Annotated in this window: 56 protein-coding genes; 34 read left to right on the top strand and 22 right to left on the bottom strand. The window is 31.3% G+C overall.

The window, feature by feature from the left end; translation table 11 throughout:
* The 3 genes from ACXJH6_RS05740 to ACXJH6_RS05730 form a co-directional block, all read left to right on the top strand.
* Positions 1–301: S4 domain-containing protein (locus tag ACXJH6_RS05740; RefSeq protein WP_456470803.1), on the top strand; the 301-nt coding region annotated here is incomplete at its 5' end.
* A complete protein-coding gene (locus ACXJH6_RS05735) occupies positions 301–1,389 on the top strand; it encodes a nitronate monooxygenase (protein ID WP_456470802.1) in 1,089 nt (362 codons plus the stop codon). The genes ACXJH6_RS05740 and ACXJH6_RS05735, both read left to right, overlap by 1 nt.
* Positions 1,386–2,672 carry an N-acetylmuramoyl-L-alanine amidase gene (locus ACXJH6_RS05730; RefSeq protein ID WP_456470801.1) on the top strand — a complete coding sequence of 429 codons (1,287 nt, stop codon included), beginning with the start codon at positions 1,386–1,388 and terminating at the stop codon, positions 2,670–2,672. The genes ACXJH6_RS05735 and ACXJH6_RS05730 overlap by 4 nt, the downstream gene beginning before the upstream one ends.
* Here the strand turns inward: ACXJH6_RS05730 and ACXJH6_RS05725 are convergent.
* Genes ACXJH6_RS05725 through ACXJH6_RS05710 form a run of 4 tightly spaced genes read right to left on the bottom strand, consistent with a single transcriptional unit; the run spans position 2,669 to position 6,539 of the window.
* Entirely contained in the window at positions 2,669–3,289 is a 621-nt protein-coding gene (locus ACXJH6_RS05725; RefSeq protein WP_456470800.1) for a carbonic anhydrase, read from the bottom strand. The two genes, ACXJH6_RS05730 and ACXJH6_RS05725, sit on opposite strands and share 4 nt — an antisense overlap.
* On the bottom strand, positions 3,289–4,941 hold the full coding sequence (locus ACXJH6_RS05720) for a potassium channel family protein (protein WP_456470799.1): 1,653 nt from the start codon (positions 4,939–4,941) through the stop codon (positions 3,289–3,291). Before ACXJH6_RS05720 ends, ACXJH6_RS05725 begins: the two co-directional genes overlap by 1 nt.
* Positions 4,942–4,947: 6 nt before the next feature.
* Positions 4,948–5,328 carry a DUF6394 family protein gene (locus ACXJH6_RS05715; protein WP_456470798.1) on the bottom strand — a complete coding sequence of 127 codons (381 nt, stop codon included), beginning with the start codon at positions 5,326–5,328 and terminating at the stop codon, positions 4,948–4,950.
* A gap of 29 nt (positions 5,329–5,357) precedes the next feature.
* Positions 5,358–6,539, bottom strand: a complete 1,182-nt coding sequence (locus ACXJH6_RS05710; protein ID WP_456470797.1) for a M20/M25/M40 family metallo-hydrolase — start codon at positions 6,537–6,539, stop codon at positions 5,358–5,360.
* A gap of 39 nt (positions 6,540–6,578) precedes the next feature.
* Between ACXJH6_RS05710 and ACXJH6_RS05705 the strand changes: the two genes are divergently transcribed.
* From ACXJH6_RS05705 to ACXJH6_RS05690, 4 genes are all read left to right on the top strand, one after another.
* Positions 6,579–6,767 (top strand): hypothetical protein, encoded by a 189-nt coding sequence (locus ACXJH6_RS05705; RefSeq protein ID WP_456470796.1) that lies wholly within the window; start codon positions 6,579–6,581, stop codon positions 6,765–6,767.
* Between the two features lie 8 nt (positions 6,768–6,775).
* Complete coding sequence (cmoB, locus tag ACXJH6_RS05700) at positions 6,776–7,657, top strand: tRNA 5-methoxyuridine(34)/uridine 5-oxyacetic acid(34) synthase CmoB (RefSeq protein WP_456470795.1); 882 nt, start codon at positions 6,776–6,778, stop codon at positions 7,655–7,657.
* Positions 7,658–7,804: 147 nt separating this feature from the next.
* The gene (locus ACXJH6_RS05695; protein ID WP_456470794.1) at positions 7,805–8,677 is read left to right on the top strand and encodes an aspartate carbamoyltransferase catalytic subunit; all 873 of its coding nucleotides are present in this window, start codon (positions 7,805–7,807) and stop codon (positions 8,675–8,677) included.
* Between the two features lies 1 nt (position 8,678).
* Entirely contained in the window at positions 8,679–9,581 is a 903-nt protein-coding gene (locus ACXJH6_RS05690) for an aminodeoxychorismate synthase component I (RefSeq protein ID WP_456470793.1), read from the top strand.
* Here the strand turns inward: ACXJH6_RS05690 and ACXJH6_RS05685 are convergent.
* The 3 genes from ACXJH6_RS05685 to glnA form a co-directional block, all read right to left on the bottom strand.
* A complete protein-coding gene (locus ACXJH6_RS05685; RefSeq protein WP_456470792.1) occupies positions 9,578–10,414 on the bottom strand; it encodes a diguanylate cyclase in 837 nt (278 codons plus the stop codon). The genes ACXJH6_RS05690 and ACXJH6_RS05685 overlap by 4 nt on opposite strands.
* 124 nt (positions 10,415–10,538) lie before the next feature.
* On the bottom strand, positions 10,539–10,775 hold the full coding sequence (locus tag ACXJH6_RS05680) for a response regulator (protein WP_456470791.1): 237 nt from the start codon (positions 10,773–10,775) through the stop codon (positions 10,539–10,541).
* A 69-nt stretch (positions 10,776–10,844) separates the two neighbouring features.
* Positions 10,845–12,269, bottom strand: a complete 1,425-nt coding sequence (glnA, locus tag ACXJH6_RS05675) for a type I glutamate--ammonia ligase (RefSeq protein WP_456470790.1) — start codon at positions 12,267–12,269, stop codon at positions 10,845–10,847.
* 92 nt (positions 12,270–12,361) lie between these two features.
* On the opposite strand from glnA, the gene ACXJH6_RS05670 reads away from it, so the two are divergent.
* The 4 genes from ACXJH6_RS05670 to ACXJH6_RS05655 are packed head-to-tail and all read left to right on the top strand — an operon-like array spanning position 12,362 to position 16,604.
* Positions 12,362–12,943, top strand: a complete 582-nt coding sequence (locus ACXJH6_RS05670) for an aminotransferase class IV (protein ID WP_456470789.1) — start codon at positions 12,362–12,364, stop codon at positions 12,941–12,943.
* Entirely contained in the window at positions 12,928–14,442 is a 1,515-nt protein-coding gene (locus tag ACXJH6_RS05665) for a Na/Pi cotransporter family protein (RefSeq protein WP_456470788.1), read from the top strand. The genes ACXJH6_RS05670 and ACXJH6_RS05665 overlap by 16 nt, the downstream gene beginning before the upstream one ends.
* Positions 14,443–14,467: 25 nt before the next feature.
* Positions 14,468–16,207 carry a M3 family oligoendopeptidase gene (locus ACXJH6_RS05660; RefSeq protein WP_456470787.1) on the top strand — a complete coding sequence of 580 codons (1,740 nt, stop codon included), beginning with the start codon at positions 14,468–14,470 and terminating at the stop codon, positions 16,205–16,207.
* Positions 16,188–16,604: a hypothetical protein gene (locus tag ACXJH6_RS05655; RefSeq protein ID WP_456470786.1), complete on the top strand. Its 417-nt coding sequence runs from the start codon at positions 16,188–16,190 to the stop codon at positions 16,602–16,604. The genes ACXJH6_RS05660 and ACXJH6_RS05655 overlap by 20 nt, the downstream gene beginning before the upstream one ends.
* Here ACXJH6_RS05655 and ACXJH6_RS05650 read toward each other — a convergent pair.
* Positions 16,591–17,460, bottom strand: a complete 870-nt coding sequence (locus ACXJH6_RS05650; RefSeq protein ID WP_456470785.1) for a LysR family transcriptional regulator — start codon at positions 17,458–17,460, stop codon at positions 16,591–16,593. The genes ACXJH6_RS05655 and ACXJH6_RS05650 overlap by 14 nt on opposite strands.
* 95 nt (positions 17,461–17,555) lie before the next feature.
* On the opposite strand from ACXJH6_RS05650, the gene ACXJH6_RS05645 reads away from it, so the two are divergent.
* The 4 genes from ACXJH6_RS05645 to ACXJH6_RS05630 are packed head-to-tail and all read left to right on the top strand — an operon-like array spanning position 17,556 to position 21,335.
* On the top strand, positions 17,556–19,541 hold the full coding sequence (locus tag ACXJH6_RS05645) for an ATP-dependent helicase (RefSeq protein ID WP_456470784.1): 1,986 nt from the start codon (positions 17,556–17,558) through the stop codon (positions 19,539–19,541).
* Positions 19,542–19,552: 11 nt separating this feature from the next.
* Complete coding sequence (gene truB, locus ACXJH6_RS05640; protein ID WP_456470783.1) at positions 19,553–20,380, top strand: tRNA pseudouridine(55) synthase TruB; 828 nt, start codon at positions 19,553–19,555, stop codon at positions 20,378–20,380.
* Positions 20,374–20,601 (top strand): carbon storage regulator CsrA, encoded by a 228-nt coding sequence (gene csrA / locus ACXJH6_RS05635; protein ID WP_456470782.1) that lies wholly within the window; start codon positions 20,374–20,376, stop codon positions 20,599–20,601. The genes truB and csrA overlap by 7 nt, the downstream gene beginning before the upstream one ends.
* Positions 20,598–21,335, top strand: coding sequence for a 4-(cytidine 5'-diphospho)-2-C-methyl-D-erythritol kinase (locus tag ACXJH6_RS05630; RefSeq protein WP_456470781.1), 738 nt, complete (start codon positions 20,598–20,600; stop codon positions 21,333–21,335). Before csrA ends, ACXJH6_RS05630 begins: the two co-directional genes overlap by 4 nt.
* Here the strand turns inward: ACXJH6_RS05630 and ACXJH6_RS05625 are convergent, their stop codons facing one another.
* From ACXJH6_RS05625 to ACXJH6_RS05610, 4 genes are read right to left on the bottom strand one after another with little or no spacing between them, the layout of a single operon-like run.
* A complete protein-coding gene (locus ACXJH6_RS05625; RefSeq protein WP_456470780.1) occupies positions 21,336–21,590 on the bottom strand; it encodes a hypothetical protein in 255 nt (84 codons plus the stop codon). It abuts the gene before it with no gap.
* Between the two features lies 1 nt (position 21,591).
* Positions 21,592–21,963, bottom strand: coding sequence for a flagellar export chaperone FliS (fliS, locus tag ACXJH6_RS05620; RefSeq protein ID WP_456470779.1), 372 nt, complete (start codon positions 21,961–21,963; stop codon positions 21,592–21,594).
* Positions 21,964–21,974: 11 nt separating this feature from the next.
* Positions 21,975–23,672 carry a flagellar filament capping protein FliD gene (gene fliD / locus ACXJH6_RS05615; RefSeq protein WP_456470778.1) on the bottom strand — a complete coding sequence of 566 codons (1,698 nt, stop codon included), beginning with the start codon at positions 23,670–23,672 and terminating at the stop codon, positions 21,975–21,977.
* Between the two features lie 3 nt (positions 23,673–23,675).
* A complete protein-coding gene (locus ACXJH6_RS05610; RefSeq protein ID WP_456470777.1) occupies positions 23,676–24,044 on the bottom strand; it encodes a flagellar protein FlaG in 369 nt (122 codons plus the stop codon).
* Positions 24,045–24,130: 86 nt separating this feature from the next.
* On the opposite strand from ACXJH6_RS05610, the gene ACXJH6_RS05605 reads away from it, so the two are divergent.
* The 3 genes from ACXJH6_RS05605 to ACXJH6_RS05595 are packed head-to-tail and all read left to right on the top strand — an operon-like array spanning position 24,131 to position 25,829.
* Positions 24,131–24,418 carry a hypothetical protein gene (locus tag ACXJH6_RS05605; protein WP_456470776.1) on the top strand — a complete coding sequence of 96 codons (288 nt, stop codon included), beginning with the start codon at positions 24,131–24,133 and terminating at the stop codon, positions 24,416–24,418.
* The gene (gene rsmD, locus ACXJH6_RS05600; RefSeq protein ID WP_456470775.1) at positions 24,405–24,992 is read left to right on the top strand and encodes a 16S rRNA (guanine(966)-N(2))-methyltransferase RsmD; all 588 of its coding nucleotides are present in this window, start codon (positions 24,405–24,407) and stop codon (positions 24,990–24,992) included. Before ACXJH6_RS05605 ends, rsmD begins: the two co-directional genes overlap by 14 nt.
* A 9-nt stretch (positions 24,993–25,001) precedes the next feature.
* Positions 25,002–25,829: a hypothetical protein gene (locus tag ACXJH6_RS05595; protein ID WP_456470774.1), complete on the top strand. Its 828-nt coding sequence runs from the start codon at positions 25,002–25,004 to the stop codon at positions 25,827–25,829.
* Here the strand turns inward: ACXJH6_RS05595 and tgt are convergent.
* On the bottom strand, positions 25,812–26,936 hold the full coding sequence (tgt, locus tag ACXJH6_RS05590; protein ID WP_456470773.1) for a tRNA guanosine(34) transglycosylase Tgt: 1,125 nt from the start codon (positions 26,934–26,936) through the stop codon (positions 25,812–25,814). The two genes, ACXJH6_RS05595 and tgt, sit on opposite strands and share 18 nt — an antisense overlap.
* A 66-nt stretch (positions 26,937–27,002) precedes the next feature.
* Between tgt and ACXJH6_RS05585 the strand changes: the two genes are divergently transcribed.
* From ACXJH6_RS05585 to rplT, 15 genes are all read left to right on the top strand, one after another.
* Entirely contained in the window at positions 27,003–28,412 is a 1,410-nt protein-coding gene (locus tag ACXJH6_RS05585) for a TrkA C-terminal domain-containing protein (protein WP_456470772.1), read from the top strand.
* On the top strand, positions 28,396–29,421 hold the full coding sequence (gene aroB / locus ACXJH6_RS05580; RefSeq protein ID WP_456470771.1) for a 3-dehydroquinate synthase: 1,026 nt from the start codon (positions 28,396–28,398) through the stop codon (positions 29,419–29,421). Before ACXJH6_RS05585 ends, aroB begins: the two co-directional genes overlap by 17 nt.
* Positions 29,418–30,926 (top strand): mechanosensitive ion channel family protein, encoded by a 1,509-nt coding sequence (locus ACXJH6_RS05575; protein ID WP_456470770.1) that lies wholly within the window; start codon positions 29,418–29,420, stop codon positions 30,924–30,926. Before aroB ends, ACXJH6_RS05575 begins: the two co-directional genes overlap by 4 nt.
* Positions 30,892–31,536: a uracil-DNA glycosylase gene (locus ACXJH6_RS05570; protein ID WP_456470769.1), complete on the top strand. Its 645-nt coding sequence runs from the start codon at positions 30,892–30,894 to the stop codon at positions 31,534–31,536. The genes ACXJH6_RS05575 and ACXJH6_RS05570 overlap by 35 nt, the downstream gene beginning before the upstream one ends.
* Positions 31,533–32,567, top strand: coding sequence for a hypothetical protein (locus ACXJH6_RS05565; protein ID WP_456470768.1), 1,035 nt, complete (start codon positions 31,533–31,535; stop codon positions 32,565–32,567). The genes ACXJH6_RS05570 and ACXJH6_RS05565 overlap by 4 nt, the downstream gene beginning before the upstream one ends.
* A 35-nt stretch (positions 32,568–32,602) precedes the next feature.
* Positions 32,603–34,858 carry a 5-methyltetrahydropteroyltriglutamate--homocysteine S-methyltransferase gene (metE, locus tag ACXJH6_RS05560; RefSeq protein ID WP_456470767.1) on the top strand — a complete coding sequence of 752 codons (2,256 nt, stop codon included), beginning with the start codon at positions 32,603–32,605 and terminating at the stop codon, positions 34,856–34,858.
* A gap of 177 nt (positions 34,859–35,035) precedes the next feature.
* Positions 35,036–36,184 carry a methionine adenosyltransferase gene (metK, locus tag ACXJH6_RS05555; protein WP_456470766.1) on the top strand — a complete coding sequence of 383 codons (1,149 nt, stop codon included), beginning with the start codon at positions 35,036–35,038 and terminating at the stop codon, positions 36,182–36,184.
* Between the two features lie 105 nt (positions 36,185–36,289).
* A complete protein-coding gene (locus ACXJH6_RS05550) occupies positions 36,290–36,568 on the top strand; it encodes a 4Fe-4S dicluster domain-containing protein (RefSeq protein ID WP_456470765.1) in 279 nt (92 codons plus the stop codon).
* Between the two features lie 68 nt (positions 36,569–36,636).
* Positions 36,637–37,050 carry a nucleoside-diphosphate kinase gene (gene ndk, locus ACXJH6_RS05545; protein WP_456470764.1) on the top strand — a complete coding sequence of 138 codons (414 nt, stop codon included), beginning with the start codon at positions 36,637–36,639 and terminating at the stop codon, positions 37,048–37,050.
* Complete coding sequence (locus ACXJH6_RS05540; protein WP_456470763.1) at positions 37,051–37,380, top strand: YceD family protein; 330 nt, start codon at positions 37,051–37,053, stop codon at positions 37,378–37,380.
* Between the two features lie 9 nt (positions 37,381–37,389).
* Positions 37,390–37,539 carry a 50S ribosomal protein L32 gene (gene rpmF / locus ACXJH6_RS05535; protein WP_456470762.1) on the top strand — a complete coding sequence of 50 codons (150 nt, stop codon included), beginning with the start codon at positions 37,390–37,392 and terminating at the stop codon, positions 37,537–37,539.
* Positions 37,539–38,525, top strand: coding sequence for a phosphate acyltransferase PlsX (plsX, locus tag ACXJH6_RS05530; RefSeq protein WP_456470761.1), 987 nt, complete (start codon positions 37,539–37,541; stop codon positions 38,523–38,525). Before rpmF ends, plsX begins: the two co-directional genes overlap by 1 nt.
* A complete protein-coding gene (locus ACXJH6_RS05525) occupies positions 38,525–39,490 on the top strand; it encodes a beta-ketoacyl-ACP synthase III (RefSeq protein WP_456470760.1) in 966 nt (321 codons plus the stop codon). The genes plsX and ACXJH6_RS05525 overlap by 1 nt, the downstream gene beginning before the upstream one ends.
* A gap of 46 nt (positions 39,491–39,536) precedes the next feature.
* On the top strand, positions 39,537–39,731 hold the full coding sequence (gene rpmI, locus ACXJH6_RS05520) for a 50S ribosomal protein L35 (RefSeq protein ID WP_456470759.1): 195 nt from the start codon (positions 39,537–39,539) through the stop codon (positions 39,729–39,731).
* A 94-nt stretch (positions 39,732–39,825) separates the two neighbouring features.
* Entirely contained in the window at positions 39,826–40,179 is a 354-nt protein-coding gene (gene rplT, locus ACXJH6_RS05515; protein WP_456470804.1) for a 50S ribosomal protein L20, read from the top strand.
* A gap of 14 nt (positions 40,180–40,193) precedes the next feature.
* Here the strand turns inward: rplT and ACXJH6_RS05510 are convergent, their stop codons facing one another.
* A complete protein-coding gene (locus ACXJH6_RS05510; protein WP_456470758.1) occupies positions 40,194–41,741 on the bottom strand; it encodes a fatty acid--CoA ligase in 1,548 nt (515 codons plus the stop codon).
* Between the two features lie 148 nt (positions 41,742–41,889).
* On the opposite strand from ACXJH6_RS05510, the gene ACXJH6_RS05505 reads away from it, so the two are divergent.
* Positions 41,890–42,846: a sensor histidine kinase gene (locus ACXJH6_RS05505; RefSeq protein ID WP_456470757.1), complete on the top strand. Its 957-nt coding sequence runs from the start codon at positions 41,890–41,892 to the stop codon at positions 42,844–42,846.
* On the opposite strand, the gene ACXJH6_RS05500 is transcribed toward ACXJH6_RS05505, so the two are convergent.
* From ACXJH6_RS05500 to ACXJH6_RS05465, 8 genes are all read right to left on the bottom strand, one after another.
* Entirely contained in the window at positions 42,833–43,330 is a 498-nt protein-coding gene (locus ACXJH6_RS05500; protein WP_456470756.1) for a type II secretion system protein, read from the bottom strand. The two genes, ACXJH6_RS05505 and ACXJH6_RS05500, sit on opposite strands and share 14 nt — an antisense overlap.
* Positions 43,324–43,779: a type II secretion system protein gene (locus ACXJH6_RS05495; RefSeq protein WP_456470755.1), complete on the bottom strand. Its 456-nt coding sequence runs from the start codon at positions 43,777–43,779 to the stop codon at positions 43,324–43,326. Before ACXJH6_RS05495 ends, ACXJH6_RS05500 begins: the two co-directional genes overlap by 7 nt.
* Before the next feature lie 242 nt (positions 43,780–44,021).
* Positions 44,022–45,239 (bottom strand): type II secretion system F family protein, encoded by a 1,218-nt coding sequence (locus ACXJH6_RS05490; RefSeq protein ID WP_456470754.1) that lies wholly within the window; start codon positions 45,237–45,239, stop codon positions 44,022–44,024.
* Positions 45,229–46,905, bottom strand: coding sequence for a GspE/PulE family protein (locus ACXJH6_RS05485; protein ID WP_456470753.1), 1,677 nt, complete (start codon positions 46,903–46,905; stop codon positions 45,229–45,231). The genes ACXJH6_RS05490 and ACXJH6_RS05485 overlap by 11 nt, the downstream gene beginning before the upstream one ends.
* A complete protein-coding gene (locus ACXJH6_RS05480; RefSeq protein WP_456470752.1) occupies positions 46,902–47,405 on the bottom strand; it encodes a hypothetical protein in 504 nt (167 codons plus the stop codon). Before ACXJH6_RS05480 ends, ACXJH6_RS05485 begins: the two co-directional genes overlap by 4 nt.
* The gene (locus ACXJH6_RS05475) at positions 47,402–47,998 is read right to left on the bottom strand and encodes a tetratricopeptide repeat protein (RefSeq protein ID WP_456470751.1); all 597 of its coding nucleotides are present in this window, start codon (positions 47,996–47,998) and stop codon (positions 47,402–47,404) included. Before ACXJH6_RS05475 ends, ACXJH6_RS05480 begins: the two co-directional genes overlap by 4 nt.
* Before the next feature lies 1 nt (position 47,999).
* Positions 48,000–48,662 (bottom strand): hypothetical protein, encoded by a 663-nt coding sequence (locus ACXJH6_RS05470; protein ID WP_456470750.1) that lies wholly within the window; start codon positions 48,660–48,662, stop codon positions 48,000–48,002.
* Positions 48,652–49,603 (bottom strand): type II secretion system protein GspD (locus tag ACXJH6_RS05465; protein WP_456470749.1); only part of this gene is annotated, 952 nt, incomplete at its 5' end. The genes ACXJH6_RS05465 and ACXJH6_RS05470, both read right to left, overlap by 11 nt.

Raw genomic sequence — 49,603 nt, 5'->3', positions numbered from 1 at the left:
TGACAGATTTCATGGAAAAGGGGCCGGTATCAAAGCAAAAGAACATTTTGATAAAGTCCATAAACAGGGACAAATTCCAGATAATATAGAAACATTTGAAATTGAACCTATGAATGTGGTAGACGCCCTGGTCGTCACAAAACTTGCAAACTCCAAAAGCGAAGCCAGGCGTCATATTAAAGGCGGGGCTGTAAGGGTAAATCAGGAAAAAATCAGTGATCAGAATTTAATGCTTGAGAGCGGAAAAGAATATATTCTTCAAATAGGAAAAAGAAAATTCGCTAAAGTAAAGGTAAAATAATGAAGTCGCTAAAAATTGGAAAACACTTAATAAAATATCCGATTATTCAAGGCGGAATGGGACTTGGTATCAGCTGGGACAGACTTGCCGGAAACGTTAGCAAAGAAGGCGGTCTTGGAGTAATTAGCGCAGTCGGGACCGGGTATTACGAAAATAAAAAATACGCCAAAAAACAGGTAGAAGGCAGACCTCTTTTGGAAAAAGAGTTTTATAACCGTGACGCACTTTTTAAAATATTTGAAAACGCCAGAAAAATATGCGGCGATGCTCCTCTTGGATGTAATATTCTTTATGCCATAAACGATTACGGCAGAGTTGTAAAAGACGCCTGTGAAGCCGGAGCCAATATAATCATAACCGGTGCCGGGCTTCCGACCGATATGCCAGAATACACAAAAGATTTTCCAGATGTGGCTTTAGTACCTATAGTTTCAACCGACAGAGCTTTTAAAGTAATAGCCAGAAGATGGGAAAAAAGATATAAAAGACTCCCTGATGCAGTTATCGTAGAAGGTCCTCTAAGCGGTGGTCATCAGGGATTTAAATATGAAGAGTGTTTTAAAGAGGAAAATCAACTTGAAAATTTAGTCCCAAAAGTTAGAGAAGAAGTTGATAAATGGGATAAAAATATTCCAGTAATAGCCGCAGGAGGTATTTGGAACAGCGAAGATATAGTAAAATTTTTAAATTTAGGAGCTCAGGGTGTTCAAATAGGAACAAGATTTGCATTAACTTACGAATGCGACGCGAGCGACGAATTTAAGCAGACTTTATTAAATGCGAAAAAAGACGATATTATTCTTATGAAATCGCCTGTTGGATATCCGGCACGGGGAGTTAGAACAAAACTTATTGAAAAAGTGGAAAAAAAAGAAGGTCCTATTATAAAATGTATTTCAAACTGCGTACAGCCATGTCATAGAGGAGAAGAAGCCAGAAAAGTAGGATATTGTATTGCCGACAGATTGGCAGACGCATATGAGGGTGATTTGGAAAACGGTCTTTATTTCAGCGGAGCATATGCTTACAAAGCGGATAAATTACTTCATGTAAAAGAACTTATGGAGGAACTTACGCAGAGATTATGAAAAAATTTTTATTTTTTCTTTTTTTTGTTTTTGCTTTTGGATGTGATACGTCCTCATTCAACACAGCGTATCAGGATTATTACAAAAACCAGCAGCTTTATATAGAAGCTCTTTTGGATAATGACACACAAAAAGAGATAAAAGCCTTAAAAGAACTTATTAAATGCGGAAAATATTTAAATTTTGATATAAAAGAATATAAAAACAAACTTTTAAAATTAACAAAAAAACTTCAAAAAAAGAAAACAGCAACTAAAAAAAATTTTAAACCTTCCTCTTTTAAAAAATATCTAAAAATCCATACCACTAACCCCTTAAAAATATCCTTTCCAAAACAAGCTAAAATTAAACATTTTACTCTTAAAAACAGGCTTTATAAAGAAGTATTTGATATAAAAAATTCGATTACCCCATCCTTTATTACAAAAAAAATAGGAAATATCACTCTTAAAATAGCTCAATTCGATAAAAACACCGTAAGAATCGTATATTTCTCCAGAAAACCTTTCAAACTTAATTATAACATCAAAAACGATATATTATTTGTATCTTTAAATAACAAACAGGCTGTTAAAAAACAAAAAACACCGGCAAAAAAAACTCTCTTCTCCCATAAAAAAATTATAGTAATAGACCCAGGACATGGAGGAAAAGACAGCGGAGGGATAGGAATAGGCAGACGATATGAAAAACATGCTGTTTTATCCGTAGCAAAAAAACTGGCACAAGAATTAAAAAAAAGAGGTTATATTGTTTATTTGACAAGAAACAAAGATATATTTATTCCTCTTAAAAAAAGAACCCATTTTGCAAATGTCAAAAAAGCGGACCTTTTTATATCTCTTCACTGTAATATAGCCCCAAAACATTCAAAATCCCCAAACGGGATAGAAACATATTATCTCTCTCCAACAAGAAGCGAAAGAGCAATAAGAGTCGCCAAACTCGAAAACAGAGAAATAAAGGGTTTAAATTATTTAGACCAGAGAGTAATTTTGGGCTTTTTAAATAAAGACAGAATAATAGATTCAAACAAACTTGCAATCGATATCCAAAACGGTATGTTAAAAGAAATCAGAAAAAAATATTTTGTAAAAAACGGAGGAGTAAGACCAGCTCCTTTTTGGGTCCTTGTCGGAACTCAAATGCCGGCTATTTTAATAGAAATGGGATATCTGACAAATCCGATAGAAGCAAAAAGACTTTTTAACAACGATTATCAACAAAGAATAGCAAAGGGAATAGCAAAAGGAATAGACGAATATTTCAGAAAAAATTATTAATTAATAAGCTCAAATTCGTTTTTTTCTTTATTATAGTTATAAACTTCACCCGTTTCAATTATGTAATACCACCCTATTAATTTTAGTTTTCCGCTCTCAACCCTTTCTTTTACAAACGGATAACTCATTAAATTATCAAGCTGTTTTATGACATTGAGCTGTTCTACTTCCCATTCCCTTAATTTCGGGTCTTGTATGCTTTCTACGGTTTTTTTTACATCATCAATAATTTCAAGCCATTTTTTTACGTTAGGAAGCGCCTCAAGTTTTTCAGGCGGATAAAAGAGAGCTTTTAATCCACCACAGTTGCTGTGTCCGCAGACTAAAATATTTTCGACTTCCAAATATTTAACGGCATATTCAAGGGCACTTGCGGTACATTTATAAGTACCGTCGTTTAAATCGTACGGAGGCACTATATTTGCTATGTTTCTTATAACAAACACTTCACCGGGCATTGTTTTGGTTATTAAATTCGGCACAATCCTGCTGTCGCTGCAACCGATATAAAAAGTGTGCGGTTTTTGCCCTTCTTTTAATTCCTGAAAAAGCTCTTTATAATTTTCAAAATCCTCTTTTTTAAAATTCAAAACACCTTTAAAAAGTTTTTCGCTCATTATGTCTCCTTTTTGTTTAAAATATATTCAAGTTCGTATATGTTATTTACAATATATTCGAAATCATCAATATTTTCCTCATCAGCCGCTATTAACAGTTTATCGTTTATTTTTATTTCCGTATGCGGAGTCGGCATCAGTATCGTTTTTCCGTCTCTTTTTAATAAAAGATACACTATTTTTAAAATTTTGTTTCTGTCAGCCCTGGATTTCCTTATATCTCCGTACGTTACTTTTTCACCTTTTTTAAGCCTCCTGCAAAGTGCGTAAGCGTTTTTTTCATTTATTTCAATTTCATAATAAAGCGGATTTTCACCGGCTATCGTTTTTAACATATTTACGATAACTTCAGCCCATTCATTATCTTTTTTTCTTATTTCTTCAATAAAGGCATTCACAAGCGGCCTGGAAATAACCGTATAAGTATATTCCGCTAAAATTTTTTCCAAAACATATATTCTGTCAATTTTTGCGGCTTGAAATATAGTTAAATCCTCAAGTGAATTTTCTCTTGCTATTGTATAAATTTCAGGGTTTAATTCTTTTGCTTTATTTATAATGGTTAAATTCAGCAGGTCATTGTTAGTCGAAGCAATTATTGCATCAAATCTTTTAATATCAAGTTTTTCTAAATTTTTTTTATCTTCTTCATCCCCGAATATTACGCTGCCTTTTTTGGCTTTATACTCTTGGGTTTTAATATTAAAAATTTCATACTCGATACCAGCTCTTTTAAGTCCCTCTTCCAGCGCTTTTCCCATTCTTCCGTATCCGCAGATTAGATATTTTCCGTGTGGAAAAAGGTCCTTTTTCGAAAATTTAAGGCTGTGCCCGTATGCCCAAAGTTCTAAAAGCCAAATATAGGGAGAAGTGAGATTATAATAAATTCTGTCGGATATGATTTTAAAAGGGTTTTGTATATATTTAATCCCTAATGACTTATAATAATCAAACTGATTTTTTGAAGTTGCTTTTACTATTATATCGATATTTTTATTAAGAAGTTTGCAAACAGTGGCAATTTCCATATTTTTAGCGTCATCCTCAAACAAAGATATAACGCCTTTGCAGTTTTCAAGCCCGATTCCCGCAAGTTTTAACACGTTCTGATTTGTAGCGTCCCCCATTATAGCGGGAACATAAGGCTGAAAATTTTCAAGATGCAGTTCTTCTATTTTTTCTTCATTTTTATCAATTACTACAAATCTGTAACCCTTTTCACCCGCAAAATTAATAATATCTTTTGTTATTCTGTTATATCCTAATATAATATAAAATTTTTCTTTTAAACCTAAAACCTGTTTTCTGAATTTATTCGTATTTATGGCTTTTTTCAGCGTTTCATCCTGAATAAGCGAAACAATAGTCCCTATTCCGTAAAACCAGCCTATCACCGTTAAATAAATTGCAACCGTAACCCACAGCTTTTGAGGATAGGTAAAAGCGTAAGGGGATTCTCCAAAACCTATTGTGGTCGCCATATAGCTTATAAAATAAATAGCATCAAAAAAATTAAGATAATAAACATTTCCTTTATCATCAACTCCCGGTATCAGCATCATTCCGAGAATTGAAATTGAAAAAGTAACTATAATAACCAGAAACGGCGCTCTTAATTTTTTTAAAATAATCCAAATAAGTTGGTTGTCCATAATTAATTATCTTTTAGATTTTAGCGTATCACCGATAAAAAGTATTACCGATACAAGATTTGCCAAAAAAGCACCTCCTGAAAGTGAAACAATTGTAACCGAAGTTGTAACGGTAAATTTCTGAACCCCGTAAAGTGCCACCGCCCATACGGCAGCAGACGCCAACAACTGCAAATCTGCAACCAGACTCGTTGCCAAAAGTACGGCTCCAAGCTGGGTTTTATCGCCTAATTTAAGAATTGTCGCTATCAAATTCACTATGATTGTAAAAAAAAGCTCATACGCGCTGTGCTGTTCAATTACCGTAGGATCCCCGTAAACAAATCCGAAATTAAGCGTCATTGCTAAAATAAAGAAAAAACCCGAAATTATTTTATGAGTATTCACAGCTTTTCCTTTTTAAACTAATTTTTTTATTATAACATATCAACAAGCTTAGCTACGGTTTCATATATTTTTTTTACCGATTCGATTTTTACCCTTTCTCTTATTGAATGAGGGTTTTCTATAATAGGACCGTAAGAAGCCATTTTAATATCAGGAAATTTATTTTTAAGTACCGCACACTCAAGCCCTGCATGAATTACTTTTAATTGAGCTTTTGTTATCTCTTTTAATAAATCGGTAAATTCGTTTTCTTCAGGCTCCCATGCAGGATATTCTCCATCAAATTGAACATCCGCCCCTTTTGTTTTAGATAAAATATATTCTTTAACTTCTTTTAATTTTTCGCTGCTGTTAGCCCGTGCGCTAAGTACTGCTTTAAATCCGTCGAGCAAAGCAAAATTAACGGATTTACTTGGAACTTTATATTTAAAGTCATATTCTAGTACTCCATGAGGAAGCTCTTTTAAAAAATGGATATATTTTTCATCATATACCTCAAATTCTTCAATACCTTCGAATATCTCTTCGCTTACAGCCCTTACGGGAATGGAATTTTTTCTTTCCCCTCCTTTAAGATACGCTGTATTTTTAACTCTTTTTAAAAGCTCTACTATAGCGTTTGGAAGATTTTTATCTATATCCACTCCGCTATGACCTCCTGGAAGTTTATCTACTGTTATTTCCCCTTTTGTTCCGTAAACTTTTTTTACACTTTTAGGATATTTTATCCTTGCATCAACCCCTCCTGCACATCCTATATAAATATTCTCATCTTCACTATCTAAATTTAAAAGATATTTTGATTTTATCTGATGCTCTAAATTAAAAGCCCCTATTAACCCTATTTCTTCATCATTGGTAAACAAAAATTCAAGAGGTTTTTTTTGAGAAATTAAATACAACATAATAGCCACACCTATTCCGTTATCCGCTCCTAAAGAAGAATCTTCCGCCATAAGCCATCCGTTTTCTTCAACTATTTTTATATCAGGCGCCTTTCCGACACAAACCATATCGTAATGCGACTGAAGGCATAAAACCGGCTCACCTTTTACCGCCAAAATATTACCGGCTTTGTCAACATTTACCTGATATTCAAAATTTTCACACCAACTTATTATAAAATCTCTCATCTCTTCGGTGTTACCGCTGCAATGAGGAATTAATACCAGCTTTTTAAAAATATTTAAAATTTGATTTATATCTTTCATATTTATCCTTTGATATAATTTTATAAAAAAGAAAGTAAAATGAAATATTTTTTGTTTATAATACCATTTTTATTTGTGGGATGTGTTACTAAAAAAGGAATTTCTTTTAAATATTATCAAAATTGTGAAGAAAATTACGGTTTATACGGTACATATTATAAAGAATGCGATTACGATATAAAATTTAAAAAGAAAAAACCTCTGCCTCCTTGCCTGGAGTGTAATTAAGGACCAAAATGAATATAAAAGAGATATTAAAAGAAAGAAAATCATGGTTTGAATGGAAAAATATTAAACCCTTAAAAGAAAAATTAAATACTTTTCACATAAAAAACGCCGAATATAAATTAAACGACACAATAGAAGTAAAAACTGATGAAAATTTAATGCCCGAAATCAAAGAATTGGCGCTTATGTTAAAACCATGGAGAAAAGGGCCTTTTAAAATAAACGATCTTTTTATAGACAGCGAATGGAAAAGTTATATAAAATGGAACTCGCTAAAACCTCATTTAAACTTAGAAAATAAAGATATTCTTGATGTTGGCTGCAACAACGGATATTATATGTTTAGAATGCTTGAAATGAATCCAAAAAGCATAACTGGTTTTGACCCAAGCGTACTTTTTAATCTTCAATTTGATTTTATTAATCAATTTATAAAAAGCAATATCGATTATAAACTCTTAGGAGTCGAGCATATTCCGTATTATGAAAAAAAATTTGACGTTATTTTTTGCATGGGGGTTTTATACCACAGACGCGACCCTATTGATATGCTAAAAGAGCTAAAAGCCGGGCTAAAAAAAGACGGAGAAGTAATACTTGACACGTTAATAATAGAAGGAAATGGAGATATTGCTTTATGTCCCGTAAGATATGCAAAAATGAAAAACGTCTATTTTATTCCCACTTTAAAAGCTCTTTATAATTGGATAGAAAAAGCAAAATTTTCAAATGTGGAATTTATAGGAAAACGATATACCACCACTTACGAACAGCGCAAAACAGAATGGATAGATGGTGAAAGTTTGGAAAATTTTTTAAGTAAAGATGAAACGAAAACAATTGAGGGGTACGAACCACCCCTTCGATGTTATTTAAAACTTAAATATTAAGCTTCTGGCGTTGCTTTCATCATATAATAATAAACAAGGGCTATAAATGCAAACGTAGTAACAAAACCTGATACTATAATTAATCCAAAATCCATTTTTTCTCCTTTTTTATAAGTTTATAGTAAAATTATACAAAAAAGGAAGTAAATGTCAAAACATTTAACCCATACCAAAGATTTTTCAAAAGAAGAGATATTACAATTATTTTCATATGCAAAAAAGTATCTAGATGAAAAAAAAAGAGATGATTTAAAAGGAAAACTTATTATTAACATATTTTTTGAAAACTCCACAAGAACAAGAAGCAGTTTTGAGATAGCCGCTTTAAGACTCTCAGCAGACGTTGTAAATTTGGATGTGGCAAGAAGCTCTACGGCAAAAGGAGAAACACTTTTTGATACCGCCGCAAATCTTGATGCAATGGGGCCCGATGCAATCGTGGTTCGTCACAACAGGGCCGGAGTGCCTAAAATTTTATCAAACTATGTAAAATGCTCTATTATAAATGCTGGAGACGGAGCTCATCAACATCCAACCCAAGGACTACTGGATTTGTTTACCCTATTTCAAAAATGGGACAGCTTAGAAAATAAAAAAATAGCAATAGTGGGAGACATTAGAAACAGCAGAGTTGCAAACAGCGATATAGAACTGTTTACAAGATTCGGAGCAAAAGTTTTATTGGTAGGGCCTCCTCACTTTTTACCTAAAACACACCTTCCTATAACCCATAATATAAAAGAAGCGGTGGAATTTGCAGATGCTATAATATCGTTAAGAACTCAGACGGAAAGACACCAAACCCCTACATTCGCATCGTTAAAAGATTACGCCCAAAATTTTAAAATTACAAAAGAATTAATAAAAGACAAACAAATATACATAATGCACCCCGGACCCGTTCATAGAAACATAGACATTGACGACGAAGTACTTGCGGATAAAAGATGTCTTGTACTTGAACAGGTTAAAAACGGCGTTGCCGTGAGAATGGCCATTTTAAAACATTTAATAGGATAACATGAAATTTTTTTTAATAGATTTTAATGGAAACACTTATGTAGAAAAAGTTAACAACCTTCAAAATATATATTTTTCTTTTCCTTCTTTTTCAAATCATAATTTTAAAAGCGGTAAAAAATGTTTTATTATTCAAAAATCCCCTATTTCATATTTAAAATATAAAAAAGCGTTTAATAAAGTTATAAAAGAAATAAAAAAAGGAAATACCTACCTTTTAAATTTAACGTTTCCTACCAAAATTAAAACAAACTGCTCTTTAATGGAAATATTTGCTTCTTCTCAAGCACCCTTTAAACTCTTTTTTAAAGACAGATTCGTATGTTTTTCCCCTGAAAGATTCGTTAAAATAGATAATAACAAAATTTATACTTACCCTATGAAAGGGACAATAGACGCTTCTATAAAAAACGCCAAAGAAAAAATACTGACAAATACCAAAGAAATGGCAGAACATACAATGGTAGTGGATTTACTAAGAAACGACCTGGGAATAATAGGTAAAAACGTAAAAGTAAATAAATTCAGATTTATTGATAAAATCAAAGCAGGAGATAAAGAACTTTTACAAGTAAGCAGTGAAATAGAAGCTACTTTAAATAATTGGCAAAAAAACTGGATTGATATTATTCAACAGATGCTTCCCGCAGGTTCTGTAACAGGCACACCTAAGAAAAAAACGGTGGAAATAATAAAACAAACGGAAAAATACCACAGAGGCTTTTATACAGGTATATTTGGCATAACGGATGAAAAAACATTTTTAGACAGTGCGGTAATAATAAGATACATAGAAAAAAAAGACGGTTTATTTTATTATAAAAGCGGAGGGGGTATAACAATTGACAGCGACCCGAAAGACGAATATGAAGAGCTTATCAAAAAAGTTTATATTCCAAATTAAAAAGTTATTTTATCCCTTCCATCCTCTTTTGATTTATAAAGCCTTTCATCCGCTATTTTAATCATTTCCGCCAAAGACTCCCCTTCATCAGCTATTCCCGCCGAAAAAGTATATTTTATATCTTTATAAGGTTTAAGAGCCTTTTTTATTTTATAAATAACTATAGCCGCTTCTTTTTTTGAAGTATTAGGCATAAATATTAAAAATTCCTCTCCCCCGTATCTAACTAAAACATCGCTTTTTCTGACAGAGTTTTTTATTGTGTTTACAAAATGTTTGAGAATTTCATCCCCTATCTGATGACCGTATGTGTCATTAATCTTTTTGAAAAAGTCTATATCAAGCATAGCGATAGATTTAGTTTCATATATATTAAATGCGTTTTCTAAAATATGTTCAAGATAAAATCTGTTATAAGCTCCCGTTAAAGGGTCTTTTTTAAGTTGATTTTCTATTTTTCTCATATTATCGTAAACATCTAAAAGATTATTGACCCTTATCATAAGCTCTTCTTTTAAAAAGGGTTTTTTCAGATAATCATTTGCTCCAAGCTTTAACGTTTTTAAAAATTTATTCGTATCTTCATTTCCAGAAATCACTATTATTGGAAGAGAATTCATACTATAATTTTCCCTGACTTTTGCTATAAGTTCTTCCCCGTCCATTTCCGGCATCACCAAATCGGTTATTAACAAATCAATATTTTCCTCTTTCAAAATTTCAAGGGCTCTTTTCCCATTTTCAGATTCAAATACATTTAATTTGATTTTTTTTAAAATTTCTTTTTCATGTTTTCTTATAATTTTAGAATCTTCCACTATTAAAACATTCAAATCTTTATTTTTTCCAAGCCTTTTTATAAGTTTTACCAGATATTCTATAGAATGAATATCTTCTTTGATAATATAATCAATTACTTTTGTTTTTAAAGAGGATTTTAAAAAATCATCTTCAAATTTAGTAATAACTATAACATATATCTGAATATTTCAATATATATTCTAAGTGTTCGTTGTTTTCAACATCTGGAAGAGAAATATTTATTATAAAAAGGTCATAATCCGACAAATTTTTTTCTTTTAACTCTTTAAAAGAAGAAACTAATTCACATTTTATGTTTACAAGATATTTTTCCAGGTAGTTTTTGAGAAGTTTTAAATAAATAAAATCATTATCAGCTATTAATATTCTCATATAAAAAAGCCTTTTTTCCCTTTTTTAAATTATATCAAAAAAGGAGAAAAAAAGCTCCCCTTAGAGTAATTAACAAGAATATGTAGTAATAAATTCATATGGATGAGGTCTTCCCTCCCACGGCCAGATTTCAGATTCAAATTTATAATGTTGATAAGTTTGAATAAAATCTTCTGTCATTACATTACCCTGTTTGAACAGCTCTTTATTTTTAAGCATTTCTTCAACCGCTTCTCTTAAAGTATGAGGAAGCTGTCTTATTCCTTTTTCTCTAATTTCGTCAAGAGTCAATTCAAATAAATCGATTTCCATCGGTTCACCCGGGTCGATTTCATTTTTAATTCCTTCAAGTCCTGCCATTAAAAGCGCTGTAAATGCCAGATACGGACAAGACGAACTATCAGGGAATCTAAATTCGGCTCTTACTGATTTTTCCCCTGCTCCCCAAGGAATTCTGCAGCTTGCACTTCTGTTTTTAGCAGAATATGTAAGAATTGAAGGCGCTTCAAATCCAGGAATTAATCTTTTATAAGAGTTAGTTGAAGCGTTTGTAAATGCCGCAACTGACGGAGCGTATTTTAAAACTCCACCGATAAAGTTAAGACCTAACTTACTTAAATTCGCATACCCGTCACCATAAAAAAGGTTTTTTCCGTCTTTCCATAAAGAGATGTGAGTATGCATTCCGCTTCCGTTATCTCCGTAAAGAGGTTTTGGCATAAATGTCGCTGTTTTTCCGTTTAAATGAGCCACCATTTTTACAACGTATTTAAGTTTTTGAACGTTATCGGCAGCTTCAATTAAAGTACCGAATTTAACTCCGATTTCACCCTGACCCTGAGCAACTTCATGATGTAAAACAAATGTTTGAAGTCCTACCTCTTTTAATACTTTTGCCATTTCGGCCCTTAAATCCATCATGCTATCAACCGGAGGTACTGGGAAATATCCGCCTTTTGTTCTTGGTCTGTGACCGATATTCAGTTCATCCCCAAATTCAGCCACATAATCGTTCCAAGCACCCTCAGCCGTATCCACTTCATAACACTGAGCGTTAATTTCATCTCTAACTACTACATTTTCAAATACGAAAAATTCATTCTCAGGTCCAAAATATGCAGTATCGGCAATTCCTTGTTCTTCCATATATTTTAAAGCTTTTTTAGCAATACTTCTTGGACATTTTTCATAAGGAGTTCCGTCAGTGTTATAAACATCACAAAATACCACCATTGTAGGGTCCGCTGTAAACGGGTCAACAAAGTGGGTTCCTATTTCAAGGTCTGGTTTTAATACCATATCAGATTCGTTAATAGGCTGCCATGCGGGAATTGAACTACCGTCAAACGGAAGTCCGTTTCTTAAAATTTCTTCATCAATCGCATCGATGTCATAAGTTACGTGATGCCATACGCCTTTAATATCTGTAAACCTAAAATCAACGAATTCAATTTCTCTGTCTTTGCATTCTTGGATAAATTCTTTGATTTTCATTTGCTCTCCTTTTTAAAATTTGAAATAATTATAACTAAGTTAAAATAAAATTTTTCTTAAAAAATGTATAAATTTTAATCAACGGAGTCAAAATGGAATTTATAGAAACGTTACTCATAAAAAACGCTCAAATTCAAAATTTTAAATATCATCTTTCAAGGGTCCAAAAAAGCTATAATTATTTTAAATGGAAATTTAACTTAAAAGAGTGGGAAGAGTTAAGAAAAAAACATTGGGAAAAAGAAACATCAAGATTGAGAATCACATATTCCGCTTACGGTATAAAACTTATAGAAACCTTTCCTTTAAAAAAAAGAGAATTTAAAAAATTTAAAATTGTCAAAATCAATTTTGATTATTCTTTTAAATATAAAAATAGAAAACATTTTGAAAAGATTCACAATCAATACAGAGGTTACGATGAATTTATTTTAGTAAAAAACGGTTTTATTACGGACACTACCATATCAAATCTGGCTTTTTTTACGGGAAAAGAGTGGGTTACTCCAAAATATCCGCTGCTTAAAGGCACAAAAAGAGAAGAATTGTTAAAAAAAGGTTTTTTAAAAGAAGAAATAATAAAACTAAGCGATTTAAGATTTTTTAAAAAATTCGCTATGATAAACGCTATTTTAGATTTCGAGGAAAAAGAGATGTCATGTATCAAATTTTAAGTTTTTTAGCGGGTCTTGGTATTTTCATATTTGCTATGTCTCTTTTGGAAGAAAGTATAAAAAATATCGGTTTAAAAAAATTAAAAGACTTCGTTAAAAAATATACAAATACTATTTATGGAGGAATTCTCACCGGAATAGCAATAACCGCTCTTATACAATCCTCATCTGCCACAACCGTAATAGTCCTTGCTCTTGTAGGGGCCGGAATTATGCCGCTTAAAAACGCTATAGGAATTATTTTCGGAGCAAATATCGGAACAACAGTAACTACATGGATAGTCGCTCTTTTGGGTTTTAAACTTAAAATAACACTTTTATCAAATCCTCTTCTTATAATAGGAGCACTGGGATACCTGCTTGCGGAAAACAAAAAATATAAAAATCTGTTTTTATTTATGGTGGCGTTTGGCTTGGTGTTTATAGGTCTGGAATTTATGAAAGAGAGTATGAAAGAAATAGCGAATACAATAGACCTCAGTAAATATCAAAACTACAACTTTTTATTTTATGTGGGTCTTGGAATAGTAATAACGGCAATAATACAGTCTTCTTCGGCAACAACAGCTATAGTTTTAACAGCCTTGGCAGAAGGGGTTATAGAATATAAAATAGCCCTTCTTATCATAATAGGAGCCAACATAGGAACTACCATAACAGCCTGGCTTGGAAGCATAGGTAAAGATTACAATAAAAAAAGAGTCGCCTTAATCCATACCGTTTTTAACATAACAACCGCTCTATTGGTATTGGCTATTTTAAATCCTTTAAGTAAACTAACTCTTTTTATATCAAAAAACGACTATATAATAGCCGTCTCTATTTTTCATACAGTATTCAACGTTCTTGGAGTTTTAATTATGCTTCCTTTTGTAAATATGCTAGAAAAATTTTCAAAATTAATATTTAAAGAAAAACCGGTAATAGTAACCAAATATATAACCCATATAGACACGTCTTTACCTGAAATTGTAAATGAGGCTCTTCATAAAGAACTTAAAAGATTTATAAAAAAATCCCTAAAATTTTATTTACACACTTTTAAAATTTCTTCAAAAGCTTTTAAAAACCCAGATTATCTAAATCTTTTTATAGATTACGATATAGAAAAAGAGTATTCTTTACTTAAAAAACTCTCTTCCGAAATAGAAAAAACGGCTCTTGAAGTCAACAACGACGAAATACTTAAAATTCTTTATAAAATAACCCTCTCAAATAAACAGATAAAAGACATAGCCCATAACATAGATGAATTTTTATTTGACGATAATGAATTCTTAAAAACATACATCATGCAAATAAGAAATAAACTTTTAGTTTTTGCAAAAGAATTTTACGAATGGTTTAAACACGGAGGTAAAAAACCTGAATTTAAAGAAATAACCATAGATATCACACTTGCCATTAAAGAAAATAAAATAAGCCCTTATATCTCCATAACATTGCTAAACGTAAACTATTATATAAACAACGCTATTAAAAATTTAATAGATATTTGATAAAATACAATAAAAAAGGAAACAAATGAACTGGGACTTATCAGCGCTTTTTGATTCTGTTACAGAAGCTGAAGAATTTTTAAAACAAGCAATTTTCAGAGCAAAAGATTTTGAAAAAAAATATAAAAACAGATTATATACTTTAACCCCTGCAGAATTTATAGAAGTTTTAAAAGAATATGAAGAAATTTGGGAAAATATCGGAAGAGCCCTCACTTATATCTATCTTCAATTCGCTACAGATTCAAGTAAAGGCCCTTTTTTAGCGAAATTTCAAGAACTTGCAACACAGGCGGAAGAACATTTAATCTGGTTTGAACTTGAATTCATCCACCTTCCAATCGACAAACAACAAAGATTTATAGATAACGCCGGAGTTTATAAATATTATCTTATTCATTTACAAGAAGAAGCCCCTTATAAACTCAGCGAAAAAGAAGAAAAAATACTTATGAAAAAAGATTTAACATCAAACAGCGCTTTTACAAGACTGTTTGACGAAAGCTTAAGCAGGATAAAATTTTTCTTTGAAGGTAAAAAGTTAAGTGAAGAAGAAGTCTTAAGTAAACTATATTCGCCTGATAGAAACGAAAGAAAAAAAGCGCAGGTCAGCCTGACTCTTGGATTAAAACCTCATCAGGAACTGTTAGCTTATATCTACAATCAGGTAAAAAAAGACTGGAAAATAGATTATCTTGAAATCAGAGGATATGACGAACCGGAATCTCCGAGACATCTGGCAAACAGAGTCAGTAAAAAAAGTGTTGACGCACTGGTAAATACCGTAAATTCAAACACTTTTATCGTAGAAGATTACTATAACATAAAAAAAGAACTTTTAGGATATGAGAGGCTTTATGATTACGATAGATACGCTCCTATTAAACTGAGTGACAAAACTCCTGAAATTTCATATGAAGAAGCAAAAGAGCTGGTCTTAAAAGCTTTTAAAAATTTCTCACAGACATTTTATGAAATAGCTAAAAAAGCATTTGAAGAAGGATGGATAGATGTCTATCCAAAAGAAGGTAAAAGAAGCGGCGCTTTTTCACACTCGGCTACTCCAGCCGCCCACCCTTATGTACTTTTAAACTACACCAATCAAAGAAGAGACGTATTTACACTGGCTCACGAACTGGGTCACGCCATACATCAGTACCTGGCAAAAGACGTTGGATACTTAAACCAGGACACCCCTTTAACAACGGCTGAAACGGCAAGTATTTTTGCTGAAATGCTTTTATTTGAAGAGATTAAAAAAACTCTCTCAAAAGAAGAGCTTATAGAAACATACGCGGCAAAACTTGAAGATATTTTCGCAACTCTTTTCAGACAGATAGTATTTACGAATTTTGAAAGAAGAGTTCACAGTTTTGACGAACTAAAACCGGAAGAATATAATAAACTGTGGATGGAAGAAAACCAAAAAATGTTTGGTGAGAGCGTATATCTTACAAAAAATTATGAAATCTGGTGGAGTTATATTCCTCATTTTATACACTCTCCTTTTTATTGTTATGCATACTCGTATGCCCAGCTTTTAGTACTTAGTCTTTATAAACTGTATAAAGAGGGATTTGAAAATTTTGAAGAAAAATACATTGAATTTTTAAAACAAGGCGGAAGTATTCCTCCAAAAAAACAGTTCGCCACACTTTTTAATTTAAATATAGAAAGTGAGGATTTTTGGGAAAAAGGCATTAATGTCGTAAAAGATATGTTAAAAGAATTCAAGGAGAGCGTAAATGATTATAGAAAACAGTGATTTTAGGAAATTAAAGGAAAAACACGCAAAAGAGATTTTATCTTTTTTGCTTGATTTACAAGAAGAATTCAGTATAGTATGTGCTTATGAAGACATAGATTTTTCTCCAAAACTACCCGAACATATCTCCAGCGCATTTAAAGACGTAATAATATTTATCTTAGCAAATTACACTCTCTCAACCGCAAAAATAGAGGGTGAAAATCTAATATTTGAAGCTGGATTTGGGGAAGAAAATTTCGGAAGTGTAGTAACAGTCCCGATAGAAAACATCATTCAGATTTTAGAAGACGAAACTCCTCTTTTTATAAATGTGGCAGCTACACTGCCTAAACCTAAAAAGCCTAAAAACCCTTTTGAGCTAAATCCTAGAAACAAAAAATTTATGAGCGAATAAAGCTTAAAATCGCTTCTATATCTTTTGTTTTTTCTTTATATGTCATATATATTTTTCTTTTAAGATTTAAATCCTTAATTTTAGCCGCAAATAATTTTTTTTCTTTAAGTTCGTCTTTTATAACCATTTTTGAAATAATGGATACAACCTGCTCATGGGAATTCATAACGGTAAACTTCAATGCCGTAGAATTATGAACGATACTTATGATGTTAAGCATATCGCATTCAAAATGTTTTTCTTCAAATTCTTTTTTTATAAATTCTCTTGTAGAAGAATGAGGCTCTCGACATATCATTTTATAATTTTTTAAATCATCAAGGTCTATTGTAGGAGGAAGGGGTTTATTGGAAAAAAACACCAGCTCATCTTCTAGCCATTCAACATAATTAAGACCGTTATTTTTTTTCTTTGTAACAAAAGCCAAATCTATAGCGGAGTTTTTAACGTCTTCAAATAAAGCATCATTACTTTTAATTATAAGATTAATTTCTTTACCTATAAGGGTTTTAAAATATCTTATACACTCAGGAAGATTATAGTTTCCCACAGTAGGACTAGCCCCTATTAAAAAAGGAGAATCTAAGTTTTTAAATTTTTCTATCTTTTTATCAAAATCTTCTAAAAAATTTTCAAATTCATTTGCTATTTTTAAAAAATTTTGCCCGTCCTTCGTAAGGATAACCCCATTTTTCTTTCTTTCAAAAAGAGTAACTCCTAAAAAATTTTCCAAAATTCGAATCTGCTGGGTTACAGCCGGCTGAGAAATTCCTAATATTTTACTGGCTTTTGAAAAACTGGACTCTTTATTAATTACCAAAAACGTATAAATTTTATCCAAATACTTAATAACCATCTCCCCACTTTAATATTTTTTATAAGAATTATAACTAAAACTTATAACTTTTTGCAAAAATTTTTTTGATATAATTAAAATAAAAAGTGAGGAATATGAAATTTTTAGAAGAATTAAATGAAGCACAAAAAAAAGCCGCTACGCATATAGACGGTGCTCTACTTATATTAGCGGGGGCCGGAAGTGGAAAAACAAAAACAATTACCACCAGACTTGCTTATCTTCTATCTTTAGGAATAGACCCGGCAAGCACACTTACCCTGACTTTTACGAATAAAGCCGCAAGCGAAATGAAACAAAGAGCCCTTAATTTAATTGGAGACAATATATCTCATCCGCCGTTACTCCTTACATTTCACAAGTTCGGGCTTATATTTTTAAAACTTTATATACATCTTTTAAATAGAAACAATAATTTTGTTATTATCGACAGTGACGACCAGAAAAAAATATTAAAATCCATATCTTCGGATTTACCTCCAAATTTTATGAGCAAAGAGATAAGCAAATACAAAAATTCTTTTTTGTCTCCGGATGAAGTTTATAACTTGGCAAATGAAAAAGTTTATAAACAGATGGCTTTAATTTATGATAAATATCAAAAATATCTTCTTGAAAACAATTTGGTAGATTTTGATGATTTATTATTATTAACATACCAAATTCTAAATGAAAATGAAGACCTGGCAAAAGAAATAAGTAACAAATACCAATACATTATGGTAGATGAATATCAGGATACCAATGAAATTCAACTTTTACTTTTAAAAAAACTGTGCTTAACCCATAGTAATATATGTGTAGTAGGAGACGACGACCAAAGCATTTACGGCTTTAGAGGGGCAAACCACAAAAATATTTTAGAATTTGAAAAAGATTTTAACGCAAAGGTTATTAAACTCGAACTGAATTACCGCTCTACCAATCAGATACTAAAAGCTGCAAACAATCTTATAAGTTTTAATAAAAACAGATATGATAAAAAACTGATATCGGCATTAGGAGATGGAAAAGAGGTCGAAGTTATAGAAAACTTTAATGAAGTGGCAGAAGCTGAAACAATAGCAAAAAGAATAAAAAAATTAATTCAAAACGGCGTTTCTCCAAATGAAATAGCTGTTCTTTACAGAATAAACGCACTTTCCCGGTCTATTGAAGATGGACTTAGAAGTTACGGCATTAACTACAAATTAGTCGGAGGTATGAAATTTTACGAAAGAGAAGAAATAAAAGATTTGATAAGTTACTTACGCCTTATAGTAAATCCCAACGATGATTACTCATTTAAAAGAGTGGTAAACAAACCCCGAAGAGGAATAGGAAAAACAACTTTAATAAAACTTGAAGAAGCAAAAAAGGATAAATCTTTTATAGAATTTATAAAAGAAGACGACCTTAATTTTATCAGTAAAAAAGCAGCTAAAACCTTAAAAGATTTTGTCCAGTTTATAAACTTTTTAAGTAAGCTTCCTATTGAAGAAATTCCTGAAATTTTAGAAGAGAATATAAATCTTTCAACTTCTTATAAAGACGAGGATAAAAAAAGAAACGTAGAAGAATTTTACGGAATGATAAGAGAAAAAAAAGATTTAACTTTAAGAGAATTTTTAAACGAACTCTCTCTTGAAAGCGACCAGGACAAACTATCTGATGCTTTAATAAACGTTATGACCATTCACGCAAGCAAGGGACTTGAGTTTGAACATCTTTTCGTTATAGGATTGGAAGAAGGATTTTTCCCTTTAAACGATGCCGATATAGAAGAAGAGAGGCGACTAGCTTATGTAGCCATTACAAGAGCAAAAAAAGAACTGGTACTTTCTTATACAAAAAGCAGATATTTAAGAGGACAAAGAACTCATGTGAACAAAAGCAGATTTTTAACGGAAGCCGGCCTTATAAAAGGCAAAGTAGCCCTTAAAGAATCAAATTCTTTAAAAGTCGGGTCCCTTGTAAAACATAAAGTATTCGGCACCGGAAGAGTTATAGGCATAAATAAAGCGGGAAATAAAAAGAAACTTAAAATAGATTTTGGAGGAAGCGTTAGAGAAATTTTAAGCGATTTTGTGGAAAAAATATAAAAGAGGAAATAATGAAAAAATGTAACAATATGATTTTTGTAGCGAACAAACCTATGTTTATCAGTTCAAATAAATTTCTCTCTCAGTTAAAAAAGAAATATGGAATAAAAAAAATGGGATTTTCAGGAACTCTTGACCCTTTTGCATGCGGATGCCTTATTATAGCTTCGGGTCAATATACGAAACTGTTTAGATTTTTACAAAAAACTCCAAAAGAATATATAGCGACATTAATGCTTGGAGCGTATTCGCCTACCATGGATATTGAAAAAATAGAAAAAATAGAAGAAGTAAAACCTTTAACCACGGAAAAAATAAAAGAAGTATTAAACTCGTTTAAAGGCAAACAAAAACAACTGCCTCCAAGATATTCGGCAAAAAAAATCAACGGAATAAGGGCCTACACCACAAACGGCAAAGACTTTCTGGATAAAGAAATAGAAGTAGAAATCTTTAATATGGAACTTATAAATTATTCTCATCCTTTTATTACGTTTAAATCAAGCGTAAGTGAAGGTACCTATATAAGAACTCTCGGATTTGACATAGCTAAAAAACTAGGCACCGTAGGTACTCTCACATATTTAGAAAGAACAAAGGAAGGGAAATTCATATATGAATGTGAAAAACTTCTCAACCCTCTGGATTTTCTCAAAATTCCTCAAAATTTTTATTTAAAAGAGAGCGAAGATTTGCTTTTAGGAAAAAAACTTGATATAAATGATTTTAAATTAAAAGAAAACGGAGAATATTTTGTAAAATACAATAACTATTTTGCAATAATAAAAATAGAAAACACGGAAGTAAAATATCTGTTAAACAGGATGGAGTTATGTTAGTAATATCAAGAAAAGAAAATCAAAAAATAAAAATAGGCGAAGATATAGAATTAGTTATTGTAGAAATAGGAAAAAACCAGGTAAAAATAGGTATAGACGCTCCTCAAAATATAAAAATTCTAAGAGGAGAACTGGTAGAAGAAATTACAAAAGAAAATAAAAAAGCAAATAAAGAGATAAGTTACGAACAATTAAAAAGTTATTCAAAGGCGCTTTTATGAAAATAAAAGCTTATGCAAAAGTAAATATCTTTCTAAAAATAGTAGGACATGACGGAGTTTATCATCTGTTAAAATCAAGATTTATGAAAGTAAAACATTTATATGATGAAATAGAAATAGTAGAAGCCGATAAATTTAATATAGTAGGAGATATCAACTGTGTTTTAAGAGACAATACGGTTTTTAAAGCTTATGTAGAACTTACTTCAAAATATCCCGATATAAAAAAATGGTTTATAGGAAAAGAAATAAGAATAAACAAAAACATTCCTGAAATGGCCGGACTTGGAGGAGGAAGCAGCGACGCAGCTGCATTTTTAAGATTAGTAAATGAAAAAAGCGGTCTTAACTTATCAACACAAGAACTAATAGAAATAGGCAAAAAAATAGGAAGCGATGTTGCTTTTTTTATTACGGACGCTGAAGTCGCAGATGTTTACGGCAGAGGAGATATTGTAATCCCTAGAGATGAAAATGCTTTAGCTTTAGAAATTTTCACCCCTCCTATAGAATGTTCCACACCGGCAGTATATCAAACATATAAACAACATTTTTTTAACCCACAAGACAGTGATTTTGATAAAAAAGAAACATTAGAATTATTAAATAATTACAAACCTTCAGAATTAAACGACTTATTAAAACCGGCCCTTATGCTTTACCCGGATTTATATAAATACCAAGATTTCGGATTTTTTAGCGGAAGCGGCAGCAGTTTTTTTAAATTAAAATAATCATCCCTCTACATTAAAAGAATCTTCTTTTGCTTCTTGATAATATTTTTGAAGCTTCTTAACTTCTTGCATATCATTAAAAAGTTTTAACTTCTCTTTTTTTAAAATTTCATTTGCCTTATTTATAAAAGACAAAATTTCCTGAGCTTCTTTTATAGAGGAAAAAGAAGGCTCTTTACTGGAAATTTCTATAATTTTCCCTATATCGTTATTAATAATAGCTAATTTTAATTCATTTAAAGAAAACTTATCCATTTCAAAGACCCGTTTCTTCTTTCCATGCTTCTATCAAGCCTTTTAAAACTCTTATAACATCATCTAAATATTTCGTTTCGTTTTCCAAATTAGCTTTTGCAAGCAATTCCAATTGATAAGCATAAAGACCGTTTAAATAATATGCAATATCCCCTCCTTTTTCAAAGTCAAGCGCATTTATAAGTTCTATAAAAATATTGGAGGTTTTTATAATATATTTTACTTTTTCTTCTATATCTCCTTCTTTTATAGCTTTTTTTGCAAAATTAGCAAATCTTAAAGCCCCTTCGTAAAGCATTAAAACCAATTTTTCCGGTTTGTCTATATTTATATTCATCTGATTATAACTGTTTAAAGCTTTATTATATGTCATTGTTTTATCCTTTATTTAGAATTAATTGCTTGCTGAATTGCCATAGTCAATGTCTGACTCATAGCGTTAAACTTATTTATAGATTCGTCATATGCCGCAAACTGTTTAGCCATTATTTCATATTTTGTTTCTAAAAATTTTTTCATAGCATCCTTTCTGTCCTCATATCTATCTTCTTCATCCTTAATCTGTTTATCAAGGAGATTCAAATTTGAATTATCCCCAGTTATGCTGGTTTCAAAATCTGTTTTTAAATTAGTAAAAGCCGTTTCAAAAAATCGTTGGGTCAAATCAGGTGCCTTTTTATATGATTCTTTAAATTTACTTTCATCAAAACTCAGCATTCCGTTTCTATTTATAGAAAAACCTACATCGGTCGCCGAAAAAATTATATTTTCGGTATATTGATTTCCATTTCTATCGGTTTTTGTTACCTTATCGGTTAAAACCACTCCGAAAATATCATGGCTAAATTTACTGCTAAGCATCGTAAAATCGCTATCCCCCTGAAAAAGACCCACATTACCACTATCTTTATCATATGCCGTTAAACTTTGAAGATTTGAAACCATTGAATTATAATCTGCTACAAACTTTTTAATGGACTTTACTATTTCATCTACATTATTATCTATTTTTACCGTAGATTTTCCTGTTGAGGAAAGATTAATAGTAACTCCCGGTATTAAATCCTCAATGGTATTACTCTCTCTTTCCACCTCAACCCCGTTATAAGTAAAGTTAGAATTTTGTGCCGTCTGTAATCTGTTTGAATTACTAAAATCAGTATTATCATTAAAAGACGTCGTTAAATTAGAGTCATCAATCGAAATATCTCCGATTGCCTGAATGTTAAATTTAATTTGACCGTCTACAAACTCGGCACTTATTCCCAATGAATTTCCTTCACTGTCTTTTAATCCTCCATTATTAATAGCATCAATAAAATCACTAACAGTAGTTCCATCTTCCACATCCATTTGGTAATGTTCTCCGTTTACCGTAGCGGTAAACGTTTGAGTACTTCCTGTACTGTTTACTACATCGGTATCTGAATTATATACTTTAGACTTATAATCGGTTGCATTTAACCCTAAATCGTCTATTTTTGAAAAATCAAATTTTATAATATTATTTTTTCCGGTTTTATCTGCTTTTAAAACAAGTTTATAAGGATTATCGCCAATTCCTGTATCTATAATACTTGCCGTCACACCAGCACCGGCATTGTTAATAGTCTCTTTTAAATCCTCCAACGTAGCATTTGCTCCTATATCGATACTTACGCTTTCATCCCCAAGTCCTATTTCAAGAGTAACGCTTTTATCTGATGAATTTATAACAGAATCGGGAGTTGCAAATCCTTTTGACTCAAAAACGTCGTTTTGAGCAAGCTGTTTAACGTCAATAGTAAATTCCTGAGGTTTAACACCGTCTTCAGCTTTGACACTAACACTGTTTCCATTCACATTTGTATTAACTTTTGCAAAAAGAGTCCCATCGGCTATATCCAAAATATCTGTTTTTACAGTCGAACCTATTGTAATAAACTGAGAAAGAGCAGACTCTTTTTTTTTCAATAAATCGAGTTTATTTTCTAAAGGATTTATCATAAGTTTTTCATCAGCTTTTTTTAATTTATCTATCACATCGTAATTTAATACACCGCTACCAATCCCTAAAGAGCTTAAAGTACCTAGTTCTGCCATTGTTTACCCTTTCTTATCAAACAATAATCCTATTAATTCTCTCATTTTTTCCATAAGTTTTAAAGCTTCCAACGGTGGAAACTGTCTTATAATTTTATCGTTTTTTTTATCTACCACTTCCACTATTAATTCATTAACCTTATCATTAAATCTAAACTTTAAATCTTTATTTAAAGGATTCATAGCCTCATTTAACTCTTCTATAACTTTTTGTAATTCTTTTTTTAGCTCGTCTTTTGATTTTTTCTCTTCGATATGTTTTGAAACTTCCTGAACCTGTTCTACTTCATTTGAAGTTTTTTGCCTTTGATATATATTCTGGGAATAATCGTTTTTTTGAATATTGTTGTTTACTGAGCTGAAGATATCCATAACAGGCTCCTTTATTCCTAATAACATAATCGGCAAAACTAAAAACTTATTAATATTTTATGATAAAATTATGAAAAAAGGAAATTATGAAAGTAAAAATTGAATGCGATTCCCCACTTATTCAAAAAACGTTAGAATATTTTTTAAAAGATTATATAGATGAAAAAGGTGTTACAATTACCGATAATCCGGAAAAAGAAGGCATTTTAATAGGAAAAGATATCATAAAACCTTTTACAAAAACAACTCTTTTGCTACAATTGGAAAAACTTATAGGAAATCAAACAACTTTTGAAGAAGCACTTAATGATTTATGCGAAGAGTTCAAACAAAAATTAAAAAACCTCATAAAGGAGTATTATGGAAAAAGGTAACATAAAAATAATAGGAGGCAAATACAGAGGTAAAAAACTGTATATGGGAGATAAAGAAACCACAAGAAGCACAAAACAGATATTAAAAGAATCCGTTTTTAACTCTCTTCAATGGGAAGTACCGGATTCTACATGGGTTGAAGTATTTAGCGGAGTGGGAAGCATAGGGCTAGAGGCTATAAGCCGAGGAGCTAAAAAAGCCTACTTTTTAGAAAAAGACCCTGAAGCTGCTAAAGTCCTAAAAAGAAATATAGACTCATTAAAAGAAGAAGACAGGGAAAAATGTGAAATTATTTTAGGAGACAGTTTTGATACCATATGGGATGTAATAGAAAAATTAAAAAGAAAAAAAAATAAAGCTATTTTTTATTTTGACCCTCCGTTTGCTATAAGGGAAGGATATGAGGATATTTATGAAAAAGTACAAAATCTTATCAAAACCCTTCCTAAAATGAACGTTGAAAAAATTTTAATAGAACATCAAAGCGATTACGATTTTCCTGAACATTTAGGAAAATATAAAAAAACAAAAACTAAAAAATTCGGAAAAAGTTCCGTAACATTTTACGAATAGGAAAATATCATGAAAGCAAAAATTTTAATTATAACCGCACTTCTTTTAACAGGATGCGTAAAAAATTCCCCTTCAGTGGAAAAAGATTTAAAAACCACCGAAATAGAAAAGAAAATTATCGAACACTACCAAATATCTAAAAAAGCCCTTGCAAAAGCAGGAGAAAATTATGCATTTTTTTTACCTGACGCAAACGGAATAGCTATTTTTATACTTGATAAAAATTACAATCTTTTAAAGAAAAAAGTCATTCCTCAATTAATAGAAGGTAAAAAGCTCCTTTATAAAAACAATAAAATTTATCTTTTAGGTTATGACCAAAAAGAAAACAGGCCTTTAATTTTAACATTGGACACTAATTTAAATATAATTTCTAAAAAATATATAGGTAATAAATTTGATATACCTCAAGATTTTTTTATTAAAGAAAAACTTGTAGTGTTACTCACTACATACAAAAACAAAGCGGATATAGAAATAGTTGAAGGAGATAAAAATTATTTATTTCAGGCTCCTGATAATGAACTTGGAAAATTTATAAAACCGTTCAACGGGGGCATTATAATTATAGGTTCTATTCAACATCCTCAAGAAGACCTGTTTATTACTTTCATAAAAAACGGCAAAATCGTTTGGTCCAAAACTTATGATTTCGGGCTTGAGGATTCCCCTGTAAAAGTTGAAATAAAAAACCAAAATATAGAAATAGAAGTTTTATCTCAAGATTATATGGGAGCTGAAAAAACATATTACATTACTGTTGATAAAAACGGAACTATTATAAAGCATAAAAAAGGACTGGAATTTAAAGAGTTACCTTTAAGATTTAGAACGTAAAGAATAAAACTCTTTTTTAAATTCCTTAAACGTTCCTTTTATTATCGCTTTTCTCGCCTGTTTAACTAAATTCAGATAATAATGCAGATTATGAATTGAAGCAAGTCTAAAATATGTAAGCTCTTTTGCCTTGAATAAATGATTCAAATATGCCCTGCTGAAATTTCGGCATGTATAACAACTGCATTTCGGGTCTACAGGTGATTCATCAAGTTTATATTTGGCGTTTTTGATTCTAAGTGTTCCAAAAGACGTAAAAAGATATCCGTTTCTGGCATTCCGGGTAGGCATAACGCAGTCAAACATATCAACGCCTCTGTCAATCGCTTCAATAATATCTTCAGGTGTCCCTACTCCCATTAAGTATCTCGGTTTATCCTGAGGCATAAAAGGTGTAGTGGCTTCTATAGTATCATACATAAGGGCGTTTTCTTCACCGACACTCAGCCCTCCTATTGCAAAACCGTCAAACGTATGTCCTTCATATTCAATCGATACAAGGCTTTGAGCGCTAATACGTCTAATCTCAAAATCAGTCCCACCCTGGATAATTGCAAAAAGATTGTTTTTTTTACCTCTTTTTATATGATGAACTAAACTCCTATACGCCCATTTTGTAGTTCTTTCAATTGATTTTTTAATTCTTTCTTTGGTATTTGGAAGAGGAATCAAATCATCCAAAACCATCATAATATCGCTGTTAAGGTTATATTCGATATCTATAACTTTTTCAGGCGAAAAAAAATGTTTAGACCCGTCAATATGGCTTTTAAACCATATACCCTCATCAGTAAATTTAACATTATCACCAAGACTAAAAGCCTGAAATCCTCCGCTGTCCGTTAAAAAACTTCTTTTATATCCGCTAAATCCATGAAGTCCCCCGAGTTTTGCTATTGTTTCATCACCGGGCCTAAGATATAAATGATATGTATTCCCCAAAATTATTGGAGCGTCTAAAATTTCCGTCATATCAATAGCATCAAGGCTTTTAACCGCCGCAGCAGTACCAACTGGCATAAATATCGGCGTTTTTATTTCGCTATGGGCTGTTTTAATCGTGCAGGCTCTTGCATTACCATCAGTTGCGTCTATCCTAAATTCCATACACTGCCTTTTTTGAAATTATACTAAAATAAAACATATGATATAATTCTGTAAAAAAGGGACTGTTTGAATAAAATACTGATTTTTGCCGGGGCCCGAGAATCAAAACTGTTAATAGAAAAAATAAGTGAAAACTACTTAAATCTGGCTGAGTTTCATATTCTTTACGAAAAAGATGAAATTAAAGACTCTATAAAAGAAAAAGAAAATCTATTCTTCTATAAAATTAACTTTTACGCATACGATATTTACAAAAAATTTTTAAAAGACGATTTTGCTAAGATAATTATCTTTATAAAAAATAAAAAAGAAGCCGAATTTGTGCTTAAAAAAATAAAAAGCACTCAAACTCCAATACTTTTCGTAAAGTTTTGGCTTAAGTTTGAAATACCTCAGCAAAACAACATAGAAATAATAGACACCCCGGAAATCATTACGAATAAAATTATAGATTTTTTACCGGGAGTCCCTTTGTATGCAAGAGATATAGGACTAGGTATAGGAGAAATACTTGAAGTTGAAATTCCCCCCCACTCTCCGTTTGCTTATAAATCAGTCTCGATTTTTGACAGATATAATATAAAAGTCGGAGCCATTTACAGAAATAACGAATTAAAACTTGTAAGTAAAAACACTCTTATTTTACCAAACGACAAGCTTTTATTAATAGGAGACCCTACCAGGCTTAAAGAGATATTCAATCAGATTAAAAGCAACGTAGGAGCATTTCCCCAACCCTACGGCCAAAATATTTATCTGCTTTTAGATATGAAAAACATGGAAAAAGAAGAAATTTCAAAACTTCTAAAATCTGCTATTTTTTTACACAGAAAATTAAAAAATAAAAAACTTATAATAAAAGTAATAAATCCTTCTACGACATCTAAAATTTATAAACTTTTCAAATTTTCAAATATCGATATTGAAACAGACTATTTTACCGACTCTTATACAGAAGCTCTTTTAACGGACAGCGAAAAACTCAATATTGGATTAATTATTACTAATTCCCATTTTTTTTATAAATTCAAACATACTTTTTTTAACTTAAAAAAACCTATTTTTAAAGCTGGAGAGGAATCGGTTAAAAAATGTGAAAGTTTAAGCGTTATATTAAATGATAAATACGTAATAAGAATAGCTTCGGTTATATTCGATTTATCATATCAGCTTGGACTTAAAGTAAAATTTTTTAACGCCGACCCTGAAGAGTCTCATGATGAAATAATCAAATATTTAAGAACCCTCGCAAAAAGCTTTAATTTTACAAAACTTGAATTTATCAATTCAAAAGAAAATCCCATAGCGCTTCTTAGAAAAGAAAACAATACCTGTTTAATAGAAGCGTTTAGTAAACCTCCGGTAAATATAATTAAACAAATTCTTTTTCCTAAAATAGAATATTCTTACGTAATGCTGGATAAATTTAATCAATTCTTAATTCCAATAAAGGACGATTATGAAAGTAACAGTTAATACCCCAAATAAAACATATGATATTATTATCAATAAACTTCCGGAAATTAAACTTGATAAAAAAGTGGCAATTATTACCAATCCGAAAGTCAGCGGTCTTCATATTAATTATCTAACAAACAGATTAAAAGCAAAAGAACTTCATATAATTACCCTGCCTGACGGTGAAGAGTATAAAAACTGGCAAAGTATAGAATACGCTCTTAATAGACTTTTCGATGCAAAATTCGACAGAAATTCAGCTCTTATAGCTTTTGGAGGAGGAGTTATCGGAGATATGACCGGATTTGCCGCAAGTATTTTCTTAAGAGGCATTGAATTTATACAAATCCCAACAACCCTTCTTGCCATGGTAGACAGTTCAGTGGGCGGTAAAACGGGAATAAACAATAAGTATGGCAAAAACCTTATAGGCAGTTTTTATCAACCAGAAGCCGTATATATCGATACGCATTTTCTATCAACCCTACCAAAAAGAGAATTTGCCGCAGGAATGGCTGAAATTATTAAAATGGCGATAATGTTCGATAAGGAATTTTTTGATAAAATAAAAAAAGGCTCATTAAGTCTTGAAGAAATGATTAAAAGAAGCGTAGAATTAAAAACTATGGTCGTAAATCAGGACGAAAAAGAAAAAGGAATTAGAAGTGTTTTAAATTACGGACATACGTTTGGTCATGTAATAGAAAACCTTACAGATTATAAAACCTACCTTCACGGAGAAGCCGTGGCAATAGGAATGGTTATGGCAAACGAACTCTCTAAAGAGCTTGGATTTTTAAGCAAAGAAGAAGCAAATGAAATAAAAGAAGTTCTTGAAAAATACAATTTGCCTACTGATTTTAAAATAAAAGACCCTGAAAATTTTTACGAACATTTTTTCTTAGACAAAAAAACAGCCGATAATAAAATAAAATTTATTATCCCGGAAAAAATCGGTCAATATAAAATAGTAAAAGATATTGAAAAAGACAAAGTTATGAAAGTTTTAAAAAAGTTCAGCCGATGAGAGCGGTTATCCTTTTGCTTATTACCCTCTTTTTATACGCAAACGATATAAACGACTCTAAATTAAAAAATGAAATAAACACTTTAAAAGAAAATTTAAAAAAAAATGAATTTTACATAAGCTACCAATCTTATTTAAATTACAAAAAACTCGAAGAAAAATTAAAAAAATATAAAAGATTAGCCAGAATTAATCCTAAAAAATATAAAGAAAAACTTTTAAGTATCCAAACGGAATTAAACCTTTTAAAAAACAATCAAAATATTTTTGATACATTAATAAAATTAAAAGAACTTCCAAAACCTCCGGAAATAGACAATCCTTTTGCAATATTTACAGCACTTAACTATGAAAAAGAAATAAAAACAATTTTAAAACAGAATGAAGAAAACTATCAAAATTTTATTCAGACATATCAAACCCTCTTAAAATTAAAAAAACTTTATTCAGAACTGAAAATGAGCGACCCTCAACTTGAAAAACTGATAAATGATTTCCAAACAATAAACAGCGTATATAAAACAAAATTAAAAACTCTTAAAACCCAAGCGGAAATTTATATTCAAAAAGTAAATCAGTCAATACAAAAAGAGATAAACAAACTGATATATCTGGCTTTTTCCATAGGCATAAGTATTTTAATATTTACGTTTATAAAAATAGGAGTAAGAAAATACGTAAAAGATGAATCTATTTACTTAATCAATAAAATTATAAACTTTATAAATATTACGGTTATTATCATAATAATCTCATTTTTTTACATAAACAACGCAACTTATTTAATTACCATTTTGGGATTTGCCTCTGCGGGTATTGCCATTGCTATGAAAGACTGGTTTATGAATATTTTCGGATGGTTTGTAATAATGACCAGCGGTAATTTTAAAGTGGGAGACAGAATAAAAATATATCTACAAAACGGACAGGTTAAAATAGTTGGAGACGTAATAGATATTACGCTTACAAAAATAGTTCTTTACGAAGATGTTACCCTTACTACATACTTATATAATAAAAGAGCCGGCAGAATAGTATTTGTTCCAAACAACGTCGTATTTACAAATCCTATATTTAACTACACCCATCACGGACTCTCAACCGTATGGGACGGTATAGATATTACCATTACGTTTGAGAGCAATTACAAAAAAGCCGTCTATTTGGTTAAAGAGATAGTTAATAAATATGCAAAAGGATATACCGACATAACAAAAAGAAGAATTAAAAAACTAAAAACAATATATCATATAAAAAACGCAAACGTAGAACCTAGAGTTTATACGTTTATAGAAGAAAACGGAATTAAAATCAGTTGCTGGTATCTTAACAATTTTGCAACACTTAATTTAAGAAGCACTATTTCAGCAGAAATTTTAGAAGCCTTTTTAAAAGAAGACGATATTAAAATCGCTTATCCGACTTATACTATGAACGGTAAATTAAAACTCGAAAACGGAGAAAAAAAATATGAAGACCCTGCTCAAATTAAAACACCTCTATAAACTAAAAGAAGCGGGAATGGAATATTTCGAAGGCTTTGTAAGCGAAGAAAAAAAACTCAATATGCCAAACGAGCTTAAAGAACTTGAAAAAATATGCAAAACATGCACTCTTTGCGACCTTGCAAAAACCAGAACAAACGTAGTATTCGGGGAAGGAAACCCAAAAGCCAAACTGATGTTTATAGGAGAAGGTCCGGGAGAAATGGAAGATAAAACGGGGCGGCCTTTTGTAGGAAGGGCTGGAAAACTTCTTACAAAAATTATTGAAAACGTACTTGAATTAACAAGAGACGACATATATATAGCCAACATAGTTAAATGCAGACCTCCCAACAACAGGGTACCTACTATCGAAGAAGCTGAAACCTGCAAACCCTATTTATTAAAACAAATTGATATAATAAATCCTGAGATTTTAGTATGTCTTGGCAAAACGGCTTTTATGTATCTTTTAAATACCGATATGCCAATTAGTAAAGTCAGAGGCCAAATATTCGAATATAAAGGAAAAAAAGTGATACCGACATATCATCCGAGTTTTCTACTCAGAAACCCGTCAGCCAAAAAAGAAGCATATAAAGACTTTTTACTTATAAAGAGTATGTTATGAAAAAGTTTTTGTTTATTATTTTAACAGCGATTATTTCATTTGCACAGGTAAATCCTTTTGAGGATGTTTTCAGTAAAATTAATAATACCAATACACAAACAGAAGAAATCAACGAAATAAACACTACCAAAGAAAACAACAATTCTTTAATTACTTATGAAGAGTTTTTTTCAGATATATTCGAAAGTGAAAAACCAAAAATCACACTAGCAGTAATAATGGATAAAAAAAAGTTTTTTAAATTTGTCCCTTCGGTTATAAATTCCATAAACGCTTATTTAATTTATAAAAATGTGGACTATAATTTAAGTGTTTTTTCCACAGAAGACAATATAACCAAAATACAAAAAGAATACAAAAACATCATTTATATAGGTGATAAAAATTTTCCCGATATTAAAATATACAATCCTGTTTATAATAAAAACGATTTTAATTACACAAACGTAATATTTGGCGGAATAGATTTTGAAAATCAGATTAAAAAGTTTTTAAAATTCACCCAAAACGCCACAGCAATAAACGAACAAACAGAAATTTCCTCTTCTCTTTTAAAATATGAAAAAAAATATTTTTCTTTAAAAGAACTATTTTATCCTAATATAAACTACTATTCCTTAAGAAATGATTATATCTTTTTTAACGTATCGGCAGGCAAAACGGCACAAATTCTATCAAAACTCACCTATAACCAAATAAATACCAAACTACAGTTTTCGACACAGATAAACTACGACCCACTTTTAATAGCCATCACTCAGCCGCAGGATGTTAAAAAACTCATAATAGCAAATTCAATTATAAACCCTCCTGTAAAAATAGAAGATTATTCTCTTCTTTTAAACAGCGATATAAAATACAACTGGTTAAATTACGCAACCGATATACTTTTAAACAAAATATATAACGAATCTTTAAATGAAGATTCTTTTTATATGAACGACTTTGGAGTCTATATTTTTGATAATCAGACAGAATATAAAATAAAGCTTTATCAGATAATAAATCATGCTTTTAAACAAGTGAAATAGTTTTTTTGATATAATTTCGGTAAAAAAGGACACAAATGGCAACTTATGTAGTGGGCTTCCCAAGAATCGGTGAACAAAGAGAGCTTAAAAAAGCGTTAGAGAGCTATTGGAGCGGTAAAATCAGTCAAGATGAACTTAAAAAGACTGCAAGTGACTTAAGAAAAAGACACTGGACTTATCAAAAAAACGCCGGTATTGATATGATTAGCGTAAACGATTTCAGTTTTTACGACAATATGCTCGATATGACTGTTATGTTAAACGCTGTACCTGAGAGATACAAAGATATCGAAAATTGTATGGACAGATATTTTGCTATGGCAAGAGGCGATAAAGACCATAAAGCCATGGAGATGACAAAATGGTTTAACACAAACTACCACTATATCGTTCCGGAGCTTGATATTAATATGAATTTTAAATCAAACATCGATAAAATTACTACAGAATATAAAGAAGCAAAAGAACTTGGAATTGAACCAAAAGTAAACTTAATTGGACCAATTACTTACGTAAAACTTTCAAAAATCGTAAACGGAGACGAAAAAGCAATTATTGAAAAATTAATTCCGGTTTATAAAGAAATAATAGCAAAACTAAAAGAATTAAATCCAAACGTCATAATTCAAATGGACGAACCTTATTTTGTTACAAATCCTACAAAAGAAGACTTAGAACTGCTTGAGAGAGTTTATAATGAACTTGCAAAAGACGCTAATATTTACGTAGCAACTTATTTTGAACATTCAAACGAAGCAAACGAAGTTTTAGCTAAAACTCCTATTAAAGGTATGTTTTTAGATTTCGTAGCAGGAAGCGAAAATAGTATTAAAGCCTTAGTAGATGCCAAAAAAGAAGTAGGTATCGGTATTGTAAACGGAAGAAACGTATGGGTAAATGATATTGAAAAATCAGCGGCTTTTGTAAAAGGCCTAACTGAAGCGGTTGATAACGATAAAGTACACGTAGGAAGCAGCTGCAGTTTACTTCACGTACCTTATACTTTAAAATATGAAACAAAAATGGATGAAGATATTAAATCGTGGATTAGTTATGCTCTTGAAAAACTTGACGAAATTAGAGTGATAAATAAACTTGTAAAAGATGAAAAACTTAGCGAATACGACAAAGAAGTACTTGAAGGCAATAAAATCGCAATTGCTACAAGAAAAACAAGCAAAAAAATTCACGACCCAATCGTTCAAGACAGAGTAAGTAACTTAACGGAAAAAGACAAACACAGAAGTATGCCGTTTGTTGAGAGAATTAAACTTCAACACGAAAATTTAAAATATCCAGTTCTTCCAACAACTACTATCGGAAGTTTTCCACAAACTCCTGAGCTTAGAAAACTTAGACGTGATTATAAAAACGGAATTATTAGCGAAGAAGAATATAAAGCAAAAATCAAAGAAATGATAGCTGATGCTGTTAAATTCCAAGAAGAAATTGATCTTGATGTACTTGTTCACGGCGAATTTGAAAGAAACGATATGGTTGAGTATTTTGGTGAGCAGTTAAACGGAGTTGCTTTCTCTCAAAACGGATGGGTACAAAGTTATGGAAGCAGATGTGTAAAACCTCCTCTAATTTACGGAGATGTTTCTAGACCTAAAGATATGACGGTTGAGTGGATTACATACGCTCAAAGTTTAACTGACAGACCAATGAAAGGTATGCTAACAGGTCCTGTTACAATGCTTAACTGGTCATTTGTAAGAGATGACCAAAGTAAAAGAACTACTGCGTATCAAATGGCAATTGCAATAAGAGATGAAGTGGAAGCCCTTGAAGCAGCCGGAATTAAAGTGATTCAGGTTGACGAAGCGGCTCTTAGAGAAGGTTATCCTTTAAGAAACGAAAAAAGAGCCGATTACGAAGACTGGGCAATTACAGCATTTAGAATTACAACTTCAAGCGTAAAACCTGAAACTCAAATTCACACTCATATGTGTTATTCTGAATTCAGCGACATTATGGACGCAATTGAAGCTATGGATGCCGATGTAATTTCAATTGAAAATGCAAGAAGTGATAACAGCCTTCTTAAAATCTTTAAAGAAAGAGGTTATAAAGGTGAAATTGGACCTGGGGTTTATGATATTCACAGCCCAAGAATCCCTTCAACTGAAGAGATGGTAGAACAAATCGAAGCAATCTTAGAAGTATTACCTGCCGAAAAAGTTTGGGTAAATCCTGACTGTGGTTTGAAAACAAGAAAATGGGAAGAAGTTAAACCAAGCCTCAAAAACATGGTGGAAGCAGCTAAAATAGTCAGAGCTAAAAGCTAAAAGCTTAAAGCAATAATATGAAAATATTTTTATAGGATTTAATTTTAGGATTGAGGATTTAGAAAAATAAAACATTTAAATCCTAACCCCTATATCCTAAATCCTCATTCTCCATTTTCAATTCTCCATTCTCAATTAATATGCTATACTTTTAACAAAAAACCTTAAGGAGATTATATGAGAGAATATCTTTTTTCAAGTGAATCCGTAACAGAAGGTCATCCTGACAAAATGGCCGATCAAATAAGCGATGCCATTTTAGATTATATAATAGAAAGAGACCCTAATGCAAAAGTTGCATGTGAAACTCTTCTTAGTAACGGATACTGCATTATAGCAGGAGAGCTTAAAACAATAACATACGCTCCTATGCAGGAAATTGCAAGGGAAGTAATAAGAGAAATCGGATATACGGACGCAAGATACGGATTTGATTACAGAACGGCGGGTGTTTTAAACGGTGTTGGAGAACAAAGTCCCGACATCCGACAAGGAGTCGAAAAGGGAGAAGAAATAGGTGCGGGCGACCAGGGAATGATGTTTGGATACGCCTGTACGGAAACTCCTGAGCTTATGCCTCTTCCTATAATGTTAGCTCATAAACTTACAAAAAGGTTAGCAGTATGCAGAAAAGAAGCAATCATTCCATGGCTTAGACCTGATGGAAAAGCTCAGGTTAGCGTTAAATATGTAGATGGAAAACCTGTTAGTGTAGAAAAAGTAGTGGTATCAACCCAACACGAACCTGATATAAACTACTCCGAAATAAAAGAAGCGGTAATTGAAGAAGTAATAAAAAAAGTAATTCCTGCAAATATGCTCAGTAAAAATGTGGAATATTTTATAAATCCTACAGGTAAATTCGTTATAGGAGGACCTCAAGGAGATGCAGGACTTACCGGAAGAAAAATTATAGTGGACACATACGGAGGTGCAGCACCTCATGGAGGCGGAGCGTTCAGCGGAAAAGACCCTACAAAAGTAGACAGAAGCGGAGCATATGCCGCTAGATGGGTCGCAAAAAATCTAGTGGCAGCAGGAGTTGCAGAAAAACTAACTCTTCAAATAGCATATGCAATAGGAGTAGTTGAGCCAGTGAGTATATATGTAGACACTCATGGTACGGCAAAAGTTGACGAAACGAAAATAGAAGAAGCGGTAAAAAAAATCTTTAATTTAACTCCTAAAGGAATTATACAAAGCCTTGATTTATTAAAACCTGTTTACAAAAAAACAGCAGCTTACGGCCATTTTGGAAGAGAGGAATTCAGTTGGGAACAATTAAATAAAGTCGATGAAATTAAAGACTTTTTAAATATCAAATAATATGTCACAAATTGAAAGAAAAGATATTTAAACTCTTTTTTTTAAGCAGATATTAAGAATTTAATGATATATTTTTAAGTACAAATAAATTTAAAAGGAGTCGAAATGGCAGTAAAAATCACTGATATCTGTATTAACTGTGGGGCTTGTATTGACGAATGTCCTGTAGAAGCAATTGTCGATGACAGCGAAAACCCAACTGGAGAAGAAATTTATTACGTATACCCTGATAAATGCGTTGAATGCGTAGGATATTACGATACTCCTGCATGTGCGGAAGCATGTCCAACTGAGGGATGTATTGTTTGGGATGAATGTAAAGAAGGTCAAACTTGTCATCCAAACAGATGTGAACCTGGAACACCGGCAGTAGAAACTTGCTAATTCCCTCCCTCTTTTTTTCTTCAAAAAAATTTTGATATAATTCCTCTCTAAAACTTCAAGGAGAGAAAATGGAAAGAACTCTTTCAATTATTAAACCAGACGCGGTAGCAAAAAACGTTATTGGAAAAATCATTGACAGATTTGAAAGTAACGGTCTAAGAATTGCCGCTATGAAAAAAATAAAACTAACAAAAGAAGATGCGGCTAAATTTTATGAAGTACATAAAGAAAGACCTTTCTTTAACGACTTATGCGAATACATGAGCAGCGGTCCGGTTGTGGTTATGGTACTTGAAGGTGAAAATGCAGTAGCTAAAAACAGAGAACTTATGGGTGCTACAGACCCTAAAGAAGCTGCTCCTGGAACTATAAGAGCTGATTTTGCAGAAAGTATAGAAGCAAATGCGGTACATGGAAGCGATTCTCTTGAAAATGCTGAAAAAGAAATCGCATTTTTCTTTGCTCAGAGGGAGATTTTATAATTGAACGTTAATAAAACTTTAAACGGTCTTACCTTAAAAGGCGAGAGTGAAAAAAATAAAGACGGTTCAATTGTAATTAACGGAAAATTAGAAGGCATGGTGGAAGTTGAGTGTGTAAAATGTCTTAAACCTTTTAAAAAAGAGATTAACGAAGAAGTGAAATTTAAAGTCGTAAAACCTCCCTATGAAGGGTTTGATGAAGAATATGATATTATAGAACAGGAAAAATACGATTTAGAAGAAATATTAAAAAGCGAAATCGAATCTATAAAAAACGACTATAATATCTGCGATGAATGTAAAAACGAAGAATTTAACAAAAATTTTTAAGGAGACGTTATGGCAGTTCCTAAGAGAAGAAACTCAAAAACTAGAGCGGCAAAAAGAAGAACTCATTATAAAATAAAATTGAGTGCCGTTATTAAATGTTCAAACTGCGGTGCTTATAAAAGACCTCATAGAGCATGCCCTAGTTGCGGTGAGTATTAATGAAAATAGCAATTGATGCAATGGGAGGGGACTTCGGTCCCGAACCTATAGTAGAGGGCGTAATCAAAGCTTTAAAACAAAAAAATTTTATAGCGTATTTAGTGGGTGATGAACAAAAAATAAAACCTCTAGTACCTAAAGAATTCCATTCAAAAGTTAGATTTATAAATAGTGAAGATTTTATTAAAATGAACGAAAGCGCAACTGAGGCTCTTAAAAGAAAAGAAAGCACTATTTATAAATCTATCGAATTATTAAAACAAAAAGAAGTGGACGCTGTGGTTTCAGCAGGTCACAGCGGTGCCACAATGAGCCTCGCAACGCTTAAACTCGGAAGAATAAAAGGTATTAAAAGACCGGCTATAGTCACTTTTATGCCTACTATAAAAAAGGCCTATTCCCTTGTTTTGGATGTTGGGGCAAATGTAGATTGTGATGCTACAAATCTTTATCAGTTCGGCTTAATGGGAGAAGTGTATGCAAAAGTGGTCTTAAATAAAGAAAACGTCACTATAGGACTTTTAAGTAACGGAGAAGAAGAAAGTAAAGGAAACAGTATTACCAAAGAAGCATTTAAAATGTTAAAAAGCAAATTTGACAACTTTATAGGAAATGTCGAAGGCGGAGATATTTTTAAAGGAGAAGTTGACGTTATTGTAACAGACGGTTTTGTGGGAAATATTGTATTAAAAACAAGCGAAGGGGTAGCCGATACCATTTCAAAACTTATAAAAGATGAAATAAAAAGTTCCGGACTTCTGCAAAAAATAGGAGCCCTCCTTTTAAAACCGGTCTTTAAAGGGTTAAAAAAAGTAACAGATTACGCGGAATATGGAGGAGCTCCTCTTCTTGGCGTTAACGGATGTGTTATAATAGCTCATGGAAAAAGCAACTCAAAAGCTATAAAAAACGCTGTTTTCCAAGCTATAAAATATACTCAAAACGACGTAACAAATAAAATTCAAGAGTCTTTAAAGGTTCATTAATGTATGCTAAATTTACGGCCATAGGCGCTTATGTCCCGCCTAAAATTTTGACTAATAAAGATTTGGAAAAAATAGTCGATACAAACGATGAATGGATAACAAAAAGAACCGGTATCAAAACCAGACATATAGCTGAAAATGAAGTAACAAGCGATTTGGCATATAAAGCCGCTCTTGATGCTTTAAATAACGCCAATATGACAGCTGAAGATATAGATATGATAATCGTAGCCACAATTACTCCCGATTACTTTACCATGCCTTCCACTGCCTGTGTTGTAGCTGAAAAACTTGGCATTGTAAGACCTGCGGTAGACATATCAGCGGCTTGTACCGGATTTATATATGCATTAGCTCATGCTAAAGCATTTATTGAAAGTGGAATGTATAAAAACATTTTGATAATAGGAGCTGAAACACTTAGTAAGATAGTAAACTGGAAAGACAGAACCACATGCGTGCTTTTTGGAGACGGAGCGGGAGCCGCTATTATCAGTGCGACTGAAAATAAAGACGAAGCTATTATAGACATTGATATAAACGCAGATGGAAAATATAAAGATTATTTGATTACTCCTGGGCGCGGTGTAAAATATGGATGTGAAACGGATAGAATCTGGCTTGAAATGAAAGGAAACGAAACATTCAAAGTAGCTGTAAAAACACTTTCTCAGAGTGTTAGAGATATTTTGGAAAGAAATCATATGACAAGTGATGATATAGACTGGTTTATTCCTCATCAGGCAAATTACCGAATTATAGACGCCGTAGCCAGAGCCATTAAAATGCCATCGGAAAAATCGGTTCTTACTGTACAGAAATACGGCAATACTTCAAGCGCTTCAATACCTATGGCAATTAATGATATGTACAAAGAAGGAAAACTAAAAAAAGGCGACATTATGTTGCTTGATGCTTTTGGCGGAGGATTTACATGGGGGAGCGCTTTAGTACCTTTTAATTAAAAAAATTTATGCTATAATTTCATCTCAATTCCAAAAAGGAGCTCGCATGCCAAAAATGAAAACAGTTAGAGGGGCTGCTAAAAGATTTAAAGTTAAAAAAAGTGGAAAAATTAAAAGAGGAAGCGCTTATAGAAGCCACATCCTTACAAAAAAATCACAAAAAAGAAAAAGAAATCTAAGACAGCCTAAATACGTAGCGAAAACAGACATTAAAGAAGTTAAATTAATGCTTTGTATGTAATTTAATTTTTAGTGAAGAAACGGCTAAGTGAAGCATAAAAGCTTCCGCGCTTAAGCGCTAAGTTGCAAGAGATGCACGCCAACAAAAAGGAGATATAATGAGAGTAAAAACAGGTACTGTTAGAAGAAGAAGACATAAAAAAATATTAAAAATGGCAAAAGGCTTCTACTCAGGTAGAAGAAAGCACTTTAGAAAAGCAAAAGAACAAGTTGAAAGAAGTTTAGTTTACGCTTTTAGAGACAGAAAACAGAAAAAAAGAGATTTTAGAAAGCTTTGGATAGTCAGAATTAACGCTGCTTGTAGATTAAATGATATAAGCTATTCAAGATTTATAAACGGTCTTAAAAAAGCAAATATTGAACTGGATAGAAAAATTCTTGCCGATTTAGCAATGAACGAACCTGAAACTTTTGCTAATTTGGTAGAAAAAGCAAAAGCGGCTCTATAATTTTGAGCCTCTTTTTATTTTATATAATCTTTCACTTTTTCCCTCAGCACTCTTTTTAACACTTTTCCTGTAGCATTTTTAGGCAGATTATTTACAAAATAAATATGTTTTGGCAATTTATAATTAGCAAGTTTTGATTTGAGATATTTTTTAAGGTCTCTTTCGTTAATTTCCATATTATCTTCAGTCTCTATAAAAGCAACAGGCACTTCCCCGTGAATATCATCTTTAAGCCCTATAACAGCACACTCTTTAACACCCGGAAACTTCAAACATATCTCTTCAATCTCTCTTGGATAAATATTGACGCCTTTACTTATAATTAAATCTTTTTTTCTATCCAAAATATAAATGTATCCGTCTTCATCCATTTTTCCAATATCTCCTGTTAACAGCCAACCGTTAATAATAGTTTCAGCCGTAGCGTCTTCCCTTTTGTAATAACCCTGCATTACATTATCGCCCTTAACTATTATCTCACCCGTTTCTCCTAAAGACACTTCTACCAGCTCTTCATTGACTATTTTTACTTCGACTTCCGGAATCGCAGGACCTACAGAGCCCGGTTTTTGAAGATAAGGTCTGTTTACAGCAACAACGGGAGAGGTTTCGCTAAGACCGTAACCTTCTAAAAGTTTCCCTTTTTTAAATTTTTTTGAAAACCTTTCAAGCACTTCGCCCGGAAGCGCAGACGCTCCGGAAATATAAAATCTTACTTTATTAAAGCAATGAAAATAAAAAGGCAGTTTAGCCCTGCTAAGAGCAGAATATACATCCGGGACTCCCGTAAAAATAGTTACTTTTTTAAGAAGAGTCTGTTTTATGATATTATTAAAAGGCATAATAGAACGGATAACAACAACAGGCGAAGCAGAATAAAGAGGCAACAACAAATTCACAGTTATGGTAAAAGAGTGAAACATTGGAAGATAGGCTATAAACCTGTCTTTTGAAGTAATTTTAACTATTTCATTAACTCCCAAAATGTTTGAAAAAATATTTCTATAACTTAACATAGCGCCTTTTGGTTTACCAGTTGTTCCTGATGTATAAATTATAACAGCCAAATCGTCAATATCCGGAAGCTCTATATGTTCATGAGGTTCTAAATTTGAAAGTATTTCGTTAAAAGAAATATTGTCTTCATCTACCCTATCACAATTTCCTTCCCATATAATCTTCTTTATTGAAGTTTTGTCTTTTATATTTTTTATATTACCAGCAAGCTTTGTAGAAGCTATCATAATCTCCGCTTCAACGTCATTTAAAATAAAAGCGATTTCATCTTCTTTTAAAAAAGTATTAACAGGGACAGGAATCGCTCCAAGTTTTTGAATTCCAAGTAACGCTATTATATATTCTAAAGAATTCCCTACATAAAGAGGAATTTTATCCCCTTTTTTAATATTCATTAATTCCAAAGCTCTGGCAAAAGAATCCACTTTTCTTTTAAACTCATTCCATGTCACTTTCTTATCATCTATAAAATAAGCGGGTTTTTTAGCAAATTCTTTTGCATTTCTTTCTACTAATTCGTAAAAATTATTATAAAGATATTTCATATCCTACCCTCTTTGGTACTGATTAAATACGCTCAACAAGAAAGCAAATTTTTAAACATTTCGTAAAAGCTAAAATTTACAATTGTTTTACTTTATTTACTCAGTACCCCCTCTTTTTATGCTATTATATCAAATAAAAAGGCGGCATATGGAGCTTCCGAAAAACGAACAGGAGCTTTTAAAAAACCTAGAAACACTTATAGCCCAGACTTATGAAGTTGAAAAAGAGTTTATCGAACTTAAAAATATTTTAAACGGAGTAATTGAGTTTTTACCTCAGGCTTTATGGGTTATAAATAAAGAAGGCGAAATAATAGTAAAAAATTCAAAAGCGGACGAATTTAATTTTATACCTCAGGAAGGAGAAATAGAATTTAACAACAAATATTATCTTGTACAATCATCCGCAATAAAAGATAAAAAAATTATAAGCGCAACAGATATAACCCAGCAAAAAAGAAACGAAAGACTTATAGCCATGGGACAAATGGCGGCGCATTTAGCTCATGAAATAAGAAATCCGATAGGTTCTATTGCCATTTTAATTTCTATTCTTAAAAAACAGTGCCCAAGCGAACTGCTTGACGAAATGAAAAGCGCAATTTTCAGAGTGGAAAGAATTATAAAATCAACCCTTCTGTTTTCAAAAGGAATTCAGCCTAAAATTAAAAAGTTTTTATTAAGCGAATTAAAAAAAGAATTGGAAAATTCCATTAAATATTACTCCTATTCAAAAGAGATAAAGTTTTTATTTTTCCTGCCGGATATAGAAATAGAAGCTGATTTCGACCTTATTTTACTTGTATTGCAAAATATGATATTTAACGCTATAGACGCTATCGAAGAAGATGAAAACGAAGAAGGGATTATAGAAATACTTTATCAGCAAAATGATAAGTATCATATCATCAATGTCTACGATTCCGGCAAAGATTTTGAAAATCCGAATATTTTATTTGAACCTTTTAAATCCACAAAAACAAAAGGAAACGGTCTTGGACTTGCATTAAGTCTTGAAATATTAAAAGCACACGAAGGAAAAATAGAACTTGCTAAAGAAAAAAAAGGATTTAAAATTTTTATACCAAAAACTATCCAAAAATAGTATGGTTACAATCTTCTTCTGAAAAATCAATTCCCTCTTTACATTCAAACGTACCTGTGGTGGCATTATAATCTACTTTTAAAATTTTCCCCTCGTTAAAATAATATTCATACTCATTTGTGGAAGGTTCTCTCCAACAGCCGTTTGTTTTACCGTCGTTGCAGGAAGGCACGGCATTTTTGATTACATATGAAAATACACGAGAAGTGTTAGCCCCTTCATCAAGCTGCTCTGGATATCCGTTTTCATTTAAATTATGCTCAACCCCGTCAGCACCTTTAAACGTTTTCATATTTTCATTTATAATCCACTGACCGTGTATATTTTCTATAGAAGTTAAAACAGCGTTTATAGTAGATTTTACGGCGGATTTTTTACTATTATCCACTAAACCGCTAAATCTGGGGATAGCCACGGAGGCTAAAATCCCCAATATAACAATTACAAAAATAAGTTCTATTAAAGTAAAAGCTTTTTTTACCATGTAAGTGTTACAGTTGTGTTATCGTCTCCGATTATTTTTTTACATTTATCATATGCCACTGCATCACCAGCTTCATCAAATGCTTTACAGTTAATTGAATAGTTAACTTCTTTACTACTCATATTGATTTCAGATACTGTATAGTTATTATCTCCTGCACTAATATTATATTCGTAAGTGTTAGGATTTACTGCACTCCAACCTTTACCTTTTAGAGTAACGATATCTGTTAAGTTAAAATCTTTTTCAAATTGTTTATTTTCTAAACCTTTATAGTTAACACCAACTTCCACTGCCTGCTGAGCTGCATCTACTGTAGTTTTAACAACACTGTTAACCTGTGCATTTTGTTTTAGATTTAAGAATTTAGGAACTGCAACTGATGCCAATAAACCGATAATTACAATAACGAAAATCAACTCAATAAGAGTAAAACCGCTTCTTCTCATTGTGAACTCCTTTTCATTTTTTTTGTCCTTGCTATTATAGCATAAATAAATCGGTTTTTTTCAAAAAAAGTTTAGTTTTTTTAACAAAAATTTAATAATTTTTTATATATTTGAAATTTTAAATTTAATAAATTTTTATATATTTGAAATTTTATATATAATCCAAAGCGCAAAAGCCAAAATAACAGTACTTATCACAGATGCCACTATACTTCCCGTTTCAACATTCATAACAATTCCTTTTATTTTATTGCTTCCGTAAGATTCCACATAGGAAGGAAAATACCTAAAGCCAGGGTAATAACAAATCCGGCAATTGCCGCAATTAAAATAGGCTCAATCAATACAGCTATATTATCGACAAGATATCTGTATTTATCAAGATAATATCTGCTAATTTTACTTAACATCGCAATTAAATTTCCGGACTCCTCTCCCGCTTTTACCATTTGAATTATCATATTTTCAAAAAGACCCGTATCTTCAAACCCCTGAGTAATACTTCCGCCTTTTTGAATAGAACTTTTAATTAATTTTAACCTGTTTTTTAAATATTCGTTATCTACTATATTAATTGCATTATCCAAAGCATCGATAATAGGAATTCCTGATTCAAGAAGTCTTTCAAAAACATACATAAATCTTCCTTTCATTGCAAGTTCAATAACATCACCTACAATATATATTCTAAGAATAAGTTTGTCAAACAACAATTTAATATGGTAGTATTTTTTATATAGAAAAGATAAAATAACAAATCCGCTAATACCAAAAGTAAGAATATAAGGACCAAATTTTCTTACAGCGCCCTCTATCCAAAGCAAAAACCTTGTAGGCAAGGGAAGTTCCGTTTTTAACTGGGCAAAAATATCTTTAAAAGGAGGAATCACAAATAAAATAACCACAATAAAAGCCACCACCATAGCAAATATAATAAAAACAGGATATCTAGTAGCCTTTTTTAATCTTTTTCTGTTATCTAAAATCTCCTGCAAAATAGTGGCTAAATCTTTAAGGGCATTTGCTAAATCCCCACTCTCTTCACCGAGCTTAATAATTGAAATAACCAAATTTCCAAAATAATCCTCATATCTTGAAAAAGCATTATAAAGACTGCTACCCGCTTGAATATTATAATAAATATCTTGAAAAACCTTTTTAAGTTTTTTATCTTTTATAGTTGTCATAATATTTTTTAAGACATCATCAATCCCTATTCCCGCATTTAACAACACATACATCTGATCAAAGACAGATAAAAGCTCTTCAATATTTACTCTTGAGAAAGAAAGGTCTTTAAAAATTTTATTTATAAATGTTTTCTTTTCTATTTTTTTTACACTTTTAAAAATACCTAACTTTTTTTTTCTAAAAATCTCAAGAGCCTGAACCATAGAATTTGCTTTTATAACAGTTTTTTGGACTTTACCGTTTTTTATATATTCAATTTCAAAATACATCTACTTTTACCACCCTTAATATCTCTTCAAGAGTTGTAATCCCTTCTTTTAATTTTTGAACCCCATCTTCCACCAACGTCACAAACCCATACTCTTTTGCCACTTTTACTATCTCCTGCTTATCTTTACCTAAGGCTATTAAATGGGAGATTTTTTCATTAATTATAAGGATTTCACTTATCATTTCCCTTCCTAAATATCCTGTAAAGTCACATTCCTTACAACCGCTACCTTTATAAAATACAATTTTTTCTTTTAAAAACGGTTTTATAAGTTCTAATTCCTCTTTTGAAGGATTATACATTGTTTTACAATAAGGACATATCCGTCTGATAAGTCTTTGGGCAACCACTCCTATTAAAGAATCTGAAACCAAATAACTTTGAGCCCCCATTTGGACCATTCTTGTAATAGTACTTGCCGCATCGTTGGTGTGAAGTGTAGCTAAAACCAAATGACCGGTTAAAGACGCCTGTATTGCAGCATCAAGCGTATCCTTATCCCTGACCTCACCTATCATAATCACGTCCGGGTCCTGCCTTAAAACACTTCTTAAAGTGGAAGCAAAAGTTATTCCTATTTTTTCATTAATAGGTATCTGTTGAATCAGGGGAATTTCATATTCAACGGGGTCTTCAATGGTAATGATTTTTTTATCAATTCCTTTTACTTCATTTAAAGCGGCATAAAGAGTGGTGGTTTTACCGCTTCCGGTAGGACCGGTTACAAAGATTATACCGTAAGGGGAATGACGAATAATAGTCTCAAATCTGTTTAAGTTATATTCGCTCATTCCAAGTTCTGTAAGCCTTAAAAGGATTTTTTGCTGGTCAAGAATTCTTATAACAACCGTTTCACCATGCAGCGAAGGAACGGTTGACACCCTGAAATCATAAATATGATTTTTATAGTTTCTTGAAAATCTACCGTCTTGAGGCTTTCTCTTTTCGGAAATATTCATATTCGCCAAAAGCTTGATTTTAGAAACCAGAGGATAGTAAATTTCTTTATCAAAAGAAAAAATCTCTTTTAAAACTCCGTCAATTCTAGCCCTTATCATAATATTATGTCTTAGAGGTTCTATATGAATATCGGTAGCTCTTTTTTTAATAGACATCTGCAAAATTAAATCCAACAATTCTTCAACAGCACTTATATTTTCTCCACTACCTTCTTTTAATTCTTTTTTTACTTTTTTTATAAGTTCGTTTGTAGAAATATATATTTTTAATCTTTCAAGGGCTGCTTTTATATCCCTGCTTAAAGCTATAAAAATTTTTATCGGTTTTGTAGACATTCTTTCTATCATATCAAGAACGTCATAATCCAAAGGATCGGCGGTAGCCACATAAATAAAATCTTCATCCGATTTAAAAGGCAAAATTAAATGTTTTTCTAAAATATTGTAAGGATATTTATTTAAAAAATCATAATTTATTTCTTCTCCAAATATATCTATAAAAGGAATATTTAACTGTTTTGAAAGAGCTTCTAAAATCTCTTTTTCCGAAACAATTCCCAACTCAAGAAGAATTTCTCCGAGTTTTTTATAAATTCCTTTTGATGCATACTCCTGCTGCTTCTTTAAAGCCTTTAAAAGGTCTTCTTTTGAAATAATCCCTTCTTTTACTAATAAATCCCCGAGTTTTACCTGTTTTCTTATCATTTATAAATATGCCTTTTTATTAATCTTCTGTTTAAATACTCGTCTATTACCATTTTATCATTTTTTATATATAAAATAAATTTATTTACGCCTATTTTAATAAAATATTTTTTCCCTTTTTGAGAAAAATCATCTCTTTTCAGTTTTTCAAACAAAACCGAAAAAATATAATCCGTTTTGGGAAAAGAAAAATCCTTAAGATTTATATCTCCGCACAAAAAAGAGTATATAAGTTTCTGCTGCATATAAAGAGTAGAAAAATATAAAGCGTTAAGGCGTGATGATTTTAACTTTTTTAATCTGTTAATAACTGAAGGAAGTACATAAATTCTGTCGCTTCTTACGCAAGAAACACCTATAATACTTAAAATTTTTTCATTATTCGAATAAGTTTTGATATTTTCCCATTTACATATTTTTTTATATTTTTTTAATTTAAAATCATCGACAATACCGGCTAAAACCAATACCGGAATTAAAAACAAAAAACATTTTTTCATTTTTGCATCTCTTTTATTAAGGTTTCTATTTCTAAAGAGGGGTAATATCTGTTATACAGCCTCAAAATTTTAACCGCTTTTTCTTTTTTACCTAAAGCGTATAAAGATTTAGCCGTAATAATCCATGAACGTTTATCTTCCTTATTTTGTATATTGGCGTTTTTAGCCCATTTTATCGCTTCTTTATAATCTCCTCTTTTATAATATTCTTCCGCTATAGCAATACAGTTTTCATAAGGAGGAATTACCCTGGTTGAGAGTATTTTTTTATTTTCATATTTTATATCCTCTTTTATATTCTTTTTGCTTATTTTTACAGGTTTTTGTTTTTTGACTTCGGTTTTATTATGCTCTTTTTTTACGACTTTTTTATCAACAGTAATATTTAAATCGACTATAGGGGTAAGTGTTGAGGATTTAGTCTCTATTTTTATTTTTTGATATTTTACCATAGCAGGATTTTTATCAGATTTATCAAAAAATACATAACTGCCAATCCCAACTCCCATACAGGAAAATAAAAATAAAATCCACAATAACGTTCTTTTTAATCTTCTTTTTTTACAAAGTCTCTCAAGCTCATAAAACGTCATCTTAAAACCCCAGTTCTATAGCGCTCATTTCAATAATGCATGAATCTATCTTTTTATATTTTAAAGAATGTTCAAAAGAAAAATTAAGTAAGCTTAAAGCCGTAAAAATAAATTTTTTTGAAAGTCTAAAATTTCCTTTTGTATATTTATAAATTTTTTTAAGATTTTTTTTGTTTACAAGTTCATATCTGTTATGTTTTATAAATTTGGACATCACAAATTTTTCAAACTCGCTAAAAGAGAGATTGGGCATATAAATTTTATGAATATATCTTGAATTAAATTGAGGAAAAGCGGCTATTTTTTCACCTTCTTCCTTATGCATAGCAAAAATAATCTGATAACCCCTGTCACTTAAAATTCTGAAATATTCAAGCTTTTCTTTTGAAAGCAGCTGAGCTTCGTCTATAAGAATTTTTTTATAAGCTAAATCAGAAGAAGTTATTTTTTTATAAGGGGTACTTATTAAGGAATATTTTTTAGGATAGTTATATTTAATATATGAAAACATAAAACTCTTCCCACTTCCCGGGTCTCCTAATAAAAATATAATATTTGATTTTGAAGAAATTATCTCTTCTTTAGCTATATCAAATTCAAAATAATTAAACACATCTTTTGGATTGATAACGTCTTTAAATTCATTTATTAAATCACTTAACATCCAAATCCTCTAAACTCGGAAGTTTTTTATATCCGTAATCTTTCAATGAAGTGTTTTTATTTAAATCTATAATTCTAGGCGTAATTACGAAAACAAGCTCTTTTTTATTGGAAAATGTCTCTTTAGAAGAAAACAGATACTTTATTAAAGGTATTTCTTTTAAAATAGGAACACCGTTAACCTGTAAGCTTTTATCATCGGTAATTAATCCTCCTAAAACCAGTGTCTGATTGTTTCTTAATTTAACGGTTGTTATCAGCATATTGTCTTTTGTATCAGGGGGCCTGTCTCTTTGAGGATTATTTATTTGATTAACATCCTTAAAAGCACTTATTCTAGGATTTATATTTAATATAATCTCATCATCGTCACTTATTTGAGGAGTTATATCCAAAAGAACGCCTACAAACTTTGATTCTATTTCATATTCCACAGTCGGATTATCACTTTCATTATCTATTTTTGAAGCATATTTGTAATAAACGGTGTCTCCAATACTTATTATAGCTTTTTGATTATTTAAAGTTACTATTTTAGGATTTGATATGGAATTTACGTTTCCGTTTTTTGCCAAAAAATTTAAAAAAGCACTCATATTAAAGGTGGCAGCATTAAATATAGAAGATTTTCCTAATAAATAGGTACTTCTAACAGGAACCCTCTCAGGTGAAGCAAAAAATTCATTTCTATCATTTGAATATCCTAAACTTACAGATAACTGAGCCCAATCAATTCCGGTGGTATGAGAAGCGCTCAGCTCCACACTGTAAATTTTTACATCCACCAATACTTCTTTGGTAATTCTATTACTTAATTTTTCCAAATATTCAGCAATTTCTTTTAACTGTTTTTTATTCCCTGTTACAGTTATAAGTCCCGAGTTTTTATCTATCACGGGAGGTTTATAATCTTTATCTATATTTTTTAATATCTGAATTAAA

The organism is Caminibacter sp., assembly GCF_053999135.1.
The sequence above is the reverse complement of the archived record's forward strand: the minus strand, read 5'-3'. Positions and strand labels throughout refer to the sequence as shown.

Coding starts and splice junctions, on each gene's coding strand:
- ACXJH6_RS05735 (WP_456470802.1), top strand. CDS start 301: ATGAAGTCGCTAAAAATTGGAAAACACTTAATAAAATATCCGATTATT.
- ACXJH6_RS05730 (WP_456470801.1), top strand. CDS start 1,386: ATGAAAAAATTTTTATTTTTTCTTTTTTTTGTTTTTGCTTTTGGATGT.
- ACXJH6_RS05725 (WP_456470800.1), bottom strand. CDS start 3,289: ATGAGCGAAAAACTTTTTAAAGGTGTTTTGAATTTTAAAAAAGAGGAT.
- ACXJH6_RS05720 (WP_456470799.1), bottom strand. CDS start 4,941: ATGGACAACCAACTTATTTGGATTATTTTAAAAAAATTAAGAGCGCCG.
- ACXJH6_RS05710 (WP_456470797.1), bottom strand. CDS start 6,539: ATGAAAGATATAAATCAAATTTTAAATATTTTTAAAAAGCTGGTATTA.
- ACXJH6_RS05705 (WP_456470796.1), top strand. CDS start 6,579: ATGAAATATTTTTTGTTTATAATACCATTTTTATTTGTGGGATGTGTT.
- cmoB (WP_456470795.1), top strand. CDS start 6,776: ATGAATATAAAAGAGATATTAAAAGAAAGAAAATCATGGTTTGAATGG.
- ACXJH6_RS05695 (WP_456470794.1), top strand. CDS start 7,805: ATGTCAAAACATTTAACCCATACCAAAGATTTTTCAAAAGAAGAGATA.
- ACXJH6_RS05690 (WP_456470793.1), top strand. CDS start 8,679: ATGAAATTTTTTTTAATAGATTTTAATGGAAACACTTATGTAGAAAAA.
- ACXJH6_RS05680 (WP_456470791.1), bottom strand. CDS start 10,775: ATGAGAATATTAATAGCTGATAATGATTTTATTTATTTAAAACTTCTC.
- glnA (WP_456470790.1), bottom strand. CDS start 12,269: ATGAAAATCAAAGAATTTATCCAAGAATGCAAAGACAGAGAAATTGAA.
- ACXJH6_RS05670 (WP_456470789.1), top strand. CDS start 12,362: ATGGAATTTATAGAAACGTTACTCATAAAAAACGCTCAAATTCAAAAT.
- ACXJH6_RS05665 (WP_456470788.1), top strand. CDS start 12,928: ATGTATCAAATTTTAAGTTTTTTAGCGGGTCTTGGTATTTTCATATTT.
- ACXJH6_RS05660 (WP_456470787.1), top strand. CDS start 14,468: ATGAACTGGGACTTATCAGCGCTTTTTGATTCTGTTACAGAAGCTGAA.
- ACXJH6_RS05655 (WP_456470786.1), top strand. CDS start 16,188: ATGATTATAGAAAACAGTGATTTTAGGAAATTAAAGGAAAAACACGCA.
- ACXJH6_RS05650 (WP_456470785.1), bottom strand. CDS start 17,460: ATGGTTATTAAGTATTTGGATAAAATTTATACGTTTTTGGTAATTAAT.
- ACXJH6_RS05645 (WP_456470784.1), top strand. CDS start 17,556: ATGAAATTTTTAGAAGAATTAAATGAAGCACAAAAAAAAGCCGCTACG.
- truB (WP_456470783.1), top strand. CDS start 19,553: ATGAAAAAATGTAACAATATGATTTTTGTAGCGAACAAACCTATGTTT.
- csrA (WP_456470782.1), top strand. CDS start 20,374: ATGTTAGTAATATCAAGAAAAGAAAATCAAAAAATAAAAATAGGCGAA.
- ACXJH6_RS05630 (WP_456470781.1), top strand. CDS start 20,598: ATGAAAATAAAAGCTTATGCAAAAGTAAATATCTTTCTAAAAATAGTA.
- ACXJH6_RS05625 (WP_456470780.1), bottom strand. CDS start 21,590: ATGGATAAGTTTTCTTTAAATGAATTAAAATTAGCTATTATTAATAAC.
- fliS (WP_456470779.1), bottom strand. CDS start 21,963: ATGACATATAATAAAGCTTTAAACAGTTATAATCAGATGAATATAAAT.
- fliD (WP_456470778.1), bottom strand. CDS start 23,672: ATGGCAGAACTAGGTACTTTAAGCTCTTTAGGGATTGGTAGCGGTGTA.
- ACXJH6_RS05610 (WP_456470777.1), bottom strand. CDS start 24,044: ATGGATATCTTCAGCTCAGTAAACAACAATATTCAAAAAAACGATTAT.
- ACXJH6_RS05605 (WP_456470776.1), top strand. CDS start 24,131: ATGAAAGTAAAAATTGAATGCGATTCCCCACTTATTCAAAAAACGTTA.
- rsmD (WP_456470775.1), top strand. CDS start 24,405: ATGGAAAAAGGTAACATAAAAATAATAGGAGGCAAATACAGAGGTAAA.
- ACXJH6_RS05595 (WP_456470774.1), top strand. CDS start 25,002: ATGAAAGCAAAAATTTTAATTATAACCGCACTTCTTTTAACAGGATGC.
- tgt (WP_456470773.1), bottom strand. CDS start 26,936: ATGGAATTTAGGATAGACGCAACTGATGGTAATGCAAGAGCCTGCACG.
- aroB (WP_456470771.1), top strand. CDS start 28,396: ATGAAAGTAACAGTTAATACCCCAAATAAAACATATGATATTATTATC.
- ACXJH6_RS05575 (WP_456470770.1), top strand. CDS start 29,418: ATGAGAGCGGTTATCCTTTTGCTTATTACCCTCTTTTTATACGCAAAC.
- ACXJH6_RS05570 (WP_456470769.1), top strand. CDS start 30,892: ATGAAGACCCTGCTCAAATTAAAACACCTCTATAAACTAAAAGAAGCG.
- ACXJH6_RS05565 (WP_456470768.1), top strand. CDS start 31,533: ATGAAAAAGTTTTTGTTTATTATTTTAACAGCGATTATTTCATTTGCA.
- metE (WP_456470767.1), top strand. CDS start 32,603: ATGGCAACTTATGTAGTGGGCTTCCCAAGAATCGGTGAACAAAGAGAG.
- metK (WP_456470766.1), top strand. CDS start 35,036: ATGAGAGAATATCTTTTTTCAAGTGAATCCGTAACAGAAGGTCATCCT.
- ACXJH6_RS05550 (WP_456470765.1), top strand. CDS start 36,290: ATGGCAGTAAAAATCACTGATATCTGTATTAACTGTGGGGCTTGTATT.
- ndk (WP_456470764.1), top strand. CDS start 36,637: ATGGAAAGAACTCTTTCAATTATTAAACCAGACGCGGTAGCAAAAAAC.
- rpmF (WP_456470762.1), top strand. CDS start 37,390: ATGGCAGTTCCTAAGAGAAGAAACTCAAAAACTAGAGCGGCAAAAAGA.
- plsX (WP_456470761.1), top strand. CDS start 37,539: ATGAAAATAGCAATTGATGCAATGGGAGGGGACTTCGGTCCCGAACCT.
- ACXJH6_RS05525 (WP_456470760.1), top strand. CDS start 38,525: ATGTATGCTAAATTTACGGCCATAGGCGCTTATGTCCCGCCTAAAATT.
- rpmI (WP_456470759.1), top strand. CDS start 39,537: ATGCCAAAAATGAAAACAGTTAGAGGGGCTGCTAAAAGATTTAAAGTT.
- ACXJH6_RS05510 (WP_456470758.1), bottom strand. CDS start 41,741: ATGAAATATCTTTATAATAATTTTTACGAATTAGTAGAAAGAAATGCA.
- ACXJH6_RS05505 (WP_456470757.1), top strand. CDS start 41,890: ATGGAGCTTCCGAAAAACGAACAGGAGCTTTTAAAAAACCTAGAAACA.
- ACXJH6_RS05500 (WP_456470756.1), bottom strand. CDS start 43,330: ATGGTAAAAAAAGCTTTTACTTTAATAGAACTTATTTTTGTAATTGTT.
- ACXJH6_RS05495 (WP_456470755.1), bottom strand. CDS start 43,779: ATGAGAAGAAGCGGTTTTACTCTTATTGAGTTGATTTTCGTTATTGTA.
- ACXJH6_RS05490 (WP_456470754.1), bottom strand. CDS start 45,239: ATGTATTTTGAAATTGAATATATAAAAAACGGTAAAGTCCAAAAAACT.
- ACXJH6_RS05485 (WP_456470753.1), bottom strand. CDS start 46,905: ATGATAAGAAAACAGGTAAAACTCGGGGATTTATTAGTAAAAGAAGGG.
- ACXJH6_RS05480 (WP_456470752.1), bottom strand. CDS start 47,405: ATGAAAAAATGTTTTTTGTTTTTAATTCCGGTATTGGTTTTAGCCGGT.
- ACXJH6_RS05475 (WP_456470751.1), bottom strand. CDS start 47,998: ATGACGTTTTATGAGCTTGAGAGACTTTGTAAAAAAAGAAGATTAAAA.
- ACXJH6_RS05470 (WP_456470750.1), bottom strand. CDS start 48,662: ATGTTAAGTGATTTAATAAATGAATTTAAAGACGTTATCAATCCAAAA.